The organism is Pseudoalteromonas rubra (genome assembly GCF_005886805.2).
Taxonomy (GTDB): Bacteria; Pseudomonadota; Gammaproteobacteria; order Enterobacterales; family Alteromonadaceae; genus Pseudoalteromonas; species Pseudoalteromonas rubra_D.
Map to the genome: position 1 here is coordinate 4,321,834 of NZ_CP045429.1, position 57,671 is coordinate 4,379,504.

At 50.4% G+C, this 57,671-nt stretch carries 43 protein-coding genes and 3 tRNA genes (1 of these 46 running past the window's edge); 22 read left to right on the plus strand and 24 right to left on the minus strand.

The window, feature by feature from the left end:
* On the minus strand, nucleotides 1–256 hold the 5' end (the start) of the coding sequence (locus CWC22_RS18525) for an aldo/keto reductase (RefSeq protein ID WP_138537699.1). The gene continues 632 nt to the left of window position 1, outside the view; 256 of the gene's 888 nt are visible here — the first part of the coding sequence; the start codon lies at nucleotides 254–256; the stop codon falls past the left edge of the window.
* Nucleotides 253–1,440, minus strand: a complete 1,188-nt coding sequence (gene purT / locus CWC22_RS18530) for a formate-dependent phosphoribosylglycinamide formyltransferase (protein ID WP_138537700.1) — start codon at nucleotides 1,438–1,440, stop codon at nucleotides 253–255. Before purT ends, CWC22_RS18525 begins: the two co-directional genes overlap by 4 nt.
* Nucleotides 1,441–1,626: 186 nt before the next feature.
* Between purT and CWC22_RS18535 the strand changes: the two genes are divergently transcribed.
* The 4 genes from CWC22_RS18535 to CWC22_RS18550 are packed head-to-tail and all read left to right on the plus strand — an operon-like array spanning nucleotide 1,627 to nucleotide 18,437.
* Nucleotides 1,627–6,636 (plus strand): non-ribosomal peptide synthetase, encoded by a 5,010-nt coding sequence (locus tag CWC22_RS18535; RefSeq protein ID WP_138537701.1) that lies wholly within the window; start codon nucleotides 1,627–1,629, stop codon nucleotides 6,634–6,636.
* Nucleotide 6,637: 1 nt separating this feature from the next.
* Nucleotides 6,638–13,024 carry a non-ribosomal peptide synthetase gene (locus tag CWC22_RS18540; RefSeq protein ID WP_138537702.1) on the plus strand — a complete coding sequence of 2,129 codons (6,387 nt, stop codon included), beginning with the start codon at nucleotides 6,638–6,640 and terminating at the stop codon, nucleotides 13,022–13,024.
* Nucleotides 13,025–13,035: 11 nt separating this feature from the next.
* Nucleotides 13,036–17,157, plus strand: coding sequence for a non-ribosomal peptide synthetase (locus tag CWC22_RS18545; protein WP_138537703.1), 4,122 nt, complete (start codon nucleotides 13,036–13,038; stop codon nucleotides 17,155–17,157).
* On the plus strand, nucleotides 17,154–18,437 hold the full coding sequence (locus CWC22_RS18550; RefSeq protein ID WP_125564342.1) for an MFS transporter: 1,284 nt from the start codon (nucleotides 17,154–17,156) through the stop codon (nucleotides 18,435–18,437). The genes CWC22_RS18545 and CWC22_RS18550 overlap by 4 nt, the downstream gene beginning before the upstream one ends.
* Here CWC22_RS18550 and CWC22_RS18555 read toward each other — a convergent pair.
* Nucleotides 18,427–19,092 carry a fumarylacetoacetate hydrolase family protein gene (locus CWC22_RS18555; protein ID WP_125564340.1) on the minus strand — a complete coding sequence of 222 codons (666 nt, stop codon included), beginning with the start codon at nucleotides 19,090–19,092 and terminating at the stop codon, nucleotides 18,427–18,429. The two genes, CWC22_RS18550 and CWC22_RS18555, sit on opposite strands and share 11 nt — an antisense overlap.
* Nucleotides 19,093–19,344: 252 nt before the next feature.
* Here CWC22_RS18555 and CWC22_RS18560 point away from each other — a divergent pair, with 252 nt between their 5' ends.
* Nucleotides 19,345–20,022 carry a nitroreductase family protein gene (locus CWC22_RS18560; protein ID WP_010386962.1) on the plus strand — a complete coding sequence of 226 codons (678 nt, stop codon included), beginning with the start codon at nucleotides 19,345–19,347 and terminating at the stop codon, nucleotides 20,020–20,022.
* Here CWC22_RS18560 and CWC22_RS18565 read toward each other — a convergent pair.
* Genes CWC22_RS18565 through CWC22_RS18575 form a run of 3 tightly spaced genes read right to left on the minus strand, consistent with a single transcriptional unit; the run spans nucleotide 19,985 to nucleotide 24,709 of the window.
* Nucleotides 19,985–21,085: an efflux RND transporter periplasmic adaptor subunit gene (locus CWC22_RS18565; RefSeq protein WP_138537704.1), complete on the minus strand. Its 1,101-nt coding sequence runs from the start codon at nucleotides 21,083–21,085 to the stop codon at nucleotides 19,985–19,987. The two genes, CWC22_RS18560 and CWC22_RS18565, sit on opposite strands and share 38 nt — an antisense overlap.
* Nucleotides 21,078–24,404 (minus strand): efflux RND transporter permease subunit, encoded by a 3,327-nt coding sequence (locus CWC22_RS18570; RefSeq protein WP_138537705.1) that lies wholly within the window; start codon nucleotides 24,402–24,404, stop codon nucleotides 21,078–21,080. Before CWC22_RS18570 ends, CWC22_RS18565 begins: the two co-directional genes overlap by 8 nt.
* Nucleotides 24,401–24,709, minus strand: coding sequence for an ArsR/SmtB family transcription factor (locus CWC22_RS18575; RefSeq protein ID WP_010386968.1), 309 nt, complete (start codon nucleotides 24,707–24,709; stop codon nucleotides 24,401–24,403). Before CWC22_RS18575 ends, CWC22_RS18570 begins: the two co-directional genes overlap by 4 nt.
* Before the next feature lie 114 nt (nucleotides 24,710–24,823).
* Between CWC22_RS18575 and CWC22_RS18580 the strand changes: the two genes are divergently transcribed.
* A complete protein-coding gene (locus tag CWC22_RS18580) occupies nucleotides 24,824–25,012 on the plus strand; it encodes a YgaP family membrane protein (protein ID WP_010386970.1) in 189 nt (62 codons plus the stop codon).
* A gap of 3 nt (nucleotides 25,013–25,015) precedes the next feature.
* On the plus strand, nucleotides 25,016–25,363 hold the full coding sequence (locus tag CWC22_RS18585) for a rhodanese-like domain-containing protein (protein WP_125564334.1): 348 nt from the start codon (nucleotides 25,016–25,018) through the stop codon (nucleotides 25,361–25,363).
* On the opposite strand, the gene CWC22_RS18590 is transcribed toward CWC22_RS18585, so the two are convergent.
* Nucleotides 25,348–25,851, minus strand: coding sequence for a DUF6653 family protein (locus tag CWC22_RS18590; protein WP_138537706.1), 504 nt, complete (start codon nucleotides 25,849–25,851; stop codon nucleotides 25,348–25,350). The genes CWC22_RS18585 and CWC22_RS18590 overlap by 16 nt on opposite strands.
* A gap of 197 nt (nucleotides 25,852–26,048) precedes the next feature.
* Between CWC22_RS18590 and CWC22_RS18595 the strand changes: the two genes are divergently transcribed.
* Nucleotides 26,049–28,634 (plus strand): serine hydrolase, encoded by a 2,586-nt coding sequence (locus CWC22_RS18595; protein ID WP_138537707.1) that lies wholly within the window; start codon nucleotides 26,049–26,051, stop codon nucleotides 28,632–28,634.
* Here the strand turns inward: CWC22_RS18595 and CWC22_RS18600 are convergent.
* The 5 genes from CWC22_RS18600 to speA form a co-directional block, all read right to left on the minus strand.
* Nucleotides 28,631–29,449 (minus strand): substrate-binding periplasmic protein, encoded by an 819-nt coding sequence (locus tag CWC22_RS18600; RefSeq protein WP_125564328.1) that lies wholly within the window; start codon nucleotides 29,447–29,449, stop codon nucleotides 28,631–28,633. The two genes, CWC22_RS18595 and CWC22_RS18600, sit on opposite strands and share 4 nt — an antisense overlap.
* Nucleotides 29,450–29,558: 109 nt before the next feature.
* The gene (locus tag CWC22_RS18605) at nucleotides 29,559–30,764 is read right to left on the minus strand and encodes a mechanosensitive ion channel family protein (RefSeq protein WP_138537708.1); all 1,206 of its coding nucleotides are present in this window, start codon (nucleotides 30,762–30,764) and stop codon (nucleotides 29,559–29,561) included.
* Complete coding sequence (locus CWC22_RS18610) at nucleotides 30,761–31,678, minus strand: acetyltransferase (RefSeq protein ID WP_138537709.1); 918 nt, start codon at nucleotides 31,676–31,678, stop codon at nucleotides 30,761–30,763. Before CWC22_RS18610 ends, CWC22_RS18605 begins: the two co-directional genes overlap by 4 nt.
* 24 nt (nucleotides 31,679–31,702) lie before the next feature.
* Entirely contained in the window at nucleotides 31,703–32,626 is a 924-nt protein-coding gene (locus CWC22_RS18615; protein ID WP_138537710.1) for an acyltransferase, read from the minus strand.
* A 154-nt stretch (nucleotides 32,627–32,780) separates the two neighbouring features.
* Nucleotides 32,781–34,661, minus strand: coding sequence for a biosynthetic arginine decarboxylase (gene speA / locus CWC22_RS18620; protein WP_138537711.1), 1,881 nt, complete (start codon nucleotides 34,659–34,661; stop codon nucleotides 32,781–32,783).
* Nucleotides 34,662–34,899: 238 nt separating this feature from the next.
* Here speA and speE point away from each other — a divergent pair, with 238 nt between their 5' ends.
* Nucleotides 34,900–35,766, plus strand: a complete 867-nt coding sequence (gene speE, locus CWC22_RS18625) for a polyamine aminopropyltransferase (RefSeq protein ID WP_010386985.1) — start codon at nucleotides 34,900–34,902, stop codon at nucleotides 35,764–35,766.
* Nucleotides 35,767–35,842: 76 nt separating this feature from the next.
* Here speE and hemE read toward each other — a convergent pair whose 3' ends face one another.
* A complete protein-coding gene (gene hemE / locus CWC22_RS18630; RefSeq protein ID WP_010386986.1) occupies nucleotides 35,843–36,910 on the minus strand; it encodes a uroporphyrinogen decarboxylase in 1,068 nt (355 codons plus the stop codon).
* Nucleotides 36,911–37,552: 642 nt separating this feature from the next.
* On the opposite strand from hemE, the gene CWC22_RS18635 reads away from it, so the two are divergent.
* Nucleotides 37,553–38,026, plus strand: coding sequence for an Rsd/AlgQ family anti-sigma factor (locus CWC22_RS18635; RefSeq protein ID WP_010386987.1), 474 nt, complete (start codon nucleotides 37,553–37,555; stop codon nucleotides 38,024–38,026).
* A gap of 142 nt (nucleotides 38,027–38,168) precedes the next feature.
* Nucleotides 38,169–39,497 (plus strand): IS4 family transposase, encoded by a 1,329-nt coding sequence (locus CWC22_RS18640; RefSeq protein ID WP_195879835.1) that lies wholly within the window; start codon nucleotides 38,169–38,171, stop codon nucleotides 39,495–39,497.
* Nucleotides 39,498–39,573: 76 nt separating this feature from the next.
* Here CWC22_RS18640 and fkpA read toward each other — a convergent pair whose 3' ends face one another.
* Nucleotides 39,574–40,350 carry an FKBP-type peptidyl-prolyl cis-trans isomerase gene (gene fkpA, locus CWC22_RS18645; protein WP_049863512.1) on the minus strand — a complete coding sequence of 259 codons (777 nt, stop codon included), beginning with the start codon at nucleotides 40,348–40,350 and terminating at the stop codon, nucleotides 39,574–39,576.
* Nucleotides 40,351–40,618: 268 nt separating this feature from the next.
* On the opposite strand from fkpA, the gene CWC22_RS18650 reads away from it, so the two are divergent.
* Together CWC22_RS18650 and CWC22_RS18655 are read left to right on the plus strand one after the other, a co-directional pair.
* Complete coding sequence (locus CWC22_RS18650; RefSeq protein WP_138539774.1) at nucleotides 40,619–41,611, plus strand: WD40 repeat domain-containing protein; 993 nt, start codon at nucleotides 40,619–40,621, stop codon at nucleotides 41,609–41,611.
* Nucleotides 41,612–41,613: 2 nt separating this feature from the next.
* Nucleotides 41,614–41,826 carry a SlyX family protein gene (locus tag CWC22_RS18655; protein WP_010386991.1) on the plus strand — a complete coding sequence of 71 codons (213 nt, stop codon included), beginning with the start codon at nucleotides 41,614–41,616 and terminating at the stop codon, nucleotides 41,824–41,826.
* Between the two features lie 33 nt (nucleotides 41,827–41,859).
* Here the strand turns inward: CWC22_RS18655 and CWC22_RS18660 are convergent, their stop codons facing one another.
* Complete coding sequence (locus CWC22_RS18660) at nucleotides 41,860–42,060, minus strand: YheV family putative zinc ribbon protein (protein WP_010386993.1); 201 nt, start codon at nucleotides 42,058–42,060, stop codon at nucleotides 41,860–41,862.
* Nucleotides 42,061–42,232: 172 nt separating this feature from the next.
* On the opposite strand from CWC22_RS18660, the gene CWC22_RS18665 reads away from it, so the two are divergent.
* The 7 genes from CWC22_RS18665 to CWC22_RS18690 all read left to right on the plus strand — a co-directional run bounded on the left by CWC22_RS18665 (nucleotide 42,233) and on the right by CWC22_RS18690 (nucleotide 49,751).
* On the plus strand, nucleotides 42,233–44,155 hold the full coding sequence (locus tag CWC22_RS18665) for an ATP-binding cassette domain-containing protein (protein WP_138539773.1): 1,923 nt from the start codon (nucleotides 42,233–42,235) through the stop codon (nucleotides 44,153–44,155).
* Complete coding sequence (locus tag CWC22_RS18670; protein ID WP_138539772.1) at nucleotides 44,149–44,592, plus strand: TIGR02444 family protein; 444 nt, start codon at nucleotides 44,149–44,151, stop codon at nucleotides 44,590–44,592. Before CWC22_RS18665 ends, CWC22_RS18670 begins: the two co-directional genes overlap by 7 nt.
* Nucleotides 44,593–44,710: 118 nt before the next feature.
* The gene (locus CWC22_RS24460; protein WP_010386996.1) at nucleotides 44,711–44,851 is read left to right on the plus strand and encodes a DUF3149 domain-containing protein; all 141 of its coding nucleotides are present in this window, start codon (nucleotides 44,711–44,713) and stop codon (nucleotides 44,849–44,851) included.
* 463 nt (nucleotides 44,852–45,314) lie between these two features.
* A complete protein-coding gene (locus CWC22_RS18675) occupies nucleotides 45,315–46,304 on the plus strand; it encodes a hydrolase (RefSeq protein ID WP_138539775.1) in 990 nt (329 codons plus the stop codon).
* Nucleotides 46,305–46,311: 7 nt separating this feature from the next.
* Complete coding sequence (locus CWC22_RS18680; protein ID WP_125564309.1) at nucleotides 46,312–46,557, plus strand: YheU family protein; 246 nt, start codon at nucleotides 46,312–46,314, stop codon at nucleotides 46,555–46,557.
* Between the two features lie 98 nt (nucleotides 46,558–46,655).
* The gene (locus tag CWC22_RS18685; protein WP_138539771.1) at nucleotides 46,656–47,840 is read left to right on the plus strand and encodes a dipeptidase; all 1,185 of its coding nucleotides are present in this window, start codon (nucleotides 46,656–46,658) and stop codon (nucleotides 47,838–47,840) included.
* A gap of 748 nt (nucleotides 47,841–48,588) precedes the next feature.
* Nucleotides 48,589–49,751, plus strand: a protein-coding gene (locus CWC22_RS18690; RefSeq protein WP_195879832.1) for an IS3 family transposase whose coding sequence is annotated in 2 segments (ribosomal slippage) — nucleotides 48,589–48,844 and nucleotides 48,844–49,751 — 1,164 coding nt in all. Because the reading frame shifts where the segments join, the coding sequence is not laid out codon by codon here.
* A gap of 125 nt (nucleotides 49,752–49,876) precedes the next feature.
* Here the strand turns inward: CWC22_RS18690 and CWC22_RS18695 are convergent.
* The 5 genes from CWC22_RS18695 to nudE form a co-directional block, all read right to left on the minus strand.
* Nucleotides 49,877–49,953: transfer RNA gene (locus CWC22_RS18695), tRNA-Met, on the minus strand.
* 136 nt (nucleotides 49,954–50,089) lie between these two features.
* Nucleotides 50,090–50,166 (minus strand) — tRNA-Met (locus CWC22_RS18700).
* A gap of 136 nt (nucleotides 50,167–50,302) precedes the next feature.
* A tRNA-Met gene (locus CWC22_RS18705) sits at nucleotides 50,303–50,379 on the minus strand.
* A 227-nt stretch (nucleotides 50,380–50,606) separates the two neighbouring features.
* On the minus strand, nucleotides 50,607–51,404 hold the full coding sequence (gene cysQ, locus CWC22_RS18710; RefSeq protein ID WP_125564756.1) for a 3'(2'),5'-bisphosphate nucleotidase CysQ: 798 nt from the start codon (nucleotides 51,402–51,404) through the stop codon (nucleotides 50,607–50,609).
* Nucleotides 51,404–51,967 (minus strand): ADP compounds hydrolase NudE, encoded by a 564-nt coding sequence (gene nudE, locus CWC22_RS18715; RefSeq protein WP_125564758.1) that lies wholly within the window; start codon nucleotides 51,965–51,967, stop codon nucleotides 51,404–51,406. Before nudE ends, cysQ begins: the two co-directional genes overlap by 1 nt.
* A gap of 61 nt (nucleotides 51,968–52,028) precedes the next feature.
* On the opposite strand from nudE, the gene yrfG reads away from it, so the two are divergent.
* Nucleotides 52,029–52,685 (plus strand): GMP/IMP nucleotidase, encoded by a 657-nt coding sequence (yrfG, locus tag CWC22_RS18720; RefSeq protein ID WP_138539812.1) that lies wholly within the window; start codon nucleotides 52,029–52,031, stop codon nucleotides 52,683–52,685.
* Here the strand turns inward: yrfG and CWC22_RS18725 are convergent, their stop codons facing one another.
* Nucleotides 52,686–53,306: a dUTP diphosphatase gene (locus CWC22_RS18725; protein WP_125564762.1), complete on the minus strand. Its 621-nt coding sequence runs from the start codon at nucleotides 53,304–53,306 to the stop codon at nucleotides 52,686–52,688.
* A gap of 131 nt (nucleotides 53,307–53,437) precedes the next feature.
* Between CWC22_RS18725 and CWC22_RS18730 the strand changes: the two genes are divergently transcribed.
* Nucleotides 53,438–54,079: a peroxiredoxin-like family protein gene (locus tag CWC22_RS18730; RefSeq protein ID WP_125564764.1), complete on the plus strand. Its 642-nt coding sequence runs from the start codon at nucleotides 53,438–53,440 to the stop codon at nucleotides 54,077–54,079.
* Between the two features lie 28 nt (nucleotides 54,080–54,107).
* Here CWC22_RS18730 and CWC22_RS18735 read toward each other — a convergent pair whose 3' ends face one another.
* The 3 genes from CWC22_RS18735 to CWC22_RS18745 form a co-directional block, all read right to left on the minus strand.
* On the minus strand, nucleotides 54,108–56,444 hold the full coding sequence (locus CWC22_RS18735) for a fatty acid cis/trans isomerase (protein ID WP_138539813.1): 2,337 nt from the start codon (nucleotides 56,442–56,444) through the stop codon (nucleotides 54,108–54,110).
* Nucleotides 56,444–56,815 (minus strand): hypothetical protein, encoded by a 372-nt coding sequence (locus tag CWC22_RS18740; protein ID WP_125564768.1) that lies wholly within the window; start codon nucleotides 56,813–56,815, stop codon nucleotides 56,444–56,446. Before CWC22_RS18740 ends, CWC22_RS18735 begins: the two co-directional genes overlap by 1 nt.
* A gap of 77 nt (nucleotides 56,816–56,892) precedes the next feature.
* Entirely contained in the window at nucleotides 56,893–57,558 is a 666-nt protein-coding gene (locus tag CWC22_RS18745; protein WP_138539814.1) for an SDR family oxidoreductase, read from the minus strand.
* Between the last annotated feature and the right edge of the window lie 113 nt (nucleotides 57,559–57,671).

Genomic DNA, 57,671 nt, shown 5'->3' on the forward strand with positions numbered 1-57,671 from the left:
CTTTGCTGGCAAGCGCAGGTCGAATACCGCATTTGGTGATGATGCTGATCTGATCCCGAACCGACGGCTGCAACGCCAGTGCACGGCCAAAAGCCGCTTCACATTCATACTGGCCGTAAATGTCAGCATGATCGGTATCTCGTACACCCAGCTCTGTCAGTTGCTTTACAAAATCCAGAGTCTGGGCTGGGCCTTGCTGCCAGTCCAGTAAACGCCAGAACCCGGCGACCAGATCGCCCATTACCTTGTTTGTCATAAAATCGTGCCTATAGTTGAACTTACTCTTTTTGCTTTCTCTACAGCCAGATCACAACTTGCATCGCGCGCCAGCGCCACACCCATCCGACGTTGACCCACCACCTCAGGTTTGCCAAATAAACGCAGGTCGGTATTTGTTTCACTCAACGCTTCGGCAACCTGAGTGAAGCTAAGCTGCTGTGATGTACCGTTGACCAGTATAACACTGGATGCCGAGGGGCCGTGACAATGAATGTTGGGAATTGGCAAGCCCAGGATCGCCCGCACATGTAAGGCAAATTCACTGAGGTCCTGAGAGATCAGGGTCACCATGCCAGTATCATGAGGCCGCGGTGAGACTTCGCTAAAATACACATCATCGTTTTTGATAAACAGTTCGACCCCAAACAGCCCGCGTCCGCCGAGTGCTTCTGTGATCTGCTCTGCCATCGCTTTGGCTCGCGACAATGCCAACTCAGACATTACCTGTGGTTGCCAGCTTTGCTGATAATCTCCACCTTCCTGCACATGCCCAATCGGCTCACAGAAACTGGTGCCATCAATATGGCGAATTGTCAGCAGGGTAATTTCGTAGTCAAAATCAACAAACCCCTCCACAATCACCCTGCCCTGACCTGCGCGCCCACCTTGTTGCGCATAGGTCCAGGCGGCTTCCAGATCAGCCTCACTACGCACCACACTTTGCCCTTTGCCCGAGGAGCTCATAATAGGTTTAATAACACAGGGCATGCCAATCTCGGCAACAGCATGGACAAACTCCTGCTGTGTGTCGACAAATCGATACGGCGAAGTTGCCAGACCCAGTTCTTCGGCTGCAAGACGACGGATCCCTTCCCGGTTCATAGTGAGCTGTGTCGCTTTTGCAGAAGGCACCACAGTAAACCCCTGTTGCTCGAGCGCCACTAATGTATCGGTCGCAATTGCTTCGATCTCTGGCACAATATAGTCTGGTTGCTCCTGCTCAATAATTGCAGCCAGTTGATTACCGTCCAGCATAGATAAAGTGTAACTGCGATCAGCCACTTGCATCGCTGGCGCATTGTCATACCTATCTAACACCACCACTTCTGCGCCCAGACGTTTGAACTCAATCACCACCTCTTTACCCAGCTCTCCGCCACCACATAACAGCACCTTACACGCAGTCGCACTAAATGGCGTGCCCAATTGCTTAATTTTCATGATTTATTCCTAAGTAACGATGAATATCAAAAGTGACCGACAAAATAACACAAATTGCAATACCGCCAGCATAAAAAAAAGCGCCAAAATATCCAAAAAAAAACAATAAAGACACAATTTGTACACAGTTGGTGTACATAATTCACACGCAACCAAGTTGAACATGTTAGCGAAGGACTAGAAGACGTGAACACGAAGCATTTTTCAGACCGTGGTATGCCACCACTGGCGAAGACTCTCTCACAAGTTTATGGCAAATATGCGAATCGAACTGCGCTTATTTATGAAAATAATCATATCAGCTATCAGGAATTAGCACAGCGGGTTACTTTCCTTGCTGGGCACATTCGTCTGCAACTGTGTGAACAGGCAGAAACAGCCCCTTCTTCTCAATACATTGCACTTTATCACGAGCGCGGCATTGATATGGTTGTCAGTATGCTGGCAGCTGCGCATTGCGGGCTTGGCTATATTCCCATTTCTACCGATGCACCGGCGCAACGGACCCAGTTTATTTTACAAGATAGCCAGCCAGCTTTGATCCTAACCCACAGTCACCTCAGTAAGGTTGACGCCATTGCGGATCGTCCGCAGCTGTGCGTGGACACCCTCTGCCCCCGTGAGGCACTCGACACAGCCCCCGCACAAACGCAAGACGCGATAGGGTACGTGATTTATACCTCAGGAACAACCGGGCAACCCAAAGGCGTGCAGATCCCGGCGCAAAATATTTTACACCTCGCCGACACCCATATTGACGCGTTCAACACGCCACAGTATCAGCGCGCCTTGCTATTTGCCTCCTACATTTTTGATGCCAGCGTATTCGAACTGTTCGTCCATTTATTACTAGGCCAAAGCGTGTATATTGCCAGCGAGCACGAGCGTAAAGATGCGCAAGCCTTGAGCACACTGGTACAGCAAAATAACATCGAGTTTGCCTCTATTCCGCCTGCACTGCTGGCATTAATTCCACCGCAACAACTCAGCGCACTCAAATGCCTGATCGTGGCCGGTGAGACACCCAACGTAGCCATGCTCGAAGCTTACAGCCAGGTCACCGCGATCTATAATGGGTATGGCCCGACAGAAAACACCGTTGCAACCAGCTTGCATCGCTTTTCACCACAAGACAGTGAGCTGAATATTGGCCAGCCGCTCAATGATACGCGCTTATATGTGCTGGATCCCCAGCTTAATCGCTGTCCACAAGGTGAGGTCGGTGAATTATATATTAGTAGCCCGCGCCTGGCACTCGGGTATCTCAACCGTGATGAGCTGACCCAAAGTCGCTTTATCGCCAACCCGTTTTATGACCCCCAGTCCGATGCCAGCGGTTTCAGCCGCTTATATAAAACAGGCGACTTAGCCTCCTTTGATGGTCAGGAGTACCATTTTGCCGGCCGTGACGATGGTCAGGTCAAGCTACGCGGTTTTCGTATCGAGCTCGAGGAAATCGAACAAACCATCGCCACTTTAGACACAGTCAAACTGGTCAGTTGCGTTATCAAACAACAGGGCAATCGTCGCTTACTCGCCGCCTATGTCGTGACACAGCACGATGAAGCAACTCAGACTCAGGACATCGCCAACCACCTTAGCCGCACTCTGCCAGATTATATGCAGCCCGACCTGATCGTTCTGCTCAGTCAGCTGCCGATGACAGAAAATGGCAAAACGGACAAACGCGCACTGGCGGCATTACCTATTGAAGTTGAACACACCCATCAGGATGCTCAGTTATCGCATACGCAGCACGCCTTTTTGACCCTGATGCAGGGCTATTGCCCGGCAGAGCTACACTGGCACAGTGATTACTTTGAACAAGGTGGTGACTCCATCTCTGCTATCCGTATCGCCAATGAAGTTCAGCAACAGCTTAAATTGCATCTGGATACCCAGCTGATTTACCGCTTGCGTACCCCGGCACAGATCTGGCAGGCGTTACTAACTCACAACGCCCGTCCGCCCGTCGACATTGCTCCGCGCGCAGCACACCATCAACACACGGCGCCGCTGTCTGCACAACAAAGTGGGTTGTGGTTTTTAGCACGCCAGGCACCCGATAATCTCGCCTATCACTCGGTCAGCCGCCTGACGCTGAGCGGTGTGCTCGACCCGGCGGTACTACAAGGTGCACTCAGTACGTTAGTTCAGCGCCACGAAATTTATCGAACGTCATTTGACCTGCACGAGCCGCTTCAGCATATCCACCCGCATTGTGTCCCTGAACTGCCAGTCTTAGATTACAGCGTTCTGAGTGAACAGGACGCCCAAGCGAAGATCACCCAGCATTTGGCCCGGCTTAATGCCCCATTCAAGCTAGACAGCCTGCCACTGGCACGCTGGACACTAGTTAAACTGGATACTGAAAAACACGTCTTGCTGCAAGTAGAGCACCATTTGATCCATGACGGCTGGTCAGCCAATCAGTTTGCAACACAATTACTGGCCCTGTATGCCCAGCTCAACAATGGCGAATCTCTTGCCACAATGCCCGATGTCATCCAATATGCCGACTATGCCTGCCACCAGGCGCAGTGGCTGGACAGCGAGCAGGCACAGCAGCAACGTTTGTACTGGCAGACTCAGTTACAATCCGCTTCGCCGCGTATCAATTTACCTGTTTCACAGCTGGCACAAGATGTGCCCGTCAGCGCCGATACCTTTCGTCTTGAACTACCCAGACGTGTCTGGCAACAGCTTAAGCAATTTTGTCAGCGCAATCAGATAACCCCCTTTTCGGCTACGTTGGCCACATTATATGTCGTACTGTCGCGCTTCAGTGGAGATGAGGATATCTGTATTGGTTCAGCCATGGCCAATCGCAATCACCCTCAGCTTGAAACCACCATGGGTATGCTGGTGAATACGGTGGTACACCGCTTACAAAGTGATCCGCAGACCACCATCAATGAACTTATCCAGCAGAGCTTTGAGGTATGCGCAGAAGCACAAGCGAACCAGGCTTTACCCTTCCCAGCGCTGGTTGATGCACTCAATGTGCCACGTATTCCCGGCGTAAACCCGCTGTTTCAGGTATGTTTTACCTTCCAGGACACGCCACTGCCCGCAACCCCCCAGGATACATTCAAGGACATTCAACTTGATCAGGGGGCACCAGCACAGGATGCTAAATTCGAGCTGAATATTGCGATGCTGGACATGCACAGTCAGGATCCGGACCGCCCAGTCGTCATGCAATGGGAATATGACCGCAGTCGCTATGATCTTTGGTTTATTGAGTCTATGGCCAACAATTTTGCTCACCTGTTAGCGCAACTGGTGACATGCACGTCTCCATCCGCACTGTCTCAACCTTTGGCTGCACTGGCACCCGCGGCAACGCAGCCTGAACCGCTCACTACTCCGTTGCACTCCAGTGAAAGTCTGATTGCCTTATTCGAGCAACAGGCACAGCGCCAACCCGGCAATACCGCCTTGTTCACCTCAACAGGCTCCATGAGTTACGATCAGCTGACGCGTCGTGCGAACCGGCTGGCACACTGGTTGATGGCCCAAAATGTGGCCGGTCAGTTTGTCGGACTATATTTACCGCCGGGCCCGGATACCCTGGTTGCGATTCTCGGCGTACTAAAAGCGGGGGCTGCCTATGTGCCGCTGTCTACACGTGCGCCCGTCAGTCGTAATGGCTTTATTCTCGAGGATGCTCAGGTACAGGTCGTTATCAGCTATCGTGAACTCATTGATGACCTGAATACACCGCAGCTGACTCCCCTTTTCCTTGAGGATGAGGCAACCCTGCTCAGCTATCCGGACACATCGCCCACCAGCTCCATCACAGGCGTAGATCCAGCCTATGTCATCTATACCTCTGGCACCACAGGCAAGCCCAAAGGCGTGGTTCAGACCCATGGCAATGTCGCCCGTTTGCTAAGCGCAGCCGAACAGCATTTTAGCTTTTCAACACAAGATACCTGGGTGCTATACCACGACTATATCTTTGATTTCAGTGTCTGGGAGATCTGGGGCGCACTGGCCTATGGTGGCAAGCTGTTTATTCCGGACTATCTGGAGATCCGCGACAGTATGCAATTTGTCGAGCAATGTCAGCAATTTGGCGTCACCGTACTCAACCAGACGCCCAGTGCGTTTTATACTTTTGCCGACATCGCCAGCACCGCTCAGATGCCGCTCAACACATTGCGCTATGTCATTTTTGGCGGTGAGCAACTGAACTATAGCAAGCTGGCGCCCTGGTGGCAGCAATATGGTGACCGCATCACTTTGGTCAATATGTATGGTATCACCGAGACCACAGTACACGTCACCGCGCTGACTCTGAGCGCTACTATGCCACGTCACATTGCCGACATCGGTCAGCCGCTTGCCGACATGCAGGCGCTGGTGCTGGATGAGCAACATCGCCCTGTCCCTGTAGGTTGCCCGGGTGAGCTCTATATCACCGGCGCAGGCCTGGCAGCGGGTTACCTGAACCGTGATACGCTAAGCGCAGAGCGCTTCTTTACCCTGACCCTGAGCGAGCGTGAATGTCGGGTGTATCGCACCGGTGACAAAGCACGCCAGCTCCCAACCGGACATCTGGAATATCTGGGTAGGCTGGACGATCAGGTCAAGATCCGGGGTCACCGGATAGAGCTGGGTGAGATAGAAGCGCAGTTACTGACCTTCGGCGAAATTTCAAAAGCCTGCGTACTGACTTATGACAATCAGGGGCAAACAGCACTGGTGGGATACATAGTTCCTGCCGTGCATACCAGTGAGTGCGAAGCGCTGCGTCAACGCCTGGCTACACGTCTGCCTAATTATATGATCCCGGACCAGCTGATTGCGCTGGACGCATTTCCGCTCACCGTCAATGGCAAACTGGATAAAAAAGCATTGCCGGCGCCCAGCCTGACCAGTCAGAGTAACTATGTCGCCCCTCAGACACCATTACAACGGCAGCTTTGCCAGCTCTGGCAACAGATCCTGGGGGTGAGTCAGGTGGGGATCCAGGATGACTTTTTCCAGCTAGGTGGGAACTCTATTCTGGCAGTCAAGCTGGTACGCGAAGCGCAGGAGTCTATGCAGCTGGCTATGCCGCTATCAGCCCTGCTGAATTACCCAAATATTGCCACACTGGCTGAGCACCTGAGCAGCACTCAGGTAAATACCATCGTTCGTTCACAGCGTGCAACACAGACCAGCGCAAAGCAGGTCATGGAGCTTTAATATGTTATCTTTTGTTCAAAAACTACATGCGCAAGGCTTGCGGGTCTGGCTGGGTGACAACAATTCGCTGGCACTGGGATATGAGGAAACCGTCGCAGCAGAATTGATTGCCGAGTTAAAAGCCAACAAGCCTTGCTTGCTGGCTTTGCTTGAAGAGCATCAGATACACTCGGAGCAGGCCTTTTTAAACTGGTCTGTGTTGCAGCTGTCTTCATTGTCGAATGCCCAGGCAAGACTCTTATTTGTTGACCGAATGCAGCCACAGCGCTGTGCCTATCATATTCCGATGCTGGTTGAGCACACGCATCCCCTTGATATTGCAGCACTGGATAACGCGATTCAATCCTTGACGGTGCGTCATCCGATCTTAAACAGCCAGATTGTAGAGCATGACGACCTGCTCTATTGCCAGCCTCGTAGCACGATATGGCGCTCAGAGCAGCATGAATGCGCAGATCACCAGACACTCAAAGCAGAGGTGAAAGCTCAGGTGCTGACACCGTTTGATCTAACTCAGGACGCCCCCATGCGAGTGGTGCATTATCACTGTGCATCAACCACTTACACGTTGTTTTTATGGCATCACATTGCCTTTGACGGCTGGTCAATGCAGCTGTTTTTTGCTGAGCTGGGCCAGGCCCTGGGTGATCCCTTGTGGGCTGTGCAACAAACGTCACCCTTATCGTACTTTGACTACGCGGCCTGGCACCGAGATCTGGACCAACAAAAAGCCCATGATTACTGGCAAACATACTTAAAAGGCGCGCTGCCAACCCGGCTGCCAAAGACGCTGAGTGAGCCGCTGAGTACACCACTGACACGCGGCAGCAACCTATACTTCACTCTGCCCGACTCACTCGGCACGCAGATCCGTCAGCTGGCCAGCAACCTCAGTGCAACGCCATTTAGTGTGTTGCTCAGTGCCTATTATTACACTCTGATGCTCTTCACCAATCAGAATGATGTGCTGCTTGGCGTTCCATCTGACAACCGGGATCATCCTCAGACGCAGGATATTATTGGTTTTTTTGTCAACACCCTGGCCTTGCGGGCACAACTGGATAAACAAGCCAGCTTCGCGCAACTGGTCTCGCAGGTGAAAGAAAACCTGCATCAGGCCAAGCAACATCAAGATCTGCCATTTGACGAAGTGGTTCAATATTTTGCCCAGGACGACCGCGAGCAAAGTGCGCTGCAAATCATGTTCAGTGTGCAAAAGCTGGCCAGTCAGCTCGACCCCGCGCTGTCATTGCCCTTTGCGCTCAGCCCGCTACTCAGTGATGAAGAATTGTATCAGCCTATTAAGGTTGACCTGTTGCTGGCATTGGATGACAGCGAAGAGATTATCTCAGGTCAGATTGATTACAACCCAAACCGCTTCAGTCATGCTTACATTGATGCCTTTCGTCAGACCTTTATTCACTTGCTTGAATCCTGTGTGGCCGCGCCCCACCAGCCTTTGCAGTCACACAGTTATGTACCTGAGGCACAATCCATAAGCAACGTATTGAGTGCTGAAAAGCCGGTGTATGAGCACCTGTATGAACGCTTTATCGAGCAAGCAGAAAAGACCCCGGATGCCACAGCACTTATCTACCAGGAACAAACGGTGAGCTATCGAGCATTGGCTCGGGAAGTCAGGATATTGGCCACTCATCTGCGCGCTCAGATTGCCCATCATGACGACCCCAAAGTCGCGCTGATGTTTGTCCGTGGCCCACAGATGGTCACCGCTATTCTAGCCACCCTCGCTGCTGGCGCAGCATATGTGCCCCTGAGCCCGACCCAAGCCAGTAGCCGTAATCAGTTTATTCTCAGCGACTGTGGCGCGGCGTTGCTACTGACACTTCCCCACCTGGCCACACAGGCACAGCAATTGGCGCAGCCGAGTGCCTTGCCTGTGGTCACAACAGAGGCACTGCTAACAGGCCCGGCGGATGATGCGTTACCGCAAGGCTGTACTGAGCAACTTGCCTATGTCATTTACACCTCAGGCAGTACCGGACAACCCAAGGGCGTCATGGTTGAGCATGGCCACGTTGACGCGCTGGTGCATAGTATCTCAGAGGTCTATCAATTCGACGCTGACGAGCGGACCTATTGGTTACCACCTTACTTTTTTGATGCCTCGGTCGAACCCCTATTTATGACTCTGCTCAATGGCGCCTGCCTGATCATTCCCAGCGAACGCAGCTGTAACGACCCGCTGGCAATGCGAGAAGAAATTCTCGACCGGGAAGTCACCCACCTGGTAGCGTCGCCATCGCATTTACAGACCATAGGTCACTGCGGTAAGGCCAGCGCCATCCGGCGTGTGATTTTTGGTGGAGAGTCTTGTAGTCAAAGTCTGATCGATACCTGGCAGCAGCGCTTGTTCAGTGAATATGGCCCCACAGAAGCCACGGTAACAGCAACAGTCCATACCCAGTTTGCCCAACAGCAAAACCTCAAAGCCATTGGCAAGCCCCTCAGCCATGTCACCATCGACATCGTCGATGACACCTTAAGTGCGCTGCCAGTGGGCTGTCCTGGTGAGATACTCATTTGGGGCCACAGTATTGCCCGCGGCTATCTCAATCTGCCAGAACAAACCGAAGCACGTTTTATCACCACCGCGGCCGGACGTGCCTACCGCACTGGTGATATGGCGCGTCGTCTGCCTTGTGGCAACCTCGAATTTATGGGCCGTAATGATGCGCAGGTCAAACTCCGGGGATATCGAATCGAGCTCAACGAAATTGAAGCCGTGCTGCTAAAACATGGCGACATTGAACAAGCCTGTGTGAAAGTACAGACACTGGCTCAGGGACCTGCACTGGTTGCGTATCTCGGCACCAACAGCACCCTAACGCTCGAGCAGTTATTACCCTGGCTGAGTGAGCGCCTACCAGACTATATGCACCCGGCGGCAATACAATGTAGTGCGACCTTACCTCTGCTGCCATCTGGTAAAGTCGATGCCCGAGCCCTCACGCCACTGGACGTCAGCATCAGCACCACCTATGTCGCGCCGCAAAGCCCGCTGGAAAAAGATCTGTGTGCACTGTGGGCTGAGCATCTGGGAGTGGAGCAAGTGGGGATGTATGACAGCTTTTTTGCTCTGGGTGGCAATTCACTCAGTGCGATGACGCTGGTTGCCAAAATGCAGCGTACCTTATCACTGCCGGTCACACTCAAAGCACTGTTTACCCATAAGACACCCGCTGCGCTGCTGGCTAACCTGGATTCTCAACATAATATTGAGCCAATCCCCGTGCTCACTGATCCTACTGTGCGCGTCGCCGTCACCCCGCAACAGCAGGCCATGTTACTAAGTGAGCGCCTTGCCACCACCGCCGGTGCCTATCATATCCCACTCATGCTGGGTTGCGACTCCCTCGCTCATCAGCAGGCCCTGATGGAGGGGGTACAACAGGTGATCAGCCGACATTTGGTGTTACAACAAGGCTACGAACAGGATGAGCAAGGGCACTGGTACATTAGCCAAACTCGCTATCCCATCCCCTGTCAGGTACTGGCTGTGAGCGGCAATGATGACAGAGGGTTGCAGGAATTTGTCAATGCACCGTTTGCACTGGACACTTCTGCTCCGGTGAAAGTGGCACAGTTACGCGTTGGGCCTTTGCCTAGCTACAGACTGCTACTGGTGTTTCATCATATCGCCTTTGACGGCTGGTCAGTCGAACGCTTTATTCATGAGCTGGATCAGCAAATGGCTGGCAAAGTTATCACGCCTCCAGCACTGACCTATCGGGATTACGCGCACTGGCGCAGTCAACAAGATGAAAGCACTGAGCTGGCTTACTGGCAGCAGGCGTTTGCCGGTATAGACCTGACTCCCTGGGAAAGCGACTTTAGCCGCAGTGCCAGTTATGATCCGCAAGGCCGGGCGCTGACCTTCACATTACCCGATATCCTGACCCAGTCATTACGCACTCTGGCACAACAACAGGGCGTAAGTCTGTATGCGACACTGCTTAGCAGTTTTCAGCTCGCTGCTTGCTTCTGGGCTGACCGGGATGACATTGTCATTGGCACCCCCAGCGACAACCGCGCCCATCCGGATAGTCATGAGCTGATGGGCTACTTTGTTAATACCCTGGCGCTGCCTCTGCGCTTGGACAGCACGCTCAGCTTTACCGCACTCATGACACAAGTGCAGGGACAGGTTCATGAAGCCAAAAGTCATCAGGGTGTGTCAGCGGATGTATTGGCAGACGCACTGAACGTTGAACGACAAAGTGGCTTATCGCCGCTCTTCCAGCTGTTCTTCACTCTGGACCAGTTCAATCCAATGGATCAGGCATTTAATGGCTTTGAAGTGATCCAGGAAAACCCAGAGGATTACGCCTATACCCCGGCCAAGTTTGAATGGAATATGGTCTTTAAAGACGACGGCACTCAGCTGCAAGGGCAGTTCACCTATGCCACGACCCGCTTTGATGCTACTCGTTGCGAGCAATTCCTGACATTCTACCAGGTACTGTTAGAGAACCTGGTGAGTGCACCGGAACGCGCGGTGCGCGACTGTCCACTACTGAGTGACATACAGTTTCAGGCACTCGTTGCCCAACAGGCTCAGCAGTACAGTGAATCACAGACAAACTGGTTAGCCTGCTTTGCACAAGCCTGCCAACGTGCACCACACAACATCGCCCTGTCATTTGAAGACCAGCAACTGAGTTATGCTGAGCTGGATAGCTTGTCGTCACAACTGGCAGCTACACTGCATCAGCGCCTGGGTACACCGGGTGTTGAGCCAGCCCATGTCGCGCTGCATTTTCACAAAGGCTGCGATATGATCATCGCCATGCTGGCCACACTCAAGGCAGGTGCGGCATTCGTCGCGCTATCGCCTAACCACCCACAATCCCGGCGCGAAACCCTGTTGGAGCAGGCACAGTGTGCACTGCTACTCAGTGATGATGCATTAAGCTGGTCAACGGTGCCCACTTTGCTGTATCACTGGCGTGACTGGCCAGAAACGCAATCCGACTCTTATTGTATCGACTTTAACCACAACGCTGATCGCCTCGCTTATCTCATTTATACCTCAGGTACTACTGGCACACCTAAAGGGGCCATGCTCAGCCATCGCGGCTTGATAAATCTCTCAGAACATATGATGTACAGCCACCGCTTAATTGGTCGATCACGTCAGGTGATTGCCAGCCAGTATGCAGAATACGTCTTCGATGCGTCCATCATAGAGATATTTCCTGCGCTTGCTGCGGGCGCGAGACTCGAGATCATGCCTGAGGCGATCCGTCGTGACGTGCCCAGATTATGTGATTTCCTGCGTCGTCAGCAGGTCGATGTCGCGTTCGTGCCCACCGTACTGGTCAATCAATTTCCGGATCTGCTGGCGGCGTGCGAGTTAGACGTCCTGTTTGTCGGCGGCGCGCCACTGAATCCGGTACACATACCGCTGGCAAAAACCTTGTACAACGAATACGGACTCAGTGAAACCAGTGTCTGTATCAGCCAGGCCGAGGTGCTCCCGCAGCAGCCTGTCACCATAGGACGCGCTATTCGTAATAGCCGTTTGTATGTACTGGATAAATATCAGCGACCTGTGCCACCAGGTGGTTGTGGCGAGCTGCACAGTGCAGGAAGTAGTACCGGACTGGGGTATTGGCAAAATGCCGATAAAACAGCAGCGCACTTCTTCGAACTCACACTACATCACGGCTCACAACGCCTCCATGAGCAGGTGTATCGGACTGGTGACTTAGTACGCCGCGTAGATAAAGACACCCTGCAGTTTGTAGCACGTACCGATCAGCAGCTGGAGATTAATGGCTATCGCATAGAGCCGGGCGAGATTGAAGCTAAACTGCTGGCGCATCCCGATATAGCTCAGGCCGTCGTCTGTCAGGTGCAAGGTCATGCACAACAACTGATCGCTTACTGTGTGTTGAATCAGGATGACACCGTACAAGTGGCAGAGTCACAGTCTCGCACCTTGCTCAACTGGCTGAACGCACAGCTGCCCCCTTATATGCGACCAAAACACCTACTGTTTGTGAGTCACTTCCCGCTGACCTTAAATGGCAAGCTGGATCTGAAACAACTGCCACAACCTGAACTGAATCAGCTTCAGGTCGAACAACGGGCACCACAAACCCAAACAGAACAAACCGTGCTCGAACTCTGCCAGCGACTGCTTGGCGTGTCTGAGTTGAACATCAATCATGACTTTTTCGAACTGGGTGGCTCTTCCGTACAAGCCGCCCGGTTAATCGCCGAGTGCGAAAAAGCATTTGTGGTCAGTATTGAACTGGCCACCCTACTGACGCATCCGGTACTGGCCGAATTTGCTGCCGCCGTAGATCGGCTTCTGGCTGAACAAGCCATCCCTGACGCCGAATTTGAAATGGAATTATAATGAGGTTCTCCATGCACCAGTTAATGTACACCCTGAAAAGCCAACAGATCAGTGTCTGGCAAGACCAAGGTAAGCTAAAACTTGCCAGCCAGAGTGATGTAAGCCAGTCGGACATAGTGGCGACAATCCGCGCTCATAAAACCCAGCTGCTGGACTATTTGCAACGCCATAACATCAACAGCAGGCTGTGCTTTGAGCAAACACAGATCTTTGCAGCCGAAAGCAATGCTGCGCCGCTGACGCTGGGACAGACACAAATGATGTTTTCTCAGCAAGTCAGCGAGCAGACCCATACCTATCATATTCCCTGCTTATTGAAGCTTTCCAAAGACTGCGATAGAGACGCAATGGAACAAGCGTTGCAGCGTCTGTGTCAACGACACAGTGCACTCAGTGTCTGCTTTGTCTCCAGTGCACAGGGTCAGATACAGCAACAGTGTTGTGATACCCCTTTTGTACTGACACAGCTAGACTGCGATGAGGCCACACTGGATGAAACCTGCCAGCAGCTATTTACCCGACCCTTTGCATTAAGTGAGGAACGCCCGTTTCGTGGCACCTGGTTGAGTACAGAGTCACACAATTATCTTTATCTGCTATGGCACCATATTGCCTTTGATGGCTGGTCTTTGGGTGTGTTCTTAACTGAACTGCAGGCCAGTTATCAGGGTACGGCACTTGCCCCCGCATTACAGTTTAATGATTACGCTCACTGGCAGGCACAACGTCTGAGTGCACAGCGTATTGCAACACTGAAAGACTACTGGCTAACGCAACTTGATGCCCATTCTGCCTTACATTTGCCCTGCGCCTACACCAGACCTAAAGTGTTTGACCACACTGGGGCAAATGCCACGCTGACCCTGCCTGATGGCAGCAGCGAACAACTTCAGGCCCTGGCAAAACGTCACAAGATCAGCACCAATACGCTGGGTCTGGCAGCCTGGTTCCATACCCTGAGCTTATACAGCGGCCAGCAGGATCTGACTATCGGGTTACCCAGCGACAACCGCCCTAATCAGGCTTGTCAGCAGATCCTGGGTTACTTTGTAAACTCTTTGCCAATCCGCCTTCAAACTGAGCTGAGCCACACGCTGGGCGACTGGCTGGCGTTGGTACAACGTCAGGTTAATGAAGCAAAGGCGCATCAGGATTTACCTTTTGAGGAAATCAAATCAGCACTGGATGTGACCATGGACACCAGTCGCCACCCGGTGTTTCAGACCATGTTTACTTCCAGTCAGTTTCAGCACGCCACTGAACATGCGTTGTGGCAGCAGCATATGACCGACACAAATGCAAATGTAACCGCTAAGTTTGACCTGACTATGCATTTGGAACTGGCCCCAGATCAAGCTCAGGTCAACCTCAACTATGCCAGCGCACTATATAGTAAAGAGCATGCCCAGCGTATCGCTGCACTCTATACCCAGATCTTAACCGCCTATGCACAGAGTATGGAGACAGAACGCGATACGCTATTTAGCTTACCGCTACTTAGCCAGTCAGATTTAGACGTACAACACCTGCTCAGTGGTCATTCTGACGCCTTCCCGCCTCTCCTGACTATCACGGAACGATTTGCGCACATCGCTGCCAAATACCCGCAACACATCGCCCTGCAAAGCGCCGAACGACACTGGACCTATCAGCAGCTAGATCAGGAAACCAATCGTCTGGCAGCCCAAATCCAGGCATTTGCCCCGGGCGTTCAGGTAGTTGCACTACATTTGCCCGGAAATGCTCCGTTAGTCATCGCCATGCTGGCGACCCTTAAGGCTGGTGCAGCTTACACCACTTTGCCGTATAAAGACCCGCTGCCACGACGGGCCTATCAGCTTGAAGACAGTCAGGCAGAGCTGCTACTGACGCAAAACAGTTTAATTGAAGAAGCCGGGATCCTGGCTGACTCTGCGCAATTGCCACTGCTTAATGTCGATGACATCCTGGGTAATACATCTTTGAGTACTGAGCCCGTGCAATGTGAAACGACCCCACACAGCCCGGCCAATATCATCTATACCTCAGGGACAACCGGCAAACCAAAAGGCGCCTTACTGACGCATTATGGCTGCACGTCTTTCACGGCTGATTGTCAGTACATCAAAATCACGTCTCAATCACGCATGATGCAGCTGGCCAATCCCGCTTTTGATGCCACGACCATTGAGACCTGGATGTGTTTACTCAATGGTGCAACCCTCTATTGCGGTTACAGCGACTTACTCAGTCAGATCACTGAGTTCAAAAAGATGTTGTGTGAGGAGCAGATCTCAACCTTGTTCCTGACCCGGGCATTATTCGACACCCTGTTCCAGCAAGACCCCACACTGTTTGCTTCTTTGGAGCATCTGCTTTCGGGCGGGGAAGCACTGACCCCGGAGCTGGTTAATCAGCTGGTCAATTCACAGTACGCACCTAAACACTTTTATAACCTCTATGGCCCGACGGAATGCTCCAGTTGTACAACCAGTCATGAGATCACTGGTCAGGATACCCGTATCCCCATAGGCAAACCCATCCAGGGCCGGGCCGTTGCTGTCATTGGTCAATATGGCCAGCTGCTGCCGCTGGGCTGTCCCGGCGAATTGTACATTGGCGGCGCAGGCCTCGCGCTGGGGTATTTGAATCGCGATACACTCAGTGCTGAAAAATTCGTCACGCTCAAAGTGTTTGGTCAACCTCAGTCTTATTACCGAAGCGGAGATCTGGTTTACTGGCAACCAGATGGCACACTGGCTTATCTTGGCCGCAATGATGAGCAGGTCAAGATCCGCGGTCACCGCGTTGAACTAGGAGAAATCGAACAACATCTCAATGCCCTCCCCGAAGTCAGCAATTGTGCCTTAGTGGTACGCAAACACCAAGGCCACAGCCAGCTTGATGGCTATGTGGTGCTGGCAGAGGCAGGTGACATCAACACGCAGCTTGATACACTACGCGATACACTCAATCAGCGGCTGCCCGACTATATGCAGCCACATACCTTAAGCGCCATCGAGCAGCTGCCATTGACCACCAGCGGGAAACTCGACAAGCGTCGATTACCTGAGCCGCAACGGGTGTCGGATACCGTGGTAGAACCTGAGAGCGCAACAGAGAGAAAGCTCTTGGCACTGTGGCAATCCCTGCTGGGCATCGACAGCATGTGTGTCACGCAACCTGTGATGCATTATGGCGCTGACTCTATTCGACTGTTGCACTTTTGCAGTGCAGCAAGCAAAGAAGGTTGGCAGCTGACGCCTAAGCTCTTGATAGAGCACAACACCATTCGCACCCAGGCGGCACTGCTGGAGCAGCAAAATCGAGATCTGTTCAACTGCATGACTGATGATGAGGCGCTACAGGCCGTGTTAACGTTGCCACATTTCGAACCCGGGCTAATCCGCCCCGCAGAAATAGCAGATGCGGCCATTGTGCATCTGTTCCCCGCAGCGGCCAGTGCAGATAGCTTTAATCCCCTGGTTGAAAAATTAAGCACGCAGTTTGAGGTACATGCGCTGGAGAACGTGAAAATATTCACCGGTCGCCACCTCAACCAACTGAGCCTGGTGCGTTATTATGCCGAACGCATTGTTGCGCATCAAAGCGAGGGACCCTACTACCTGGGTGGTTTCTGCGAAGGCGCGGCCCTAAGCCTTGAAGTTGCCAGACATCTGGAGTCTATGGGTCATGAGGTAGCACACAGCTTCCTGATTGACCCCATCCTGCCGCAACTGAGCGCAACCCAACTGGCCGACGCAGAGCAACGCGTACAGGACAGTGACCCAAGCCTGGAAACCTGGCCAATCGGTCGTGCTTTTGTGGACTTTGTACGTCACTTCCGGACTGCCCACCCTTACGCCTACCCGGTGAGCTTTTTTACCGCCGATCGGGTCAACGATGAAGCAATGCCAACAGAGGCGTTAGGCCTGTTCGAACCGGTGTTTGATGTCGCGACGGTATATAAAGCCACTTTTGCGTTACCCGACAATGGCTTTGCAACCTTGCTGCCCCAGGCCGAGTACATTGACTTGCACAGCGCCCATGATGAAATAATGACCGATGAAGAAGATCTGAATTGCATTGCCACACGCTTCAATCAAGTGTTGTCTTCAGCACAATCTCACCTGGTCCAGGAGCGACGCGCATGACCAAACAACAATTGTGTAAGCGTTACGGTATTCATCTCGGTCTGACCATGTTTGCTGCCATGTTGCTGCTGCCGATCCTGACCCCTTACCTGCTCGCGCAGGGCTTTGTGGTCAGCCAGATAGCCATTGCCATGGTCGTCATGAGTGCCGTGATCATCATCTGTGAAGTACCCAGTGGGGCGCTGGCCGATCATTTTGGCCGTCGCCGACTATTTTGCTGTTCATTGATATTTGCTTTACTGACCAACCTGTTACTGTTGGTCGCCACGGATTTTGTGACTTTACTGATTGCTGTCAGTTGCTGGGGGCTTAACCAGGCCACCCTGAGTGGGACACTCAACGCCTGGTTTGTGGAGCGCTTTCATGAAGCAGAAGGCGAACAAACCCTGAATCAGGGGTTCGCCGCGACCTATGGCCTGGCGTATGGGATTGGTGCCTCCTCCGCGGTGCTCTCCGCTTTGTTTCTGGCGTTTGGCGATCACCTTGCGCTGTCGACCTTGCAGATGTATCAGCTGATCTTTGTGGTGTCGAGCATCGGCTTTATCTTGCTGCTGCCGCTGACCTTTCACTGGGTCAAAGAGGTCAAATCTCCGGCTCAGCAGCGCTTTAAACAGGCACTGAGCCAACATGTTGGCACCACTCTCAGCACAGTGCGTCAACCAGCACTGGCTAAACTGCTCATTGCGCTGGTAATCGTGATCCCGGTCAGCGCCAGTATTGAAAAATTCTGGCCAATCTTTGTTCACCAGCTGGAGCAAGTCGATATGGATTCAGTGGCCTGGTTATTTCCAGCCGTCATGGCTGCAACCTTTGCTCTGAACGGTGTCGCCGCGGTACTCAGTGCTAAGCTGTGTACACTGCTCAATCAAAAGCTGGGGCAGGCAATGGCTGTTGCCCACTTACTTAAGCTGGTGGCTTTGGTTGCCATGGCACTGGCACCTGATCTCAGTTGGTTTGTGGCAGCGTTACTGCTGTTCTTCCTGTGCTTTGGCCTGACCCAGCCGGCACAATTACAGCTGCAGCATCAACTGTGCGACGACAGTGTGCGAGCTACTATAGAATCACTGGGCTCACTAACGACCCGCATGGGTGGCATGCTGGGTGCCGCACTGACAGGCGCTTTACTGAATCTGGTTTCGCTGCCGGTGAGCTGGTTACTGCTTGGCGCCTTGTCGCTACTGGGCATCGTGCTGCTGTTCAGCCCATCGCTCAACCAGCAAGACCCGCCTGCAGTAACAGAGCCAGAGGCTGAACCCGCTTCCGCGGACCTTAACGCCTGACAGTAACCGTCGCGCTATACAGAGGGGCATCCTGGAGCTGTAACGCCAGGGTGTCGCCTTCGTTTAATGCCCCCACCCCCTGTGGGGTGCCAGTCATAACGATATCACCCGGGTTCAGGGTAAAATATCGGCTGATCTCAGTCAGCAAGCTCGTCAGTGAAAAAATCATCAAGCTGCTGTCTCCGTGCTGCTTAAGCGCGTCATTTTGCCAAAACCGATAGTGCAGCACACTGTTTTCATCCAGGCCATTTACGGCTCTGAATGGGGTGACACTGCAACTGTTATCAAACGCCTTGGCACACTCCCAAGGGTGCCCCTGTTGTTTTAATTTGCTCTGTAACTCCCTGAGTGTCAGGTCCAGCCCGGTCGCAATCCCACAGATATGTTGCAACGGCTCACGGGTGTGATTATCTATGGTCTCTCCCACCAGCAGTACGAGCTCAGCTTCATAATGGTGCTCACCCAGCGTGGTATTGAGTACCAGTGGCGACTGAAAATGGCAAAATGCCGAGGCTGGTTTGATAAAAAGCAGGGGGTTATCGGGTATTGGGTTGTTTAGCTCTTTGGCATGTGCCACGTAATTGCGACCCACACATACCGCTTTACCAACCTCCAGAGCGACTGCGTCACCTGATTCCCATAAGTGCTGATACATAATGACCTCCGTTCAGAAATGGGTCACTATTATAACGGATCCTGACCGAGCGACAGAGTCCTGACGGTTGATGTTCAATATAACCAATAAGAATAACAGTCGCCTTTTTACTCTAGCCATTAAAGGTAAAGTAAAATTGCCGTCAGCTCACAGTTAGCTTTACATTGCTCAGCCCCCTGAATTGCCTGCTGGTTGCAAGGGATAGACAGTCAGGATATAACAAAATATAAACAAAAAAGACAAAGGTAAATCATGAAACAACATGCGAACGTGCCTCTCAACGATTTTATTGAGTACCCACAGGAAGAAATGCTCAGCCGCGCCACGGCATTTCTGGATGAAGCAAAACGCCGCCACACTATCCGCAGCTTTAGCGACCGTCCGGTGCCCAAAGAGATCATCGAAGCCTGCATCAAAACGGCTGGCTCAGCGCCCAGTGGCGCTAACCATCAGCCCTGGCATTTTGTGGCCATTCACAGTCAGGACGTAAAGCAACAGATCCGTGCAGCGGCAGAGCAGCAAGAACAGGCTTTCTATGAAGGCCGTGCTGGCGAAGAATGGCTTGATGCTTTAAAACCGTTAGGCACCGATGCAGATAAGCCTTATCTGGAGCATGCTCCCTGGTTAATCGCCATCTTTAGCCAGAAAAAAGGGGGTATCCACACCGAAGATAAAAATACCAACTACTATGTCCATGAATCCGTTGGGATTGCGACTGGCTTTTTGATCCAGGCGCTGCACCATGCCGGACTGGCGACCCTGACCCATACACCAAAGCCCATGAGCTTCCTGACCGAGATCTGTCAGCGAGATAAAGAAAACGAGCGACCCTATATGTTACTGATCGCCGGTTATCCAGCAGAAGACGCAACCGTTCCGGAGCACGCCCTGGTTAAAAAGCCGCTTGAGGAGATTGCGACTTTTCTGTAGTCGTTGTTAACGCTGTCGGTGATCCCGTCACCAGGTGTTCACCGGCACGCAAACCACTGATGACTTCAACCTGCTCACCATACTCTCTGCCGAGACGAATAAAGCGACTCTGCACCTGCCCGTTATGTAACACAGCGACTTTACTGAGCTGACCATAATGCTGTACCAATGATGTTGGGATCAATATCGCCTTACGTCCGTTTCCAGGTAGTTTCAATACAGCATACATGCCCGGTATCACCCCTTGCATCCACTGCATATCCAGCTTTACGGTAAAACTGCGCGCATCGCGATCTGCGACTGGCACCAGCTCGCTGATGGTGGCATATTGCGTGGCTTCCGCGGCCGGGATACTGATCTGATAACGCTCCCCCACCGCCAGCTCCGGCAACAACCGCTCCCGTACAGACACCTCAACCTGCAACTGTGCCGGATTGTAAATAGAGACTAGCGGCGTGCCCGGGTTAAGCATGGCACCAGGCTCTTGCAGACGCGCTACCAGTGTCCCTGAGATAGGTGCCCTGACCTGAGTATAGCCTAAGGCCACCTCTGCCCCAGCCTGCTGTTGAACCAGGGCGGCTTTTCTGGCTGACAGCTCATTGACCTGAGTCTGCCATTCATCGACCTGGTTATGCGCTACCAAACCTTTTTGCTGCAAGGTCAGAGCACGCTCAAGCTGTTTTTGTGCCTGGCTTAGCTGTGCCAGATTAGCCTGTTGCTCCGCTTTAACTGCACGTAATTGTGCTCGCAGATCGGCATCATCCAGTGTGGCAATCAACTGACCTGCCTGGATCGTATCACCAGAACGCACCGTCAGACTTTTGAGCTGTGCCAGCACACGGCTGGCGACAACCGTATTGTGTTTGGCAATCACACTCCCGGGGATCTGCTCTACGTCATAAACCAGTTGCTGCTCCACCTCATACAACTGAGGGAGTGGCCTGTTATCCAGGGTCTTATCTCCGGGTGTCACAGTGTCGTTAAATAATCCAGCCATCCAGGCAACCGCCAACAGCAATAAGGCGATCGCCAGCAACGGACGTACCCATCGAATATCAGACATGCGCAGTCTCCAAATCATCAGAAATCGGGGCTGGTGTATTGTCTTCGTCGGGCGTTTTGAACACCAGATAATAGACAACCGGCACAACCAGTAAAGAAAACAGAGTTGAGGCAACAATGCCAAACATGATTGCCAGCGCCAGGCCACTGAATACAGGATCCAAAATGATCACCAGATTGCCCAGCAAAGTGGTCCCCGCAGTCAGTAATACGGGCCGCATACGCACACTGCCGGCACGGATCAAAGCAGCCTCCAGTGGCATGCCTGCCTGTCGGGCCTGGGTAATAAACTCCACCAGGATCAGTGAGTTTCTCACCACAATACCGGCCAGTGCAATCATGCCGATCATCGCGGTGGCGGTAAACAGGACAGGATCGGGTGACCCAGCTATGGTGCGTTCACCCAACTGATTAAGCCCCCAAAAGCCGGGCATAATCCCTATCATGGTTAAAGGAATGGCAGACATGATGATCAGTGCCACCGCACTGGAAGCGGTCTGCCAACGTAAAATCAAGAAAATAGCTGCCAGCGCAAAAGCAAAGGCAATACCCATATCCCGAAACACTCGGATGGTGATGCGCCACTCTCCTTCACCGCTGAAACGATACTGTGTGCCCTCAGGTAGCTGCCACGATAAACCGCTACCACTGCTGAGAAAAGTGCGTTGCTGCCAGGGTGTCATGTGTGTTTCGTTCTGCACAGGAACACCCGCTTGTTGCTCATCAGCTACCACATCAGCTATTACCTCAGCAGGTGTGCGGCCATTTAATTCCGCAAAAACATAAATGACTGGCGCCAAATCCTTTCGGTAAATCGCAGGCTCTGCCACCAAAGTCTGCATATCTCCGACTTCAGATAAGGCCACCATAGGTCGGGCTGCCCGGCTAAGACCAAAATTATCTTGCGCCTGAGTCACGTCGCTGCTGCCACGGATCTGAGTTGCGAGTAAGTCCGACCAATGCTGACGGTCCGAATAAGCCAGCTGTAACGTGATCGGCACCGGCTGAGCCTCACGAGGCTGATATAACAATCCGGCCTGCATGCCACCACTGACCAACGCCAGAGTATGGTTTATTTCTATGCTGCTCACTCCGGAGAGCGCCGCTTTTTGTTTATCAGTCACAAATCGCTGTAATGTAACCGGGGCGGACAAAGAGGTATCAACTTCCGCCACATGAGGCTCCTGGCGCAAGCGTGCCGCCAGCCTCAGCGCTGCATCGCGGTGCGTATCCGTGGCAATAAAGGGATCAGCATAAACCTCGGCAGTTAGTGTGCTCATAACAGGGGGACCCGGCGGCACTTCCACCACTTTGATCACCGTGCCATCACGATTAAACTCCGCCAACGCTTTGCGCAGCCGCAACACCACAGCATGAGACTGGTGTGCGCGCTCACGCTTGTCTAGTAACACCACCCGTAGCTCCGCCATGTTGTCACTGTGACGACGATAATATCCCCGCACCATACCGTTGAAATCCATACTGGAAGGCTGGCCCACATAGGCGGCAATCGCACTCACCTCATTCATTTGCCAAACGCGTTGCTGCACTGCGCGCGTGATACGCGCGGTGGCTTCCAATGTGCTGCCCTCCGGTAAATCAATCAGCACCTGAACTTCATTTTTATTGTCATAAGGTAACAGCTTGAGTGGGACAGCCCGAAACACAGGTAAACTGGCACTCAACACAAACAGCACTAACATCACCCACAACACCCCTTTAGCCTTGCGTGGCGAGCGCAGCAAAGGCGTGAGTAATGCCGCATACCAGCCATTATCCACGCTCACTACTGATGATGGTTTGGCGCTCAGCAGGCGGCTCGCCAGCCAGGGCGTAATAAACAAAGCCACCCCGGTTGACACCATCACACTCACGGGCACATTAAAGGCCATAGGGGCCATGTAAGGACCCATCATCCCGGTGATGTAAGCAAGCGGTAGAAACGCCATCATAATGGTCAATGTCGACATCAGTAACGCGGTGCGGATCTCCATCATCGCGCTCACAACCTGCTGATGACGCGGTTTACCGGGCACCAGCATTCGGCTGATGTTGTCGATGCCCGTGATAGGATCGTCCACCAACAGACCCAGCGAGAGGATCAGGGCAAACAGGGTCACCCGGTTAATGGTGTAACCAAACGCCCAGTCCAGCGCCAGCGTCACCCCGTAACACACGGGGATCGCCAGCCCGACCACAATCGCCGGTCGCCAGCCAAGAAAGACACCGACAAAGATCACCACAGTCAGCACCGCAAAGAGCAGGCTAGCCATCAAATCATTGACCTTTTCATCGGCTGTCTGGCCGTAGTCACGCAATACCTTAATCTCGACTTCCGGTGGCAATAGCTGAGTTTGCAACTGGCCCATCAGCGCGTGAACCTGCTCAGCAACGGATACCGCATTGCTGCCTTTTTGCTTAGCTACACTGAGGGTCACCAGTGGCAGATCCTGGCTGCTATCACTGATCGCCAGCCACTGGTACTGTTCGGGCTCACCCGGCCCATCTTCAATGCGCGCGACATCTTTGAGTTTCACGGCGCGCCCGTTGACCACAGTGATCACTAACGCGCGCAACGCCGCGGCAGTGCGCAACACGTCGCCAGACTCAAGTACAATCTGCTTGCTGCCCGCGATGCGCTTGCCAACCTGTTGCAACTGATTGCTGTTTTGAATCGCGGTTAACACGTCCAGCGGCGTGCTCTGGTGTGCCGCTAATGCCGTGGCATCCAGCCAGACATTCAGCTGGCGCTGTCGTCCAGCCACCACCTTGACCTCGCTGGTGTCGGGTAACCGCTGCAGCTGCGTTGAGATCTCCTGAGCAAATCGGGTTAAGTCATAATCGTTGTATTGTTGAGGTGCGGTACTATATAAGCCCAGCATAACAATCGGCACATCGTCGACTTCGATGGGCCGGATCTGCCAGTCGCTGACCACAGCGGCCATCTGGTGCTCATTGGCATACAGTTTCGTGTAGGTATTTAGGATGGCCTGCTCACGACTCTCTCCAACATGAAATCGCAGTGTAACCACGGCGGAGCCACTGTTGGTGATCGAATAAACATGTTCTACACCAGGAATTTGCAGCAGCAGCTTCTCAAGCGGCGTGGTGACAAGACGCACTACTTCGGGTGCGGCGGTATTGGGCACCGTGACATGAATATCTAACATCGGCACCACTATCTGAGGCTCTTCCTCCCGCGGCATGAACTGTAAAGCCAGTACACCCAGCACCATAGCAAAGAAGAAAAACAGCGCAGGCAAGCGACCAGTCAGACTCTGGCGTATCGCTCGCTCAGTAAAGCCCACAGTGCCATTCATGGTGTATCCTTGTCGGCACAGAAGAGCTGATAAAGCTGCTGCAAGATCACCAGCACCTTGTCATCCGCAATGCGGTAATACACAGTAGCACCAGCGCGTCGTGAAGCAACGACCCCAGTTTTCCGCATTGCAGCCAGGTGCTGAGACAGTGCAGATTGAGCCAGTGGAACCCGCTCATTCAACTCACCGACACTGAGTTCTGTACTTTGCAAACTGCATAAGATCATCAACCGATTCCGATTCGCGAGCATCTTAAGTAATGCTTCAGCCTGTGCGGCGCTGTCGGCCATTGCGTGTAAATCCATACTTTTCCCCACCTCAATGATGTGGCGAGTATAGAACATAACATTAGAAATTTCTAATATTAGATCTTGCTAATGTTAAATCTTGCCATATACTTGAAGTTGGGAGGTACACTTATGAGACTGGAAGCCGCTATCAGATTGATCGCCGGCAGTATGTTAATACTGTCATTGTTACTTACCTGGTTTATGGATCCGCGCTGGGTGTGGTTGAGTGTGTTTATCGCATTAAACCTGATCCAATCCGCCTTTACAGGCTGGTGTCCAATGATGACCTTACTCAAAAAACTTGGAATGGAGAATTAACGGATGCTGACATCCCCACAGGACATTTTAAAAACCGTCAGGCCCAATCAGCGCTGTATCAGCGCGCAACAGGCCAAAGCAGAAATGGCCACCAATCAGGGCTTATTGATTGACGTGCGAGAGCCTCAGGAGCATCAGGAAAAAGCTGCCCCGGGGGCAATGAATATTCCCCGTGGCGTGCTGGAGTTTCAGTTACCCTCTGTCGAGAAAGATCCAGGTCGACCTCTGTACTTGCACTGTGCCGCTGGCGGCCGGGCGGTGTTTGCGGCAGAGCAACTCACCCGCATTGGCTACCAGAATGTCAGCGTGATCACCTGTAAAGTCGATGAGGTGTGTCAGGTCTTTGCCTGACGCGCCGCTATTTCGGCATCTGTGCGGGCCACACTCTGATACAGCCAGACCATCCGATCAAGAAACCAGGTCTTGCTCAGGATCACCCCCAGTGCGCCGACGCAGGTACTGATGGCCTCCTGAAACCACAGGCCAATACCACATACCAGGGTACTCAGTGTTAGCAGCGCCATGATGATTTTAATCACCTGATAATGCACCAGTGGCACTCGCTCCAACTGATAAATTAAGATCTGCTCACCCAATACGGCTTGTGACGCCCAATTATGGGTGTCTCTGGGTTTACTGAAACACCTTGGATTCAACCACACCCAAAGTAACAGTCCTACCAGCAGCGGCCAAAAAGCCACTCCCAGCCAGTCGCGCCACCACAGACACGCAATCAACAAAGGCAAACAAGAATAACGACTCCAGACACTCCAGGGGTTGGCATGGCGCGCCCACACTTCTTCGCTCATGGCGAAATACTTCGCAGCAGTTCGTTGCATCACTTCAACCTCATACGATCAGTTTAGTTCTCCTCCAGTGTAGCCAGAGTCGGCGTTACCCTCTGTTTAAAAATGTCAATGGCCGGGTACATTTTCTGACCCTTTGGCGCAACTCGCTTACAGCGCCGGCACCCCTCAGCCCCTACACTGGCCACACTACAACAACACATTTGGGTTATTCAGTTAAGGACACAGTCATGTTCAAAGGCTTTTCTCTGCTCACCTCAGGATTGATTGTCAGCGCCGTGCTCAGTGGCTGCGGCGACAGCAAGGATCATCGCGGGGCATTACAAAAGCACCCGGGGGTCTGGCAGAAAACCGCCTATGGTGAAATACTCGATATCCGCGCAGATCGCATGCAACGTTATGAATTTAACACTCATGCCTGTATCAAAGTGGCACAACGTACCCTGCCACTGAGCTCTGCTCCTGAGGTAACCCAGGCTAAGCTCAGGAACACGGGACAGCTGCAACTGACTTATGCGGGCGAAGTCTATCCGCATATCTATGATCCACAGGCGTCACTCCCCGATGCCTGTCAGTCGCCCTTATCCGTTGATACACAAGCCAGCCCTACGGAGGTGTTTGAATACTTCTGGCATGCGTTTAACGATTATTACGCCTTTTTTGCGCTGCGCGACATGGACTGGCAGGCGCAATACAACCATTACCGCCCACGAATCCATGATGCGATGTCTGACGATGATTTATTTGAGGCGTTAACAGAAATGATTGCCCCCCTTGCCGATGGTCATGTGTCAGTTGCCAGAACCCCTGGCCGCCCCTATTTTGTGATGAAAGATGCGCCTATTTTGCGCGCAGCGCGGGGCACAGCCAGTTACTACCTACGCTATAACATGCAACTGACCGATGAACAGGTCTTTTCAGAGCTGGTTCTGGACTCACTGCAAGTTACTCAGCAATATCTGGAGCCTGGCAGTATGGGCAGCTTTCCGGCTGAGCAAGAGGAAAAAACCCTGCTATGGGGTAAGACCAAAAACAACATTGGTGTACTGGTGATCAATAACCTCGCGCACTTCAGTAGCGACGCAGAGGCGGATGAAACTGAGCATCTCGACGCAGCTAATGTGCTGATTGATGGCATTATGGCAGAGCTGGCCGGTACTGAGGGAGTGATCCTGGACATTCGCAACAACACTGGCGGCGATGATGCCATAGCTCTGGCTATTGCCTCTCGCTTTAATACCAGCAAACGCCTGGCATTTAATAAACAGGCTCTGAACCAGGCAGGCCAGGGCGTATTGCTCAGCCAGTCTTTGCAAACTCACCCCGATGCGTATACCAAGCCCATTTATTTGCTCACCAGCCAACTGACCATCAACGCTGGCGAAATTCTGGCTATGGCCATGATGCATCTGCCACACGTAACCTTGCTCGGAGAAGAAACATCTGGCGCCTTGTCGGATAAACGCTTTTTCACCTTACCCAATGGCTGGCAAATATCGCTCTCAAATGAAGTCTACCGGGATGCACAGGGTAATTTATATGAACAACGCGGTATCCAGCCTGATATCGCAGTACCTGCATTTTCCATGCATGCACTCGAAAGCGGTCGGTTTGAAAGTTATGATCATGCACTGACTTTACTGGGTAAAGACCACAAACCTCAACTCACCATTAGAGAATTTGAACGTCAGCTCAGGGCGCTTCAGCAACAGGGGAATATTCCCGCCGTGGCCGTTAATATTATTCACGACGGCCAGTCGGTCTATCAGCAGGGGTTTGGCAATGTGGATGAACAGGGCACGGAGGTTAACGTACATAGCCGCTTCTATCTGGGTTCGGTGAGTAAAACACTGCTGGGGGCGACCCTGGCCCAGGCCGTTGAACAACAACAGGTTGATCTCGATGCGCCTGTGGAGCATTACCTGAATTTCTCTATCGACTTTGGCGTACCACTAGCTCAGCCCATTACGTTACGGCAGTTGATCACCCACACCAGCGGCATCATGGACGTCGAGGCAGTCTATCGCTGTAATTACTTTGTGCATGCCGACGGTAGCAGTTTGTACAATCGCTTCAGCCAGCAGTCTGTGTGTGAAGAACCTGCAAACACCAACCTCGACCGTTTCTTCGCCGCTTACCTGACACAATCCGGCAGCCACTATCACACTGACAATTTTGTCAGTCGCTTTGGTCTGCGCAATAATGAAGCCGCCGTATACTCCAATATCGGTGCTGCACTGGCAGCTTATGTCACAGAGCAGGCAAGTGGACAAACCCTGTCGGAGTTAACCCAGGAATATGTCTTCACCCCACTGGCGATGCAGCGTAGTGAATGGGGCATTGCACAACCAACAACATCTGTGGTGCACCGCTACATTCACCACCCAGACACGCAACAGCTGCTCCCTTTGCCTGATTATGGCAACATCACCTACAGTGAAGGCAGTGCGATTTCTACCGCACACGATCTGGGCAATTTTCTAATTGCCACCATGCAACAGGGCAAACTCAATGGAGAACAGCGCATCCCAGCACGTGCCATAGCAGCCATGTTGAGCCCACAAACCAATGTCCCGAGTATCTCGGTAGAGCGAGGTTTCTTCTGGGGGCTCGATGGCGACAAAATCTACCACAGCGGGGAAGATCCGGGTGTACTCACCCAGATATATGGAGATATGCGCCATCAGCGCGGTTTTGTGCTGCTGACCAATGCAGATTCAGGGAACGACACCAGTGCTCAGGCTTATGACGACATCGCGCAGCTGGTGCTGGCATTCAGTTACAGCTTCATGAAGGAGCCGCATACCGCACGTTAAAAGGTATTTTTTGGTGTACTCCCCGTCTCTTCTGATAACAGCTGAGGCGGGATAGCTGGCAATTGATAAGGCGCAACCAACTTGTCCAGGATTTTGTTTTTTGCCATTCGCTGCATATGTTCAGTGAACTCGCGCCCCACATGGCTTTGTGCAAATGCACGACTCATCGCCATGTGCCCATAAATCACCTGAGTATGACGATAGTCCATTTTTCTTAGCTGGTGCGCGGGCTGAGCAAGCACATTCATGGCCAGATCAGCCGTATCCTCTACTGCAATCACGAGATCAACCCGACCTTTTAGCACCAAATCTACAGCAGTACGTTCAGAAGGTACTTCAACCTTATCGAGACGACTGTCCTGATCAAAACGAGGGAAAAACGCTGCACCGCGCATTACTGCAATCCGCTTACCAATGAGATCTTCATAGCGACGTACTTCAATCTGACTATGTTGATGACTGTAAAAAACAAAGGAAGAAGATAAAGCCATATAAGGAGGCGTCACAAATGCCATTTGACGTTCACGATCTGGCGTTCTGATCAGTCCACCCATCACATCGACTTCCCCCTGTGCCAGCATTCGAATACAACGAGAAAAAGGACAAGGAACGGCTTTGACAGCGATGTCTTCATCACTGTGGTGTTTAATGTAATTAAGAATATCGAGAATTAACCCTCGTGCGTTACCCTTATCATCCAGGGCACTGTAAGGGGGAGCGTGGTCGATCGCTACCAGAATTTGTTCATGGTCTGCCAAGGCCTGTTTTGTTGAACACAAGCTCATCACCAGCATGATTGCTACAAAATACTTCATTGCACTACCTACCTCTTGGGCAATTCAGCAACCTAACTCGTCTCCATGTCACAAATATGTCATAAAAAGATAAAGTCTGAATCGTTAAGATAACACAAGGATTTGCAGCTTACTCTGGTTTTTTGTGATTTATTTCGTTTTGATGACTTGAAATAACCTGGTACGGTCGCAGCCCAAAATATGGCATCACCGTCAAGACGTGGTCCAGCACATCAGCCTGTAAATGCTCATACTGCACCCAGCGTTTGTCCCTGCTGAAACAATATAATTCTACCGGCAGACCATATTGTGTCGGTGCCAGCTCTCGTACCATACAAAGACAATCCGAATTTACCTGAGGATGTGCCTTCAGGTAGGTTTCGGCATAACGACGAAACACAGAGACATTGCTCCACCGCTGCGCAGTAGTATCTTGTATCAGCGCAGCAACCTCAGGTAACGCCTGACCAAGCGCAGTCAGCTCATCCTGACTTAGTAAGCGAATAGAATCAAAATCAAGGTAGATTGCGCGCTTGATCCGTCGCCCACTGGACTCTTGCATGGCGCGCCAGTTTTTAAACGAGTCCGAGATAATTTTATAGGTTGGAATAGTTGTGACCGTGTTATCCCAGTTACGTACGCGCACTGTATTCAGGCCAACCTCAATGACCTCACCGTCCGCACCAAATGCATCCACCTGGATCCAGTCACCCGTTGCCAGCAAGCGGTTGGCTGCAATTTGAATACTGGCCACCAGCCCAAGAATGGTGTCCTTAAACACCAACAGCGTGACCGCAGCGATGGCACCAAATCCAGACAAAATATAGGTTGGCGATTTATCGATGGCCAGGCTGATCACCAAAATGGCACAAACAATAAAAATCAGTAATTTACTAACCTGCACTAAGCTCTGAATCGGCACACTTTTAGCGAATGGCTGTTGCTCATAAATCGCGTTCACAATGTTGACCAGGCTACTTAGCAAAAAACCAATACTGATGATTAGGAGCCCCTGAGACACCACACTCAATACATTGAATAAACCTTGTGGCGCCAGAAACAAGGCTTCTTTGAACGCGATAAACAATAGCGTACACACCACCATTGAAAAGCGACCGCTGAATTTACTTAGCTGAGGTGCCAAAAAGCCGATTTTTGAGTTGGAGTAGGCACCCAGAAACTGCTGTACTCGTGGCAAGAGCCATTGGCGGATCAACCAAAATACCAGCAGCAATATCACCAGCGCCAGTAAGTTGGTACTCCATATCAACAGCCCACTGTGCGACGTTGCACCAAGCCAGGGCGTGAGTGCTTCACTAAGGTGTGTCACCTTCATAGCTGTTTCACCTCTTCGCCACACACAACCCCTCGGGCTTGCTGCTCCCAGTACGCTATCAGCTGTGCATCTTTGTTGAGCCACAACTGGTTGAGATAAGCCTGAAAAGCAATCCGGTATTGTTTGTCTGTCTGATAGTTCCCTTGAGGTACGGTTGTCATAGACAACAACTGGATCCGCACCTCAATACGTTGCAACTTACCGCACATAAAGCTCCGGCAAATATGCTGATCCGGGCTTTGATAAATCACGGTGGCATCGAGCAGGCCGTCCAGTTGCTGTGCCAATACCTCCAAGGCAAACGCAACGCCACCGGCTTTGGGCTTAAGCAAATAATGAAAAGCCTCTCCCTGACGTAGATGCTTTTGCGCAGTAAAGCGCGTACCTTCCACAAAGTTGATGACCGTTGTCGGGTGCTGTCGAAAATGGCGACAACTGTGTCGGGTTCGCTCAACATCCATGCCTTTAAGCTTGGGGTTTTTGGCAATTTTCGCCTTGCTTGCCCGTTTCATAAAAGGCATGCCCAGTGCCCATGCACCGGTGCCAATCAGAGGCACGTATTTGAGCTCGTCTTTAAGAAAAAATTTCGGAGCAGGTAACCGGTCGAGCGCACTTAGCACCACAATATCCAACCAGCTGATATGGTTCGCAACCAGTAAATACCAGGCCTGATTGCTCATGTGATCGGGTATACTCAGGGTGATATCAGGACAGCCCAGCTGGAGCCCGAAACGGTTGCCCCGACACCAGCCTTTATAAGCCCAATGTAGGATGTCTGAAACACCACGTAGTGGCAAAACACACTTCACCAACCCCAGCGCAAACACGATGATACCCCACAATAGCGTATTCGCCAGTAGTATCATCGTTGCAGTTCCCCCGGCTAACCAGGCTGGTAAAAACTTTCTCAACATGCCACCTCCTTCACCCGCTTTTTATCAGGACTGCTGCGACTTTTCGTGATGTTCGGCGGACACCTGATGACTGCCATGGCGCGCAACTAAGTCGACTAACTCTTGGTCTTTTTGCCCCCACAGCCGATTCAATTCGCTTTGGAAGCGTACCCGGAACTCGCTGTCATTGCTGTAGTCGCCAATCAGATCTGCACTCACTGGCATCAGCTCAACCTGTACATTGACCTCGCCAACGCGACCCGCGACAAAGTCCATAAAACTGGGGATCCCCTGCGGATAATGAATGGTAACATTCACCACCTGATTGATCTGCTCTCCCATTGCCTGCATCACAAACGCAATCCCGCCGGCTTTCGGTTTTAGCAAATGCTGGAATGGACTGCGCTGCTGCGCGTGTTTTTGTTCGGTAAAACGCGTCCCTTCCACAAAGTTCACAATACTTACGGGCATGGTTTTAAATTTCTCACACGCCTTTCGGGTCGTTTCAACGTCTTTGCCTCGCAGCTTAGGGTTTTTCTTCAACTGACTTTTACTGGTGCGCTTCATAAACGGGAAATCCAGGGCCCACCAGGCCAACCCAAGTACGGGTACATACAGTAATTCTTTTTTCAGAAAAAAGTTCAGAAAAGGGATCTTACGATGTAATACCCGCTGCAAGATCAATATATCAACCCAGCTCTGGTGATTGGCAATCACCAAGTACCAGTCTTTGGCTTTCATCGTCTCTGGCATTAACACATTAAGACGATACGGTGAAATAACAGACTGGTTAAGATTATTACCGGCAACCCATAAACTGGCGCACCCTTTGGCGATGCGACTGGCCACTTTTTGCAGTGGCGCAATAGGTAACAGTTTGATCACGCCCATCAGAAAAATGGGGATAAACCAAACCAGTGTATTAATGGCGTATAACAATAACCCCAGCACCTGGCGGATTAGCGACATGCAATGTTCCTTTACTACGACTGATGATGGTCCGTATGACAGTGCACTCAGACCATATGATTAGAATAACGAATTGGCCTTATTACATCATACCGAGGCCTTGGCTGCCAAGCATCGCTAGGCAGCCCGCGCTGACTTGCGGATCGATTAAAGCTCAATCTTCAAAATAGGTATAGCCGCTAAGTCCGGCGTGTAACTGGGCCAGATAATCGGCTTTCGTTGCTTCATCAACCTCAAGAGCGGAGATTTGCGTGGTAAAGTTTTCCGCCAGCGCCGCTTTGTCATAATGAACAAACCTCAGCACGTCCTCAACGCTGTCACCTTTAATGGCATTGCTCAACTCATACCCTGTCTGAGTGAGTTCAACATGAACCGAATCCGTATCGCCAAACAGGTTATGTAAATCGCCAAGAATTTCCTGATAGGCGCCCACCATGAACATCGCAATATGATATTGCTCACCCGGCTGATAAGGCGGAATAGGCAAGCTGGACTCAATCCCTGCACCTTCTACATATTCTCGGATCTGCCCATCTGAATCACACGTGATATCCTGGATCACCGCACGCTGAGTCAACGGCTGGTCCAGTGCCGCAATAGGCATCACCGGAAACAGTTGCTGGATCCCCCAAACATCTGGCAGAGACTGGAATAGCGAGAAATTCACAAACAACTTATCGGCCAGCTTTTCATTGAGCTCATCCAACACCTCACGGTGCGAACGCGAATGCACATTCAGGCACTCTCGGACTCGTTGCAGGGTGGTAAAATAAAGTTGCTCAATTTGCGCCCACTGCTGCATGTCTATCAGACCATGGACATATTGATCATGACCATCACCAAACAGATGCATCGCATCATGATAGGTTTCTATTGCGAGCCTGGGTGTCAGTCGTTGCAGTGACAACCATAACTCCTGCTGGATATGGTGTGCAGAGGACGTTGGGGCGCTCGGCGTGGTCTGAAAAGGCGCTTGCTCTACATCAATCACGTCGGTGATCAGTACAGCATGGTGTGCCGTCAGTGCCCGGCCAGATTCAGTAATAATATCGGGGTGACGCAGACCATGCTGCTCAGCTACTTCGGCAAAAGCCCCTACCACATTACGCGCGTATTCAGCCACTGTGTAGTTCATTGAGCACGCACTGCGAGAGCCTGAACCTTCGTAATCTACCCCCAGGCCACCACCTACATCTACTGTTTTTAGTGGTACACCCAACTGTGACAGCTCTGCATAATGACGGGCGCATTCACGCAGTGCGCGTTGAATATCACGGATGTTGGCGATCTGCGAGCCAATATGAAAATGCACCAGCTGCATCAGATGCAGTTTGCCCTGAGTGGTTAGCTTGTCTACCACACTCAGTACTTGGCTGGCAGTCAGACCAAATTTGCCTTTTTCACCGCCGGTGTTTTGCCATTTCCCTTTGCCAATGGAGTTCAGACGGATACGAATACCTATGGTGGGCTCAATGCCCAACACCGCGATCTCCTTCAGCAAAGTGTCCAGCTCAGACAGCTTCTCAATGACGATGTGCACTTTATGCCCCATGGCCTGGCCTATCATCGCCAGACGCAGAAACTCACTGTCTTTATAGCCATTACACACTATGGTGATGGGATCTTTCGCGATCCCTAAAATCGCCATAAGCTCGGGCTTAGAACCCGCTTCCAGGCCAACCAGGCCACTCGGGTGTGCCAGTAATTTGCTCACCACAGAGCGCTGTTGATTCACTTTGATGGGGTAAACACAGGTATACTGCCCCTGATAGGATTTTGCAGCTGTCGCATGTGAAAAAGCCTGTGTCATGGTTTCAACGCGACTATTTAGAATATCGGTAAAACGCACCAGCACCGGCAAGGTCAGGCCTTGCTCTTTAAAGCGCTCGGTTAATTCAACCAGAGAAATGGCCGGCTTTGCGCGATCACCATCGGGATAGGCGACTAACTCCCCCTGATCATTGATGTCAAAATACCCTTCACTCCAGTGCGTAACATTATAAGTGGCTCGTGCGGTTTGCAAACCCCAGGTCATGGCAATCTCAATTAACTAGCTTTACAGATCGCATATTTTAATACTTAAGGCCAAGATGTGACAATCTTTTGCCACCCCATCTGCAAAACCAGGCATGATTTATCTGTCGTGCAGGCAACCTGAGCCGACCTGCGGTATTTTGTCCCTAACCGAGTCGGTGTTTATACGCTAAAATAGATTGAGCTGGGGCGAAAGCGCTGGCAAAATCTCTGAAAATTACATCTGCATGAAGGCAACAATGTCAAATTTAGAAGCAAACCGCTGGTTTACTGAGATCAGCGACCGTGATGGTAGCGCGTTTTCTTTACGCGTCACTCGTAAACTGGACGAGATCCAGTCGCCATTTCAGAATGTTGAAATGTATGAGACCACAGATTTTGGCAATCTGATGATCATTGACGGCTGTACTATGGTCAGCACCCGGGAGAACTTTTTCTATCATGAAATGATGAGCCACCCGGCTTTGTTTTCTCACCCAGCCCCTAAAAATGTTGTGATCATCGGTGGTGGTGATTGTGGCACACTGCGCGAAGTACTTAAGCATCCGGATGTAGAAACCGTGACCCAAATCGACATTGACGAAGTCGTTACGCAAATGTCGCTAAAATATTTTCCAGAGCTCTGTGCCTCGAATGACGACCCGCGTGCAACCGTCATGTTTGACGATGGCATCAAGTATATGCACGATGCGGCACCAGAATCAGTCGATGTGGTCATTGTGGATGGCACCGATCCAGTGGGCCCAGGCGAAGGCCTGTTCAACCATGCATTTTATACCAGCTGCCTCAAAGCATTGCGCCCGGGCGGTATTTTAGTGCAGCAAAGTGAGTCTCCTCTGATGCACATGAACCTGCTCAAAGCCATGCGTCAGGCAATGCTGGACGTGGGGTTTGTGGACTTGCAAACGCTGCCTTTCCCACAGCCTATCTACCCGAGCGGCTTGTGGTCGGCGACACTGGCACGTAAAGGGGAATCGTTTAACGGCTTCCGTGAGCAAGATGCCGAGCAGGCCAGCTTTGAAACTGAGTATTACAATACCGGCGTACACAAAGGAGCACTGGCAACCCCAGGTTTTATGCGTCGCGCTTTTGAAAGTCAGGACTAATCGGTCATCACGGTATCCTTTCCATAAAAAAACCCGGCAACAGCCGGGTTTTTTATTAATTACATCAAGCTATCAGTTAATCCTGATGGTACTGACGGCTAAACTCATGCACTGCATTAATAAACACGCCGGCATTTTCCGGGTCAACATCTGGAGTAATACCATGCCCCAGGTTGAACACATGCCCCGACCCCTGACCATAGCCAGACAGAATGTGCTGTACTTCTTCGCGAATACGCTCTGGCGTACCATGCAACATAGACGGATCCATATTGCCCTGCAAAGCGACTTTATCACCAACACGACGTCTGGCATCCGCAATATCAATCGTCCAGTCCAGACCAACCGCGTCACAACCCGTTGCCGCAATGGCTTCAATCCACTGGCCGCCATTTTTAGTAAAGAGTGTAACTGGCACTTTACGGCCGTCATTTTCACGGATCAGACCGTCAACGATTTTGTGCATATATTGCAACGAGAATTCTTTGTAATCACGCGGGCTCAGTACCCCACCCCATGAGTCGAAGATCATCAGCGACTGAGCACCGGCTTTCACCTGTGCATTCAGATAGTCAATGACAGAATCCGCAACTTTATCCAGTAACAGGTGCAATGTCTTAGGCTCAGCAAATGCCATCTTCTTGATCTTACCGAAGGTCTTGCTGCTGCCGCCTTCAATCATGTAAGTCGCCAATGTCCAGGGTGAACCTGAGAATCCGATCAGTGGCACCTCGCCTTTCAATTCACGGCGAATGGTGCTCACAGCATTCATCACATAACCCAGCTCATCGGTCGGATCCAGCTTAGGCAGCTTTTGTACATCACTCAGCGAGCTGATTGGACGCTCAAACTTAGGTCCTTCACCGGTTTCAAAATACAAGCCCAGACCCATTGCATCCGGGATCGTCAGGATATCGCTGAATAAGATCGCCGCATCAAGCGGGTAACGACGCAACGGCTGAAGGGTGACTTCACACGCCAACTCTGCGTTTTTACACAGGCTCATAAAATCTCCGGCCTGCGCACGGGTCGCGCGATACTCAGGAAGATAGCGGCCTGCCTGACGCATCATCCAAACGGGCGTAACATCTACGGGTTGTTTCATCAACGCGCGCAGGTAACGATCATTTTTCAACTCGCTCATAGCGTAATTTCATTCCAATGCTGTAAAAATTGCTCAGATTGTATCATTAACTTCAATACGTCACTATTGAAACAGCACGCAAATTCCCACCAGTATGATCTGGATTAATCCTCTCCCCCTGATCCGGTCACTTTTTATTCGAACTGCATAAAATTAAAACCCTTTTACTTCAACACATTACAAACCAGATTAAAAACACCCGATTAAACTGTTTGCAACAAGGGTAAAAGCTTGCTATAAATTTGCTGCGCTAAGAAGAATAAAAACACCTTTAAAACCAATAAAAATAAAGCTCTATTGCTAAACTGCATTGATAGCCGCTCAGGAATACCCCCTGACGCGGCTTTTTTGTTTAACTAATTTTCAACATTTTAAGCCGCCTCACTCTTCAGTTTATACAATCCGCTCGTAAACAAGAGTTATTCCCGCACCTACATCAGAGACACACCCTGTTATTTGCTCACTTGGCTAAAAAAGAGGTTGACCTTTTCATCAGATTTCCTTTTTATAGAAGACAGATAAACATAATCGGCATCACCGCTTTTAGGTGGTCACTATCAAGTTTTGACCCCACTTTGGGTCACACTGTGCCGATGTTTTTGGCAAGCCACGGGCAGATGATGACCCGCTAAGGAGATAACTATGCTGTCACGCTTAGAACAAGCCCAACAAAGGTGGGGAGGTAGCCATAGCGTTATCGACAACTGGTTAGCTGAACGACAGGAGCTTTTGCTGCTGTATTGTAAGGTTGCAGGCCTGTCTCCATTTGAACAGGATGACCGGGCACTGCCTGATCAGCTACAGATTCAGACTTTTTGTCAGATCCTGATGGATTACCTGTCCGCCGGACACTTTGAGATTTATGACAACCTGGTCGCAGCGTGTAAAGAGAAGGGCCCGCAAAGCCTGAAACTGGCGCAGTCATTGTACCCTCGTATCACTGACACGACCGACCTGGCACTGGATTTTAACGACAAATATGCAGAAATGCAGTCCGAAACACTGATGTCAGACTTTGACAAAGATCTGTCGGAGCTCGGTGAAGCCCTAGAATTACGCTTCGCACTCGAAGATGAGCTCATCGATAACCTCTATGCCAACCACAGCGAAGATTAATATCAGCTGTGCTTGACCTCGAAAATTGATATAAAAAAAGGACCTGACGGTTAATGCCGATCAGTTAAGAATTAAATAGATCAGTTGACCGATCTTTTAAAGGCTTCAAAATCCAATATCATTTCTGATATTGGATTTTTTTATGTCTTTAGAACAAGCCTTTTGCAGTGCGTTTGAGCAACTGCCCGAAAGTGTTACCTTTGAAAAACTTAATCACTTTCTGGATGCCGAAATACTGGAGCAAGCCTTTCAACGCGCTGGCGTTGCAACTATCAGAAAACGCAGGCTTCCACTCGAGGCTGTGATGTGGACTGTGATTGGTATGAGCTTCTTTCGTCAACAGTCGGTTTGGGATTTAGCTTCCCACATGGAAATTGCTCTGCCTGGAGATAGCAAATTAATCGCCCCAAGCGCCCTTGTTCAGGGAAGGCGAAGACTCGGTAAAGACAGTGTCAAAAATGCCTTTGAAATGATGGCTGCGCATTATTATCAGCAAGCAAACTTTGAAACTTGGTGCGGGTTAAACCTCCTGGCCGTCGACGGTGTTACTTGGCGAGCTCAAGACACGCCTGAAAATCGTGAATGTTTTGGCTCCCCCAGCAATCAGCATGGCGAAACCGCTTTTCCACAAATTCGAATGGTGTGTCATATGGAGCTGACCAGCCATCAACTTATCAGCAGTGCTTTCAGCGGATATAAAACCAATGAAATGAAGCTGGCAGACAAATTAGTTGCCACCACGCCAGACCACAGCCTCACGATGTTCGATAAAGGGTTCTACTCATTAAACCTACTCCACCAATGGCAAACACATGGCACCGAGAGGCACTGGTTAATACCGGTGAAGAAAGGGCTTCAGTTTGAAGTGATTAAATCTAATGGTCGTTTAGATAAATTGGTGCGCTTAAAAACAACTCCACAATCTCATAAGCAATCGCCTGATTTACCTGCGTATGTAGAAGCCCGACTTGTGACGAAAAAAATTAAAAACAAGGAATATCAAATACTCACATCGATGATAGATGTGCAGAGGTTTCCTGGCGAAGAAATAGTTGAGCTTTACAGCCACCGCTGGGAAATAGAATTGGGTTATAGAGAAATCAAGCAGACACTTTTAAACAATGAATATACGCTAAGAAGCAAAAAATCAGATATGGTTGAGCAAGAGCTGTGGGGCTTACTCCTGGGGTACAACTTGCTGCGTCAGGTGATGACTCAAGCGGCATCTCGTAAAGGAATATGGGCCAACCAATTAAGCTTTAGTAATTGCGCCAACGCGATATTAAGTTACTTAGGGCGACTCCCCCTCGCCAGCCCGGGAAACATCCCAAAACACTATGAGATGTTAATACAAACATTGGGTCACTTTGAGCTGCCGACACGACGAGAAGATCGGGTCTATCCTCGAGCCATAAAACCAAAGCCAAGTAAGTACCCAGCTAGAAAAAACAATGCCAGTCAGCTTAACTGACTGGCATTAACCTGACGGTCCTTTTTTTTATATCTGCTTTCAGTTGCCTCACCTTTAGATGAGGCATCAGCAGGCATTACTCTGAGTCGTGCGCGTGATCGTGGCCGTGCTCTTTCTCTTCCTGAATTTCCAGCAGCTCTACTTCAAAAACTAAGGTTGAGTTAGCAGGGATTTTACCCAGGTTGCGCTCACCGTAGCCCAGTTCTGAAGGAATAGTGAACTTGTACTTAGAGCCAACCGCCATCAGCTGCAGACCTTCAGTCCAACCCGCGATAACCTGGTTCAGTGGGAAAGTAGCTGGTTGGTTACGCGCATAAGAGCTGTCGAACTCAGAACCGTCAAGCAAAGTACCTTTGTAGTGTACTTTCACGATGTCCGTTGCAACTGGCTTTTTACCTTCACCTTCGCTCAGTACTTCATACTGCAGACCCGAGTCAGTGACGTTTACGCCATCTTTCTTCGCGTTCTCAGCCAGGTACTCAGCACCTTCAACTTTGTTCTTCTCAGCATCAGCTTGTGCTTTCGCTGCTTGCTTTTCACGTACAGAAGAATCCAATGCAGTCAGTACTTCACGAATTTTCGCTTCGTCTAGTTTTGCATTTCCATCTAGTGCGTCTTTAAATCCACGCATGATCAGTGCCTGGTCCAGCTCAATACCAAGCTCTTTTTTATCTGCCATATCTTTTTGCAGGAAGTTACCAACGGATGCACCGATACCATAAGCTTGCTGCTGAACTTCAGTCTCCAGCTTTACTTCTGCAACTTGCGCTGTTTTTTCTTCTGCTTTTTGGTTACAAGCGGTCAGTGCCAGAACCGAGGCAGCCACTAAAGATAACTTAATTGTGTGTTTCATGTTTTCTCTCCGACAAACCCAGGCTCAGAGTCAAATATCACTATCCTGGTTGGGTGTCTTTGTTAAAATTATATTAATCTTAAAAAAGGGTGGATGTCACATTACCATCCGTAGCGCATAAAGCCAAATTTCTCTTTTTGACGCAAAATTCATTTCGAGATCGGCGACATTGATATACCGATAGGCTAATATCAGTTTTGTGACCTCTACAAATTACCCATTAGTCTACTCGGTGCAAATCATGGAGTTAAGAGGAAATACCGATTTTATGCCCAAATTTTTATGGCGCAACGCTCAAACTGCTTTAATTATCACCGCATCACTGTTATCTGGTTGTTCAACAGACAGTTCAGATGCATTGCTGACCGTTGAACATGCCGCACGTGGTGCATTCGCCGCGGCTATTTCACACGATGGGCGTTACAGTTTAGTGTCATCCATCGAACATGGCGTGGTTTTATGGGATAACACCACCCATGGTTTAAAATATCAGTGGTCCCAGTCGCAACAAGCGGATGAACTGGTGCACTCTCTGGCCATCGCCCATGACAACTCCAGTGCCGTCACTGCAGCCAACGATCGCTTTGCAATCTGGCGCTTGTCCGATGGACAAAATGTTGGTTATTACCAGATTGAACAAGGCACCATTCGCGACATCGCCATCAGCAACGAAGGCCGTTATGTCTTATATGGACGCAGCGACAATGTGGTTGTGCATCTCGACTTAGAAAGCGGCAGACGCATAGAGTTCCTTGGCCACCAAGAAAAAATTAACAGTATTGCTTTATCACCCAATGGCCACTTTGCGTTAACCGGCGCAAATGATTACAGCGCTTACTTTTGGGATACCCGGACCGGCCAGGTTATCCATAGATTCAATCACCCCAGCCGGGTCACTAGAGTCGCCTTGGATCCCCAGGGACGTTACGCGTTTACAGCAGACAGTATGAAAAAGGCCAGCATCTGGCAACTCGCATCAGGTGAAATCAAAGCGCAATTACAGTATATTGCGCGGCAGAAAATATTCAGTGCCGTGCGCTTTAATCAGGATGGGCAATTAATTGCAACGGGCTCGCCAAACAGACAACTGACCCTGTGGCAGGTTGATAGTGGTGAAAAGCTGGCGACCTGGCGCGTCAAGCCACGCGAGGGAAGCCGGCCTAAGTCTGCTGTTGTCTTTGATGTGGCGTTTACCGGGAATGATGAAACCCTGTTGACAGAGAGCTCCAGCGGCCTGTTAGAACAATTTGCAAGAGAGTAATCATGACAGACCTCGAAGATCGCATTAACGAACTGGAAGCCAAAGTAGCATTTCAGGACGAAACCATAGAAATTTTAAACAACGAACTGAGTGCGCATCAGGCACGTCTGGCAATCATGCAGCGGCAGATTGAGTTACTGGCAGAAAAAATCAAAGAAGGCAAAGATCCGGGCATGATGCCCCAGCATCAGGAGCCGCCTCCACCACATTATTAGCCTGACTACGGAGCCAAGCCATTTGAGCTCCGGTTATTCTGGCCTGAATACCCCGATAACCTGCTCAAACTGGCGTGTTGAGGCCTGAACAGCTTCTTTCGGCTGTGTCATGATATGACCACACTTCACACATTCCACCTTTTCCACGTCATGCTCTTTGTACAACATCATGACATCAGCTTCGTGACACTCGGGACAAGATGCCCCTGCAATAAAGCGTTTTTTCTTTCTCACCTTTAGTTACCTCAGGTTAGCTAATCCGTAAACGGGTCAGTTGACGATTCATATCACGGGCTGCGCGCCCTGGTTGGCTATTTTATCCTATATTCTCCGCTGTTGATACGCTTGGAGTGTCCGTAGGGATCCGTGTTATGATGGGCGCATTAGTAAACAGTGATGTAACGGTATGATCCAGCTTTCGAATATTGAACTTATGCGCGGTGGTAAAACGCTGCTTAAAAATGCCAGCGCCACCTTATTTCCACAACACAAAGTGGGTCTGGTCGGTGCCAATGGGTGTGGCAAATCCTCCTTGTTTGCGTTGCTCAAATCAGAATTACATCTGGATGCGGGCGAGCTGCAAATTCCGAAAGACTGGTCCATTGCATCCGTAAAGCAAGAAACGCCTGCACTGGCTATCAGTGCACTGGAATACGTGCTACAGGGTCACCCCGAATATTATGCACTGCGCAGTGCGCTGCACAGTGCCGAGGCGTCGGGTGACGGCGCCGAGCAGGCTCGCCTGCATCAGCAGATAGAAGTAGTTGGCGGCTATGGAATAGAAGCCAAAGCCGGTGAGTTATTACATGGTCTGGGATTTAGCAATACACAATTGGGTGATGCGGTCAGTGCCTTTTCTGGTGGCTGGCGAATGCGCCTGAACCTCGCCCAGGCACTGATCCGTGATGCCGACCTGTTACTACTGGATGAGCCAACCAACCACCTCGATCTTGACGCCGTTTACTGGCTGGAACGTTTCTTAAAAGCCTATCAAGGTACGTTAGTACTGATCTCACACGACCGGGAGTTTCTCGATGCAGTGGTCGATCAAATCTGGCACGTAGATCAACAGCAGCTCAACGTGTATAAAGGCCACTACTCCCAGTTTGAACGTCAAAAAGCCGAGCGCATGGCGCAGCAACAGGCATTATACGAAAAACAGCAAGCCACCATTGCCCACCTGGAACAGTTTATCACCCGGTTTAAAGCCAAAGCCAGTAAAGCCAAGCAAGCACAAAGCCGGGTTAAGGCCCTGGAGCGCATGGAAAAGCTGGCGCCCGCCCATGCTGATTCACCGTTTAGCTTTGAATTCAGTAACCCGGATAGCATGCCTAACCCGCTGATGACATTAGATCAGGCTCAGGCCGGATATGGTGAGGTGACTATCTTACACAAAATCAAACTCAATCTGGTGCCGGGTAGCCGTATCGCCCTGCTGGGCCGCAATGGTGCAGGTAAGTCTACGCTGATTAAACTGCTTGCCGGTGAACTATCACCTCAGGCGGGAGACGTATTCCAGCATCAGGGGCTGAAAATTGGCTATTTCGCCCAGCATCAATTGGAATCGCTCGACCTCTCTGCCAGCGCGGTTACCCACATACAGCGCCTCGACCCACAAGCGAGTGAGCAGTCACTACGCGACTTTCTGGGCGGCTTCGCCTTTAACGGCGACAAGGCCCTGGAGCCAGTCAAACCTTTCTCTGGGGGCGAAAAAGCACGCCTGGTGCTCGCCATGCTGGTGTATCAAAAACCGAACCTGCTGCTGCTGGATGAGCCCACTAACCACCTGGATCTCGAAATGCGTCATGCCCTGGTGATGGCATTGCAAGGCTTTGAAGGAGCTATGGTCACCGTATCGCACGATCGCCATATGCTTAAACATACGGCGGATGAGTATTACCTGGTCGATCAGGGTGAAGTCAGTGCCTTTGGTTATGACTTGGATGCCTACTACCAGTGGCTACTTAACGCCAACAAAGAAGCTGTGCGCAAAGACAGCAACGAAGACAAAGCTCACTCAAGTGTTAATCGCAAAGAACAGAAGCGACTGGAAGCGGAATTCCGCAAGGCCGTACAACCTCTGAAAAAGTCGATCGACAAGCTGGAGAAAGAGCTCGATAAACTCAGCACTGCCCTTGCAGAGGTTGAAACGGCATTGTCTGACAACGACCTGTACTCTGAGCAAAATAAAGGAAAGCTCAGTGAGTTACTGGCCCAACAAGCTAAACTCACGCCACAGTTAAACGACACCGAAGAGGCGCTCCTTATGGCTCTGGAAGAGCTCGAAGAAAAACAGACCCATTTCGAACAAAGTGGCGAGATATGTTAGACGCTGCAGATTTCTGGACTTATGCCTGCACGCAATATGCGCGCGCAGGCATGCAGGATGCCCTGCTCGCGCTGCAAGATAATGATCACAAAAACGTCAACCTGATTTTACTGTTGATGTACCTGGACGCACGTGATCTGTCACTTCATGCCACACACGTTCAGGCATTGCACGCGCTGTGTGACGCATTTGACCACACCGTTTTGCATCCTCAGCGTCAAATACGCCGCATATTAAAGCAGCAACATCAGCACTATGAGGCGTATGCTGAGCTGCGCCGGCACATGCTCAATGCAGAACTGGCCCAGGAAAAGTGCCAGCAAACTATGCTTATTGACTACCTCAATCAGCAATCACCACAGCAAGACCCGCATCCAGATAACCTGGTACACTACCTGACTCCTACCCAACGGCTCACTATCCCCATAAAAACATGATCGGGATCAAGCAATTTACCGAGTCCTGTATAGGGCCCCCGGAAACTTGATCTTGATCATATCTGCTCTGTGCATGCTCGACTAAGATTACTTCATCGACAAATCAGGAGGCACAGACATGAACGTATTCTTCAGAGACTTTTTTACTGACCCAGTGTTATTTCTCTCTTTCGGCATCTTGGGCGTGGTAATCGTACTGTGTTGTTTCTACGTCTACTACTTCATCAAGAAAGTGCAAGAAGCAGAAGTACCTGAGTAAATCGTCGACACTCTTTTATGTTATTCGAAACATGTTGTTGAAACGTTAAGCAATTAGTTCCCGTTCTAGAATTAAGCACGACGCACAAAGCACCTTATCAGCCTGGCTGATCGGGTGCTTTTTATTATACCAATTTCACTTAATACCTGTTCAATTTGAAGGAGCAAATAGGACGCTAACGGCGTTAAAAATTTCTCATTTAGAACCTTATACCTTAGACATAGGTTCACAAATTTTTGTCTGGTTATCGACCCTATTTTCTCGCCTCAAAATAGAACACTTAATTAAGCAAATTGGTATTACCCGAACATTCTTTTGGTTATTTCCCGCAGTTTGATACACTGGTGGCACTTTCAGGCTCATCATCCCCGCTTTTTGATTGGCGTCACACGATGCGATTGCTCTTCTGGGTGCATACATGAGTCTCACCGTCGCAGAGGTATTTACAGGAAATACAAACCACATGTTAGAGCCGTCAGAGTTAACCTTTCAACCCGCCTGGTGGATGCGTAACCGTCACCTGCAAACCATTTTGCCCCGTCTGTTCAGGCCAAACCTGAAAGCCAATGTACGCTACGAGCACCTCGAGACACCCGACGATGACTTTCTAGAGCTGGCCTGGGCGAATAATGGTAATCAACAAGCTCCGCTGGTTGTCGTACTGCACGGACTTGAAGGTAACATCAATAGCTTTTATGCCAAAGGGCTGCTTCGGGCACTGACCACTGCTGGGTTGGACGCCGTACTGATGCACTTTCGTAACTGCTCACGTCAGGTGAACCGTCAGGCCCGGGCCTACCACAGCGGTGAAACCGGCGACCTGGCATTTTTACTGCAAACCTTGAAGCAACGCTTTGTTGATCGTCCCTTGTACGCAGTGGGATTCTCGCTGGGCGGTAATGTGCTGGCCAAATACCTTGGAGAACAAGGTCATGACAGCCAGCTGGATGGGGCTGCGGTGATCTCTGCACCCTACCACTTGTCTTCCTCCTGCCAGGTGATCCGCAAGAGCTGTTTTAAACTGTATCAAAAATACTTGCTTGATCGCATGAAGCGCTCTTTTTCGCGCAAGTTTGAACAAATAGAAGATGCACTTCAGATCGGCCGTGATGAGATTCAGCAGATCCGTGATCTGTGGCAGTTTGATGAGCGGATCACTGCGCCATTACATGGCTTTAAAGGTGCAGAAGATTACTATGCCAAAGCCAGTGCGCAACCCTATCTGAAGCAAATAACCACGCCGACCTTGCTGATCCATGCAGCCGATGATCCCATGCTGTCGACCCGTGCGATCCCAACTCAGGCTCAGATCAGCGATCAGGTTACGCTGGCAGTATCGCCGCAAGGGGGCCATGTCGGCTTTATTGCCGGTCGCAACCCACTCAGGCCTGTTTTCTGGCTTGAGCAAATTGTCCCCGCTTATTTGCATTCACTACTAAATCATCGAGTTTAAAGAAGTTATGATCATTCCATATCAGCAACTGGATCCAGCCACGCTAAGCAATCTAATTGAGCATTATGTGCTGCGAGAAGGCACCGACTATGGTGACAGTGAAATCAGTACGGAACGTAAAGTCGAGCAGGTTCATGCTCAGCTTAAGTCAGGAGAAGCATTACTGGTTTATTCTGAATTGCATGAGTCTGTCAATATTGTTTCGAAAGCCCAATTCCAGGCGATGCAGACCGAGGATTACACCTACGACTAATTTCGGTCAGTCCCACGGGCAAACCGACAGAATGGATTGTAGATCAACGCCAACTTGCTACAATCGACACACACTACAAAGAATAACAAGGTCAATCCATGAAGTTACCCGCTACACTCTGCGCCCTGGCTTTAAGCTTGTCGAATGCCTACGCCAGCGACATTAAGGTATCTGAGCGCGCCCACCGCATCGCTCAGCAGAACCTCCTGATAGACACACACATCGACGTTCCTTATCGTATCAAGGAGCACTGGGAAGATGTCACTAAGGCCACGAAAGGCGGCGACTTTGATTATCCCCGTGCGGTGCAGGGTGGTCTGAACGCCCCCTTTATGTCGATATATATTCCTGCGAACCTGGAGTTTGAAGGCAAAGGTAAAAGCTACCAACTGGCAAACCAGCTAATAGATGGCATGGAAGCGCTGGCGCAACGCGCACCAGATAAATTTGCCATGGCCTACAATACCAAAGATATCCTTCGTCATTTTCGTGAAAAGAAAATCTCGGTTGCAATGGGCATGGAGAACGGCTCCCCCATTGAAGGTGATATAAATAACCTGAAGCATTTCTTTGATAGAGGTGTACGCTATATCACTCTGGCACACTCACAAAGCAACCATATTTCTGACTCGTCGTACGACATTCGCCGTAAGTGGAAAGGCCTGAGCCCATTTGGTAAAAAGCTTGTCGTGGAAATGAATAAGATTGGTATGCTGATCGATGTCTCGCATATTTCAGATGCCGCCTTCTATCAAGTGATGGAACTGTCTAAAGTACCCGTGATTGCATCACATTCCTCGTTGCGCAAATACACTCCTGGATTTGAGCGTAATATGGATGACGATATGCTCAAAGCCCTGAAAAAGAATGGCGGAGTCATTCAAATTAACTTTGGTTCAAGCTTTGTTACAGCCAGCTCCCGCAGTTGGTACGACCAACGCAATGAAGCAGAAGCGCAAGCAACCAGTCAGGGCAAAAGCAAAACCGATTTCAGAGCAGCATACCGTGCGAAAAACCCATTCCCGTACGCCACTTTGGAGCAAGTACTCGACCACATTGATCATGTCGTAGAACTCATTGGTATCGACCATGTGGGGATTGGCTCCGATTATGACGGTGTTGGTGATTCATTGCCTATCGGATTAAAAGACGTCTCTACTTACCCTAACCTGGTACAGGGTCTGTTGGACCGTAACTACACCGAAGGACAGATCAAGAAAATACTGGGTGGCAATACCCTGCGTGTATGGCGTCATGCAGAAGAGTACGCAAAACAGTTTTAACCTGCAGTGAGAAGTGGCCCTGCCACTTCTCCTTCTTCCTGCTAAGCTCGATTTCGCTCCCTATATCAACGGCCTTTTTGCACTGCCCCAACTCAGATCAAAGCTACATACGAACAATCATCATTGGCGAATAAACAGCCTGATGAAACCAGACAGAGAAACACTGACATGACAGTAATAAAACTGAGTAAGCGCATTGATAGTCAGAGTAATGAGATAAAACGGAAGAGAATAAGATTAAATAGAATATTAAACGGGTAGTAACGAGAGGGCTTAGATATAAAGTTACAGAAAAATAAGAAGAGTGAACCGACTTCCTTCGGTGAAGACCACTTAAGAAGTGATTGCGGGAGCCCTTGACTTATGAAGAGCGAACCGACGACCTTTCGGTGTTGCCACTTTAAAGTGCTTACCGGAGATTTTTAATTATGAAGAATGAACCAACTACCTTCGGTGTTGCCACTTGAAAGTACTTACAGGAGATTTTGAACTATGAAGAGTGAACCGACTTCCTTCGGTGAAGACCACTTAAGAAGTGATTTCGGGAGCCCTTGATTTATGAAGAGCGAACCGACGACCTTCGGCGTTACCACTCAGAAAGTGGTTGCGGGAGCCCTTGACTTATGAAGAGCGAACCGACGACCTTCGGCGTTACCACTCAGAAAGTGGTTGCGGGAGCCCTTGTTGTGATTCAATAAAACCGGACACTATTTTAGGTGGTATTATTACCACTCAATGAGAGGTGTTTATGACCAGAAAACGTCGTACTTTTACACAGGAATTTAAGGTGGAAGCCGCCGCCTTGGTACTCGATAAAGGATATTCAGTGCCCGAAGCATGCCGATCTCTGGATATTGGTGAAACGGCTTTGAGGCGCTGGATCCAGCAGCTGAAGCAAGAGCGTGGTGGTGAAACACCCCAGTCCAAGGCTCTAACGCCTGAGCAGCAGAAAATTCAAGAACTTGAAGCACGAATTGATCGCTTGGAACGTGAAAAGTCCATACTAAAAAAGGCTACAGCTCTCTTGATGTCAGACGAGATGAACAATACTCGATAGTAGACCAGTTAAGTGAGCTTGAGCCTGTTGAATTGGTCTGCGAAACCTTTGATGTTCCACGTTCGAGTTATTACGACTATAAACATCGAGTGAAGTCTAACAATACCGATGAACTTGCGTTACGAGCTAGGATAAACGAGTTATTCACATTAAGCCGGAACTCAGCGGGAAGTCGAACAATCATGGCGATGCTGGCTGACTCAGGAATAAAAGCAGGCCTTTTCAAAATCAGGCGCGTTATGAAGGATATGCAGCTCATATGCAAGCAGCCAGGTTCACATAGCTATAAAAAAGCAACCGTTGAACGGCTGGATATACCTAATCGTCTAAACAGGGAATTTGATGTTAGTTCGCCAAATCAAGTGTGGTGCGGTGACATTACCTATATCTGGACCGGAAGAAAGTGGGCCTATCTGGCTGTAGTATTGGATTTATGCACACGCAGTGTAGTGGGCTGGGCTATGTCTCATCAACCAGATGCCAACTTAGCCGTCAAAGCGTTAGACAGAGCCTATGAACAACGAGGTCGGCCATCGGGCGTGTTGTTCCATTCTGATCAGGGCTGTCAGTATGTTGCCACAAAGTTCAGGCAAAAATTATGGCGCTATCGTATGACTCAAAGCATGAGTCGCAGGGGGAATTGTTGGGACAACGCACCAATGGAAAGGCTATTTAGGAGTTTAAAAACAGAGTGGGTTCCGTCAACAGGCTATGATTCCTTCAAAGAAGCTGAAAGAGATATGAGTTACTATTTAATGAACTACTACAACTGGCAAAGGCCGCATAGCAACAACGAAATGCTTGCGCCAGCAGTTGCGGAAGAAAAACTTTATTTACTGTCCGGGATTAGTTGACCACTACACCTTGACTTATGAAGAGCGAACCGACGACCTTCGGCGTTACCACTCAGAAAGTGGTTGCGGGAGCCCTTGACTTATGAAGAGCGAACCGAAGACCTTCGTCGTTACCACTCAGAAAGTGGTTGCGGGAGCCGGATTTGAACCGACGACCTTCGGGTTATGAGCCCGACGAGCTACCAGGCTGCTCCATCCCGCGCCTGTATGTTCAACGTTTTACTTCTGTTGAGAGAAGAGACAATCGAATATTCGATTTAACCACTCAAGAAGTGGTTGCGGGAGCCCTTGATTTATGAAGAGCGAACCGACGACCTTCGGCGTTACCACTCAGAAAGTGGTTGCGGGAGCCGGATTTGAACCGACGACCTTCGGGTTATGAGCCCGACGAGCTACCAGGCTGCTCCATCCCGCGCCTGTATGTTCAGTTTTTTACTTCTACTGAGAGAAGGGAAAATCGAATATTCGATTTAACCACTCAGGAAGTGGTTGCGGGAGCCCTTGACTTATGAAGAGCGAACCGACGAACTTCGACGTTACCACTATAAAAGTGGTTGCGGGAGCCGGATTTGAACCGACGACCTTCGGGTTATGAGCCCGACGAGCTACCAGGCTGCTCCATCCCGCGCCTGTATTTTCAACGTTTTACTTCTGTTGAGAGAAGTACTTAAACAGTTCTTTATGAGGCTTAATTTGCCCTAACTCTTTAAGAGGTCGCTATAATATAGAATTGATTTAATATTGCAAGGTATTAATCGAGAAAAGGGCACCAACCGCTCAAAAAGCAGTCAAACCACCCTAGTTTAACGCCCAAATATGACATTTATTGTCTTAGCGGCCAAAACGGCCGCCAGGCTATTGCTCTCTCTGATGCGGATTAATCAGCTTCTGAAACTGCCAGTCGGGATGACCCATCACAATGAAATCGGGATTTTCTGTACTTTCTCTTTGATTGTATGTCAGCGGGTTAAATTCAGCATCCGTGATACAGCCTCCAGCTTCTTCAACAATCACCTGTGATGCCCCCGTGTCCCATTCACCGGTCGGCCCAACCCGTAAAAAGCAGTCAGCCTTTCCTTCAGCCACGATGCACGCCTTAAGCGAACAAGACCCCAGTGCCACCGTATCAAACTGGCTGTTTAAATACTGACTTACAGCCTCAATTTTTTGCCTGCGGCTCACAGCCAGAGTCAGGGTGCTTTTCGGGGCAACAGAAATCGGCTCATCGCGTCCAGCAATACGCTTAAACGCACCACCCTGATGAGTAGCAAAATAGGTCACGTCTTTTGCCGGCCAATGGATCACACCAAGCACAGGCTGATTGTTCTCAATCAGCGCTATGTTGACTGCAAAATCGCCACTTTCAAGAATGAACTCTCCGGTACCGTCCATAGGGTCCAGCAGCCAGTAACGTTGCCAGTGTTGTCGATTCTCTAGCGGGGGAATGGGTGTCTCTTCTGACATGATCGGTACATCTGGGGCCAGGGCTTGAAGCCCAGCGGTCAGTACTTCATTCGAAGCCAAATCGGCAGCCGTCACTGGCGTATGATCTGACTTTTCCCGCGCACCTATGTCGTCTTGCTGATAGATGGCCATGATCGCTTGCCCAGCCTGTTCAGCAAGCGCAATACAGGGCTCTAAAAATGACTGCATTAAGCCTCCGTTGTCAGGTACTGTTGCAGTAACAACAACGCGGCGACACTACGGGCTTCTGTAAAGTCAGGCTGACTCAGTAACCCTTGCCATTGCGACATGGGCCACTTCACCACCACCAGCGGTTCAGGCTCATCACCAGCCAATTGCTCCGGATATAAATCCTGGGCCACTAAAATATGCATTCTGGCATTAAAGTAGCTGGGTGCCAGTGATAAGGTTTTCAAATCACAAAATTGATGAGCGCCAAAGCCAACTTCTTCTTTTAACTCACGATTTCCCGCTTCAATCGGGGTTTCCCCCGGATCAATCAGCCCTTTTGGAAAGCCAAGCTGATAATCATGTGTCCCCGCACAGTATTCTCTCACTAATAGTAGCTCATTTTCGGCTGATATGGGCACTATCATTACGGCACCCCGGCCGCCGCCACGAACACGTTCATACTCACGGCGCTCACCATTAGAAAATGACAGCGACAGTGACTCAACCGTAAAGAGCTTACTTTTTGCGACAACCTCAGAGGCTATTATCTCAGGGGGAATTGGGTGCTTTTTCTGTGACATAGAGATTATTTTGCTATCATGGCGATTAACCTCATCATAAAGCCTTTACAGGTAAAAGCCTATGTTAAATTGGTCAAAGATCGATACTGTGTTGCTGGATATGGACGGCACGTTACTCGACCTGCATTTTGATAATCATTTTTGGCTCGACGTGATCCCAAAAGCCCATGCCGTTAAGCAAGGTCTGACACTCGAACAAGCCCGGGCTGATATTCTCGCGCGCTATGAAGCTGTCATGGGACAGATTGAGTGGTATTGCCTGGATTACTGGCAACAACAACTTCAATTGCCCATTATGGAACTCAAGCGCGAGATCCAGCATCTGATTTCTGTTCGAGAGGATGTACCAGCATTTTTACAAGCATTAAAAGCAGCCGGAAAAGAGTTGATTTTACTCACCAATGCGCACCCGGATAGCTTAAGTCTTAAAGTAGAAAGAACCCAGTTTGACCAATACCTGGATAAATTAATTTCAACGCACAGCTATGGGGTGAGTAAGGAAAGCCAGCAGCTATGGCAACAGGTTCAGGCTGATCTGGGGTTTGATAAAGACCGCACCTTATTTGTCGATGACAGTCTGGCGGTGTTGGCCGCAGCAAAAGAGTATGGCATCGGGCATTTACTGGCCATCGCGAATCCGGATAGCCAGCAACCTCACAACGACATCACTGACTACCCGGCCATTTGCGACTACCGCACGTTACTACCGATCAGCTGATCAGCCTGGGTAGCGTGCTTGCAAGCCCTGATATACCTGCTTAGCAAAGTCTGGATGTTCTGTATCCAGGCTTTTCACAACTTCAACCAGGTGCTCATTGTCTTCTTTACCCTGCCACTCTTTGATGTAGCTACCATCTTTATATCCATGGTCCTGGCGGAAGAAATTCAGGGTGTTTTTACCCACATATCCCCGATATAGATCGTCGATGCTCATACCAATCTGCTGCATACACCCTGCAAAAGCGGCGGCATTGAAGGTTTTGTCGGCCACAGCCGATGCAGCAAGGACTTCCAGCGTTGCCTTAAAATCTTCGGCATACAAAGGCTGAGACAACTCACTATCCAACTGTGCTGCCAGTGCCTCATAAGTCGTTTCACCATCAATGCGCAGTGACAGGCCAAAGTGGAAGATGTCGACCAACTCCAGGATCACTTGCTCAGTATCCGGGGTTTGCTTCTTCCACCACTTCCAACCGTAGTGGTCCAACATTTCTGCACACTCAACCCAGATGGCCCGGTACCATTCAAACCCCTGGCTGAACCATTGCTCATGCACTTTGGTATTCATGGCGTTTTGCATCTCTAGCATCACAACCAGCTTTGCACTATTCGCAGACATATTTGGGCTCTCACTCTCACTATTCAGTCAAAGCGCTATGATACCCACACAGTGGTGCAAATGCCATGATGAAAGCTTTTTTGCTCTGCCCCGTTCTATTAGGAGTCATAAATACATTTTTGAGGTTTTACATGCGATCCATACTTCTTGCGATAACACTCTCAGTCTCGCAATTACTGTCTTTTTCTCTGTCAGCTGCACAAGCCACTAACATCAGTGATCACCCGGAGAAGGTATCCCCCTTGCTTCCTGGCCTCACAGCCCCTGCTTTAACGCTGCAGGATAACAATGCCAAGGCCATCGATCTGAGCAAGCTGTATCAGGACAAAACCACTGTTTTGGTGGTGTATCGTGGTGGCTGGTGCCCCTATTGCTCTCGTCAGTTGGCTGGACTACAAAAAATTGAAAAGCAAATTGTTGAGCTAGATGCACAGATAGTTGCGGTTTCACCGGACAGCCCACAAGCATTGAGTAAAAGTACCATCAGTTCACCCAATTACCGGTTACTCTCAGATAACCAGCTGGCTTTAACTCAGGCACTGGGACTGGCATATTACCTTGATGACAAAACCGCAAAAGCCTATCGCGACCGCATGGGTGTACAGTTTGTCGACCTGGATGGCAAAAGCCGAGTGGCACTGCCAGTACCTGCTGTCTTTGTCATTGATAAAGCGGGTCTGGTACAGTTTCAGTATGCCAACCCCAATTACAAAGTGCGTCTGGAAGAAAGTGTACTGCTAGCAGCAGTCCGTGCCGCCAGTAATCTGAAATAATCATCAGCGGGCCTGAGCCCGCTGTTAGTTACCTGTTTTCCAATCGGTTGTAGTCAAACAATCCGTACTCTACACCCCGCAGGTCACGGGCAACACGGTGCAATAGGTCACTGTATTGCCAAAACTGCGGGTGTGTTCTACGGATCCCAAACGTGGCTTTTAGCATCCGGTAATCCGACTCGCTACGCACCTCACCTAGCTGTTGCACAAAAGCGTCTATATGCGCCTGATTCGGCAGGTGCCAGATAGCTTCCGGGTAGTCACCGATAAACCCTGGTACCACAGTCGCAGTGTCTTCTTCGTACGCACGCTGACCTTCCTCATTCAGCAAACTCGAAATATTAAAGTGCGCATTGTGGTGGATCAGGGTGTAGGGCTGATGCTCGCCTTTGCCATCAACAGCCAAAATAAACGACACCTGAGGCAGCTGATTAATCGCGCGCACGGGCAGTGTATTGAGTGGTTGCAGTGCTGCCGGAACGGCGGTGTAATCGTAGGCCTCATTCAGAACCGGCTTCAGGTGCGCTTTTAACATGTCATACAATTCTGCCTGTGGGTCATCGCTGTGATAGTGGATCCCAGACGGCGCCCCCAGTAATGACTTGCGATTAATGAACTCACTGAGACTCAAATGAGATTTACGATACCAGTGCTGTTTAATCGCCTGACGCTGACTCAGCGGCAGTAAATTCAGAAAGTTCTGCTCGCCTTCAAGACGCAAAAAATCCATATATAACCGAGTCACCAACTGATGACCAATATTCCCATACACATCAAAGCCCGCGACCAGTAAGTAATGGATCCGCTCAAACAAAGCATAATCCAGCACCCAGGTCGTTTTGGGAGCTTGCCCAATGAACCCTTTCACCACGGTGGCGCTGTCAAAGTGGCGGAATATGGTCAATGCGGCATTCTGATTGTGTCCTTCTCCTTGCCAGATCAGGTCAAGGTTAAGCTGCTTGCCATCGGCAAATACCTGATTAGACAGGGCCGTTTTGGCTTCCAAATAATCATGCTGGCGCTTGGCATACTTCGCCCAGCTCGATAAAGGCAAAACATTACTCTGCTCTGCCGCTGGTAGGAGCAAGTCATCATCATGACGGGTAAGCAATTGCGCCACGGCCGGCGACGCATTTTTCTCAGGGTCCACAAAAGCCACCCAGAAGTGGTCGTTGATCACGTTCAGGGCTATCTGACCACGACACACCGGGCCTTTAATAAAACCTTTGACGATCAGTTCCGCTTCATCGAGCATAAATTGATACCGTGACTTCACAGGGATCGCCGCAAACACTTTAAAGGGGTTCGCTGCCAGTTTAGGGGCGTAGCCCGGTAACTGTGGCACCTGATAATCACTGTGAATAAATTGCGTCTGCAAGCGTGCCAGTTTGTCGTCATTCAGTGCCAGCGGCATATGCGTTTTAGACAGGATAGTGCTGCGTACCTGCATAAAACGATAATAAACCCGTGCGATTTTGGGGTCATCAAATGGCCTGACCGTCGCAATAAGTTCAATGGGCTCACCCGGTGGCGTCTTAGAGCGCACTAACTTAAAAAAGGCATCGCCACCCAGGCGGTCAAAATAAGCATTCGCCAGATACCAATGTTCATAAATATAACGGGCGGCAAGGCGAGACTTATTGTCATCCTGATTTAAAAAGCTTTCCCACTTTGCAGCCGCCAATTGCTCATTCGCATTGGGTGGGGCAATCTGGCTCATCGGCGAGCCTTGCTTGATCCATTCAGTGAGTTGTGTAAATTCACTGTTCGTTAGTGCCGGCAAACCATAGGGCATACCTGCATGCGGCTGCTCTTTAGCATAGTCTGGATACTCATCCATCGTCGGACAGGTCTGCGCTCTGTCTAATGAAAAGTCATAGTGTTGAGGCAACAGCCCTTGCTGAGCAAACGGCTGCGTATGTTTGAGCAGTAAGCTATTATACAGCACACTGCCATTGAGGTTGGCATACTCCGTTTGTACGCGCTCATTGAGAATAGGGGTAAAACCCTTCTCACGCCATTGTGATGTAGACTGCGCATCAAACAGTAAGCGGGTTGGAGATTCGGCCAGCAAGCGGGTGCCATCATACACTCGGGTTTTACTTACCCCCCGATCTATGCCTTCTGGTGAGCTCAATTTAAGCTGACAGGGCGCATCATAACAGCCATGGCATACCACACACCGGGTATCCAGAATTGGCTTAATATCACTTAGGTAAGCCGCGCCGTGCGGCTCTGATTGCGGTTGGATACGCTGTTGCACCTGCTGTGGTCCAAACAAATCATCGTAATGATTCATACCCAATGCCACACACCCGCTTAAAAACGTAACTAAGCCAATCAGTATCCAGCCCGATCTGCGCATTACTCATCCTCTTCGTCATCAAGCCCTAAATCGAATGTGGGCATCATTTCCATTGGTGGAGAAACAAACACAACCTCGCTTTCACAGCTCAATACGGCACTCAGTACCGGACCGTGATTAAGCAACAACTGCGCCTGGTGGCCATGGCTCAAAACCTCAGCCACTTGGTGTTCGATATTACTGACTTGATAACCTTCAAGTGGAATACTCACACTTTGCTCGGGGGCGGGGTTCTGACAAAGATTGGCCAGTAGATTGGCATCCAGAATAACTTCCAGTGTCAGGTCAGGCTGCGCGATATCGCGCTCAGCCAGATTATCATCCAGTTTAAACAGAGGCAGGTTTAGTGGGGTGTTTTCTTGAAGTTCCATGAAAATTAGCTCATTTATGCAAATACCTGCCCGAAGTTTAGCACAAATTTGCCCCTTTCCGGTGTACTACCCGGCACTTACCAAGGCAGACGATCACCATTGGCATGCCAAAATCCACCACTGGTTTCTAATTTCAACTCATCGATGCGTTGGATCAAACGCTGTGCAGCCTCCGCGGGAGAAATATCACCCGCATAATTGACCATTTGGGTCTGCACAAACCCTGGGTGTAGTAGCGCCACAGCAATCCCATGCGGCTTTAGCTCATGCGCCAGACTCACCCCAGCCGCATTCAGCGCCGCTTTGGACATACGATAGCCTATATAAGCACCCGAGCCATTGTCCTCAATGGAGCCCATTCGGCTGGTGATCATCGCCACCTTGCCCCCCGCAGTTAGATTGCGCAGCAACGCATGCGTAACACGCACTGGTGCGACGGCATTGACCATCAGCTGCTGTTCCAAAGTGGTAAAATCCATCTGTTGCAGGGTTTCATTGTGAAAAATGCCAGCATTATTAATCAGTATGTCAATAACCTGGTCTCCAAGAGCTGATGACAGTGTGCGCACATCTTCGGCAATACTAACGTCAATGCCATCAAGGACTGTCACGCCTAGCGACTGAAGCTCTTCCGATGTACGACGCACTAAGGCCGTTACCCGATCACCCGCTGCTACATAATGTCGGCATAACTCCAAACCAATACCACGGTTAGCGCCGGTGATCACCACATGTTTTGACATACCTTTCTCCTCGTTTATTTATCTGCGCTCACATTAGCATACCTGCCATTCTATAGATTGCAGTGATTACTTTCAGCCTCACCAGGTTCTGCTACCTTTAAAGGACGCCAGTT

What these genes read in the sequence shown, in the direction of transcription:
- CWC22_RS18640 (WP_195879835.1), top strand. Translation starts at nt 38,169, where the DNA reads ATGTCTTTAGAACAAGCCTTTTGCAGTGCGTTTGAGCAACTGCCCGAA.
- CWC22_RS18745 (WP_138539814.1), bottom strand. Translation starts at nt 57,558, where the DNA reads ATGTCAAAACATGTGGTGATCACCGGCGCTAACCGTGGTATTGGTTTG.
- CWC22_RS18610 (WP_138537709.1), bottom strand. Translation starts at nt 31,678, where the DNA reads ATGTTGAGAAAGTTTTTACCAGCCTGGTTAGCCGGGGGAACTGCAACG.
- speA (WP_138537711.1), bottom strand. Translation starts at nt 34,661, where the DNA reads ATGACCTGGGGTTTGCAAACCGCACGAGCCACTTATAATGTTACGCAC.
- CWC22_RS18615 (WP_138537710.1), bottom strand. Translation starts at nt 32,626, where the DNA reads ATGTCGCTAATCCGCCAGGTGCTGGGGTTATTGTTATACGCCATTAAT.
- CWC22_RS18730 (WP_125564764.1), top strand. Translation starts at nt 53,438, where the DNA reads ATGCGATCCATACTTCTTGCGATAACACTCTCAGTCTCGCAATTACTG.
- CWC22_RS18665 (WP_138539773.1), top strand. Translation starts at nt 42,233, where the DNA reads ATGATCCAGCTTTCGAATATTGAACTTATGCGCGGTGGTAAAACGCTG.
- CWC22_RS18570 (WP_138537705.1), bottom strand. Translation starts at nt 24,404, where the DNA reads ATGAATGGCACTGTGGGCTTTACTGAGCGAGCGATACGCCAGAGTCTG.
- CWC22_RS18560 (WP_010386962.1), top strand. Translation starts at nt 19,345, where the DNA reads ATGAAACAACATGCGAACGTGCCTCTCAACGATTTTATTGAGTACCCA.
- CWC22_RS18740 (WP_125564768.1), bottom strand. Translation starts at nt 56,815, where the DNA reads ATGGAACTTCAAGAAAACACCCCACTAAACCTGCCTCTGTTTAAACTG.
- fkpA (WP_049863512.1), bottom strand. Translation starts at nt 40,350, where the DNA reads ATGAAACACACAATTAAGTTATCTTTAGTGGCTGCCTCGGTTCTGGCA.
- CWC22_RS18600 (WP_125564328.1), bottom strand. Translation starts at nt 29,449, where the DNA reads ATGAAGTATTTTGTAGCAATCATGCTGGTGATGAGCTTGTGTTCAACA.
- CWC22_RS18540 (WP_138537702.1), top strand. Translation starts at nt 6,638, where the DNA reads ATGTTATCTTTTGTTCAAAAACTACATGCGCAAGGCTTGCGGGTCTGG.
- purT (WP_138537700.1), bottom strand. Translation starts at nt 1,440, where the DNA reads ATGAAAATTAAGCAATTGGGCACGCCATTTAGTGCGACTGCGTGTAAG.
- CWC22_RS18655 (WP_010386991.1), top strand. Translation starts at nt 41,614, where the DNA reads ATGACAGACCTCGAAGATCGCATTAACGAACTGGAAGCCAAAGTAGCA.
- CWC22_RS18635 (WP_010386987.1), top strand. Translation starts at nt 37,553, where the DNA reads ATGCTGTCACGCTTAGAACAAGCCCAACAAAGGTGGGGAGGTAGCCAT.
- CWC22_RS18580 (WP_010386970.1), top strand. Translation starts at nt 24,824, where the DNA reads ATGAGACTGGAAGCCGCTATCAGATTGATCGCCGGCAGTATGTTAATA.
- CWC22_RS18565 (WP_138537704.1), bottom strand. Translation starts at nt 21,085, where the DNA reads ATGTCTGATATTCGATGGGTACGTCCGTTGCTGGCGATCGCCTTATTG.
- CWC22_RS18555 (WP_125564340.1), bottom strand. Translation starts at nt 19,092, where the DNA reads ATGTATCAGCACTTATGGGAATCAGGTGACGCAGTCGCTCTGGAGGTT.
- CWC22_RS18605 (WP_138537708.1), bottom strand. Translation starts at nt 30,764, where the DNA reads ATGAAGGTGACACACCTTAGTGAAGCACTCACGCCCTGGCTTGGTGCA.
- CWC22_RS18725 (WP_125564762.1), bottom strand. Translation starts at nt 53,306, where the DNA reads ATGTCTGCGAATAGTGCAAAGCTGGTTGTGATGCTAGAGATGCAAAAC.
- CWC22_RS24460 (WP_010386996.1), top strand. Translation starts at nt 44,711, where the DNA reads ATGAACGTATTCTTCAGAGACTTTTTTACTGACCCAGTGTTATTTCTC.
- nudE (WP_125564758.1), bottom strand. Translation starts at nt 51,967, where the DNA reads ATGTCACAGAAAAAGCACCCAATTCCCCCTGAGATAATAGCCTCTGAG.
- CWC22_RS18595 (WP_138537707.1), top strand. Translation starts at nt 26,049, where the DNA reads ATGTTCAAAGGCTTTTCTCTGCTCACCTCAGGATTGATTGTCAGCGCC.
- CWC22_RS18670 (WP_138539772.1), top strand. Translation starts at nt 44,149, where the DNA reads ATGTTAGACGCTGCAGATTTCTGGACTTATGCCTGCACGCAATATGCG.
- CWC22_RS18590 (WP_138537706.1), bottom strand. Translation starts at nt 25,851, where the DNA reads ATGCAACGAACTGCTGCGAAGTATTTCGCCATGAGCGAAGAAGTGTGG.
- hemE (WP_010386986.1), bottom strand. Translation starts at nt 36,910, where the DNA reads ATGAGCGAGTTGAAAAATGATCGTTACCTGCGCGCGTTGATGAAACAA.
- CWC22_RS18650 (WP_138539774.1), top strand. Translation starts at nt 40,619, where the DNA reads ATGCCCAAATTTTTATGGCGCAACGCTCAAACTGCTTTAATTATCACC.
- CWC22_RS18675 (WP_138539775.1), top strand. Translation starts at nt 45,315, where the DNA reads ATGTTAGAGCCGTCAGAGTTAACCTTTCAACCCGCCTGGTGGATGCGT.
- cysQ (WP_125564756.1), bottom strand. Translation starts at nt 51,404, where the DNA reads ATGCAGTCATTTTTAGAGCCCTGTATTGCGCTTGCTGAACAGGCTGGG.
- speE (WP_010386985.1), top strand. Translation starts at nt 34,900, where the DNA reads ATGTCAAATTTAGAAGCAAACCGCTGGTTTACTGAGATCAGCGACCGT.
- CWC22_RS18575 (WP_010386968.1), bottom strand. Translation starts at nt 24,709, where the DNA reads ATGGATTTACACGCAATGGCCGACAGCGCCGCACAGGCTGAAGCATTA.
- yrfG (WP_138539812.1), top strand. Translation starts at nt 52,029, where the DNA reads ATGTTAAATTGGTCAAAGATCGATACTGTGTTGCTGGATATGGACGGC.
- CWC22_RS18585 (WP_125564334.1), top strand. Translation starts at nt 25,016, where the DNA reads ATGCTGACATCCCCACAGGACATTTTAAAAACCGTCAGGCCCAATCAG.
- CWC22_RS18550 (WP_125564342.1), top strand. Translation starts at nt 17,154, where the DNA reads ATGACCAAACAACAATTGTGTAAGCGTTACGGTATTCATCTCGGTCTG.
- CWC22_RS18685 (WP_138539771.1), top strand. Translation starts at nt 46,656, where the DNA reads ATGAAGTTACCCGCTACACTCTGCGCCCTGGCTTTAAGCTTGTCGAAT.
- CWC22_RS18545 (WP_138537703.1), top strand. Translation starts at nt 13,036, where the DNA reads ATGCACCAGTTAATGTACACCCTGAAAAGCCAACAGATCAGTGTCTGG.
- CWC22_RS18735 (WP_138539813.1), bottom strand. Translation starts at nt 56,444, where the DNA reads ATGCGCAGATCGGGCTGGATACTGATTGGCTTAGTTACGTTTTTAAGC.
- CWC22_RS18680 (WP_125564309.1), top strand. Translation starts at nt 46,312, where the DNA reads ATGATCATTCCATATCAGCAACTGGATCCAGCCACGCTAAGCAATCTA.